The organism is Catellatospora methionotrophica, from assembly GCF_011297335.1.
Classification (GTDB): Bacteria; Actinomycetota; Actinomycetes; order Mycobacteriales; family Micromonosporaceae; genus Catellatospora; species Catellatospora methionotrophica.
This window is the reverse complement of sequence record NZ_JAAOTJ010000005.1, coordinates 285,068-342,738: the sequence shown is the minus strand read 5'-3', so window position 1 is coordinate 342,738 and position 57,671 is coordinate 285,068. Positions and strand designations below refer to the sequence as shown.

At 71.9% G+C, this 57,671-nt stretch carries 48 protein-coding genes and 1 pseudogene (2 of these 49 running past the window's edge); 19 read left to right on the top strand and 30 right to left on the bottom strand.

Annotated features, from left to right (window positions below; genetic code table 11):
• On the top strand, positions 1 to 695 hold the 3' portion of the coding sequence (locus HAV40_RS16035) for a zinc-dependent metalloprotease (protein WP_203671526.1). It extends 595 nt beyond the left edge of the window; 695 of the gene's 1,290 nt are visible here — the last part of the coding sequence; its start codon lies beyond the left edge, outside the window; its stop codon occupies positions 693 to 695.
• Between the two features lie 161 nt (positions 696 to 856).
• Here the strand turns inward: HAV40_RS16035 and HAV40_RS16030 are convergent, their stop codons facing one another.
• On the bottom strand, positions 857 to 1,384 hold the full coding sequence (locus HAV40_RS16030) for a M48 metallopeptidase family protein (RefSeq protein WP_166381886.1): 528 nt from the start codon (positions 1,382 to 1,384) through the stop codon (positions 857 to 859).
• Between the two features lie 362 nt (positions 1,385 to 1,746).
• Between HAV40_RS16030 and HAV40_RS16025 the strand changes: the two genes are divergently transcribed.
• The 3 genes from HAV40_RS16025 (at position 1,747) to HAV40_RS16015 (ending at position 4,482) form a co-directional block, all read left to right on the top strand.
• Complete coding sequence (locus HAV40_RS16025) at positions 1,747 to 1,902, top strand: DUF5679 domain-containing protein (RefSeq protein WP_166381884.1); 156 nt, start codon at positions 1,747 to 1,749, stop codon at positions 1,900 to 1,902.
• A gap of 174 nt (positions 1,903 to 2,076) precedes the next feature.
• Positions 2,077 to 3,081, top strand: coding sequence for a hypothetical protein (locus HAV40_RS16020; RefSeq protein ID WP_166381882.1), 1,005 nt, complete (start codon positions 2,077 to 2,079; stop codon positions 3,079 to 3,081).
• A gap of 66 nt (positions 3,082 to 3,147) precedes the next feature.
• Positions 3,148 to 4,482, top strand: coding sequence for an ABC1 kinase family protein (locus HAV40_RS16015; protein WP_166381880.1), 1,335 nt, complete (start codon positions 3,148 to 3,150; stop codon positions 4,480 to 4,482).
• Positions 4,483 to 4,764: 282 nt separating this feature from the next.
• Here HAV40_RS16015 and HAV40_RS16010 read toward each other — a convergent pair whose 3' ends face one another.
• The 3 genes from HAV40_RS16010 to HAV40_RS16000 form a co-directional block, all read right to left on the bottom strand.
• Positions 4,765 to 5,124, bottom strand: a complete 360-nt coding sequence (locus tag HAV40_RS16010) for a WhiB family transcriptional regulator (protein ID WP_120318150.1) — start codon at positions 5,122 to 5,124, stop codon at positions 4,765 to 4,767.
• Positions 5,125 to 5,245: 121 nt separating this feature from the next.
• Positions 5,246 to 5,590 carry a hypothetical protein gene (locus HAV40_RS16005; RefSeq protein WP_166381878.1) on the bottom strand — a complete coding sequence of 115 codons (345 nt, stop codon included), beginning with the start codon at positions 5,588 to 5,590 and terminating at the stop codon, positions 5,246 to 5,248.
• A 128-nt stretch (positions 5,591 to 5,718) separates the two neighbouring features.
• Positions 5,719 to 7,896: an ATP-dependent DNA helicase UvrD2 gene (locus tag HAV40_RS16000; RefSeq protein WP_166381876.1), complete on the bottom strand. Its 2,178-nt coding sequence runs from the start codon at positions 7,894 to 7,896 to the stop codon at positions 5,719 to 5,721.
• A gap of 83 nt (positions 7,897 to 7,979) precedes the next feature.
• On the opposite strand from HAV40_RS16000, the gene HAV40_RS15995 reads away from it, so the two are divergent.
• Entirely contained in the window at positions 7,980 to 8,240 is a 261-nt protein-coding gene (locus tag HAV40_RS15995; protein WP_166381874.1) for a mycoredoxin, read from the top strand.
• A gap of 98 nt (positions 8,241 to 8,338) precedes the next feature.
• On the opposite strand, the gene HAV40_RS15990 is transcribed toward HAV40_RS15995, so the two are convergent.
• Both HAV40_RS15990 and HAV40_RS15985 read right to left on the bottom strand, forming a co-directional pair.
• On the bottom strand, positions 8,339 to 8,587 hold the full coding sequence (locus HAV40_RS15990) for a hypothetical protein (RefSeq protein WP_166381872.1): 249 nt from the start codon (positions 8,585 to 8,587) through the stop codon (positions 8,339 to 8,341).
• A 178-nt stretch (positions 8,588 to 8,765) separates the two neighbouring features.
• Positions 8,766 to 9,701 (bottom strand): helix-turn-helix domain-containing protein, encoded by a 936-nt coding sequence (locus HAV40_RS15985; RefSeq protein WP_166381870.1) that lies wholly within the window; start codon positions 9,699 to 9,701, stop codon positions 8,766 to 8,768.
• Between the two features lie 192 nt (positions 9,702 to 9,893).
• On the opposite strand from HAV40_RS15985, the gene HAV40_RS15980 reads away from it, so the two are divergent.
• Both HAV40_RS15980 and HAV40_RS15975 read left to right on the top strand, forming a co-directional pair.
• Positions 9,894 to 10,496, top strand: a complete 603-nt coding sequence (locus tag HAV40_RS15980; RefSeq protein ID WP_166381868.1) for a helix-turn-helix domain-containing protein — start codon at positions 9,894 to 9,896, stop codon at positions 10,494 to 10,496.
• 2 nt (positions 10,497 to 10,498) lie between these two features.
• Complete coding sequence (locus HAV40_RS15975; RefSeq protein ID WP_166381866.1) at positions 10,499 to 11,755, top strand: MFS transporter; 1,257 nt, start codon at positions 10,499 to 10,501, stop codon at positions 11,753 to 11,755.
• Here HAV40_RS15975 and nudC read toward each other — a convergent pair.
• The 10 genes from nudC to HAV40_RS15925 all read right to left on the bottom strand — a co-directional run bounded on the left by nudC (position 11,678) and on the right by HAV40_RS15925 (position 29,218).
• Positions 11,678 to 12,580: an NAD(+) diphosphatase gene (nudC, locus tag HAV40_RS15970; RefSeq protein ID WP_166381864.1), complete on the bottom strand. Its 903-nt coding sequence runs from the start codon at positions 12,578 to 12,580 to the stop codon at positions 11,678 to 11,680. The two genes, HAV40_RS15975 and nudC, sit on opposite strands and share 78 nt — an antisense overlap.
• Entirely contained in the window at positions 12,577 to 13,929 is a 1,353-nt protein-coding gene (locus HAV40_RS15965; protein ID WP_166381862.1) for a M16 family metallopeptidase, read from the bottom strand. The genes nudC and HAV40_RS15965 overlap by 4 nt, the downstream gene beginning before the upstream one ends.
• Positions 13,926 to 15,221, bottom strand: a complete 1,296-nt coding sequence (locus HAV40_RS15960) for a M16 family metallopeptidase (RefSeq protein ID WP_409364983.1) — start codon at positions 15,219 to 15,221, stop codon at positions 13,926 to 13,928. Before HAV40_RS15960 ends, HAV40_RS15965 begins: the two co-directional genes overlap by 4 nt.
• A 64-nt stretch (positions 15,222 to 15,285) precedes the next feature.
• Positions 15,286 to 16,680: an FAD/NAD(P)-binding protein gene (locus HAV40_RS15955; protein WP_166381858.1), complete on the bottom strand. Its 1,395-nt coding sequence runs from the start codon at positions 16,678 to 16,680 to the stop codon at positions 15,286 to 15,288.
• Positions 16,681 to 16,899: 219 nt separating this feature from the next.
• Positions 16,900 to 18,147 carry a S8 family serine peptidase gene (locus HAV40_RS15950; RefSeq protein ID WP_166381856.1) on the bottom strand — a complete coding sequence of 416 codons (1,248 nt, stop codon included), beginning with the start codon at positions 18,145 to 18,147 and terminating at the stop codon, positions 16,900 to 16,902.
• 11 nt (positions 18,148 to 18,158) lie between these two features.
• Positions 18,159 to 18,311 (bottom strand): hypothetical protein, encoded by a 153-nt coding sequence (locus HAV40_RS15945; protein WP_239086497.1) that lies wholly within the window; start codon positions 18,309 to 18,311, stop codon positions 18,159 to 18,161.
• Positions 18,312 to 18,431: 120 nt separating this feature from the next.
• Positions 18,432 to 21,716, bottom strand: a complete 3,285-nt coding sequence (locus tag HAV40_RS15940; RefSeq protein WP_166381852.1) for an ATP-dependent helicase — start codon at positions 21,714 to 21,716, stop codon at positions 18,432 to 18,434.
• A gap of 70 nt (positions 21,717 to 21,786) precedes the next feature.
• Complete coding sequence (locus HAV40_RS15935; RefSeq protein WP_166382042.1) at positions 21,787 to 25,011, bottom strand: ATP-dependent helicase; 3,225 nt, start codon at positions 25,009 to 25,011, stop codon at positions 21,787 to 21,789.
• 221 nt (positions 25,012 to 25,232) lie between these two features.
• Positions 25,233 to 26,873 carry a PKD domain-containing protein gene (locus tag HAV40_RS15930; RefSeq protein WP_166381850.1) on the bottom strand — a complete coding sequence of 547 codons (1,641 nt, stop codon included), beginning with the start codon at positions 26,871 to 26,873 and terminating at the stop codon, positions 25,233 to 25,235.
• Between the two features lie 344 nt (positions 26,874 to 27,217).
• Complete coding sequence (locus HAV40_RS15925) at positions 27,218 to 29,218, bottom strand: glycosyl hydrolase family 28-related protein (protein ID WP_203671544.1); 2,001 nt, start codon at positions 29,216 to 29,218, stop codon at positions 27,218 to 27,220.
• Between the two features lie 501 nt (positions 29,219 to 29,719).
• Here HAV40_RS15925 and HAV40_RS15920 point away from each other — a divergent pair.
• Entirely contained in the window at positions 29,720 to 31,084 is a 1,365-nt protein-coding gene (locus tag HAV40_RS15920) for a DUF4407 domain-containing protein (RefSeq protein ID WP_166381846.1), read from the top strand.
• A 165-nt stretch (positions 31,085 to 31,249) separates the two neighbouring features.
• Here HAV40_RS15920 and HAV40_RS15915 read toward each other — a convergent pair whose 3' ends face one another.
• Positions 31,250 to 32,038 carry an LOG family protein gene (locus tag HAV40_RS15915; RefSeq protein WP_166381844.1) on the bottom strand — a complete coding sequence of 263 codons (789 nt, stop codon included), beginning with the start codon at positions 32,036 to 32,038 and terminating at the stop codon, positions 31,250 to 31,252.
• A gap of 161 nt (positions 32,039 to 32,199) precedes the next feature.
• Here HAV40_RS15915 and HAV40_RS15910 point away from each other — a divergent pair, with 161 nt between their 5' ends.
• Entirely contained in the window at positions 32,200 to 32,337 is a 138-nt protein-coding gene (locus tag HAV40_RS15910; RefSeq protein WP_166381842.1) for a hypothetical protein, read from the top strand.
• Positions 32,338 to 32,430: 93 nt separating this feature from the next.
• On the opposite strand, the gene dapE is transcribed toward HAV40_RS15910, so the two are convergent.
• On the bottom strand, positions 32,431 to 33,498 hold the full coding sequence (gene dapE / locus HAV40_RS15905) for a succinyl-diaminopimelate desuccinylase (protein ID WP_166381840.1): 1,068 nt from the start codon (positions 33,496 to 33,498) through the stop codon (positions 32,431 to 32,433).
• An 18-nt stretch (positions 33,499 to 33,516) separates the two neighbouring features.
• Here dapE and HAV40_RS15900 point away from each other — a divergent pair, with 18 nt between their 5' ends.
• Genes HAV40_RS15900 through HAV40_RS15885 form a run of 4 tightly spaced genes read left to right on the top strand, consistent with a single transcriptional unit; the run spans position 33,517 to position 38,305 of the window.
• Positions 33,517 to 34,455, top strand: coding sequence for a DapH/DapD/GlmU-related protein (locus HAV40_RS15900; RefSeq protein ID WP_166381838.1), 939 nt, complete (start codon positions 33,517 to 33,519; stop codon positions 34,453 to 34,455).
• A gap of 27 nt (positions 34,456 to 34,482) precedes the next feature.
• Positions 34,483 to 35,412 carry a hypothetical protein gene (locus HAV40_RS15895; protein WP_166381836.1) on the top strand — a complete coding sequence of 310 codons (930 nt, stop codon included), beginning with the start codon at positions 34,483 to 34,485 and terminating at the stop codon, positions 35,410 to 35,412.
• The gene (locus tag HAV40_RS15890; RefSeq protein WP_166381834.1) at positions 35,409 to 37,022 is read left to right on the top strand and encodes a hypothetical protein; all 1,614 of its coding nucleotides are present in this window, start codon (positions 35,409 to 35,411) and stop codon (positions 37,020 to 37,022) included. Before HAV40_RS15895 ends, HAV40_RS15890 begins: the two co-directional genes overlap by 4 nt.
• On the top strand, positions 37,019 to 38,305 hold the full coding sequence (locus tag HAV40_RS15885) for an AAA family ATPase (protein WP_239086517.1): 1,287 nt from the start codon (positions 37,019 to 37,021) through the stop codon (positions 38,303 to 38,305). The genes HAV40_RS15890 and HAV40_RS15885 overlap by 4 nt, the downstream gene beginning before the upstream one ends.
• A 15-nt stretch (positions 38,306 to 38,320) precedes the next feature.
• Here HAV40_RS15885 and dapC read toward each other — a convergent pair whose 3' ends face one another.
• Positions 38,321 to 39,388, bottom strand: a complete 1,068-nt coding sequence (gene dapC, locus HAV40_RS15880) for a succinyldiaminopimelate transaminase (protein WP_239086551.1) — start codon at positions 39,386 to 39,388, stop codon at positions 38,321 to 38,323.
• A 32-nt stretch (positions 39,389 to 39,420) separates the two neighbouring features.
• Positions 39,421 to 39,747: a ferredoxin gene (gene fdxA / locus HAV40_RS15875; protein ID WP_166381832.1), complete on the bottom strand. Its 327-nt coding sequence runs from the start codon at positions 39,745 to 39,747 to the stop codon at positions 39,421 to 39,423.
• 106 nt (positions 39,748 to 39,853) lie between these two features.
• On the opposite strand from fdxA, the gene HAV40_RS15870 reads away from it, so the two are divergent.
• On the top strand, positions 39,854 to 40,804 hold the full coding sequence (locus HAV40_RS15870) for a GNAT family N-acetyltransferase (RefSeq protein WP_166381830.1): 951 nt from the start codon (positions 39,854 to 39,856) through the stop codon (positions 40,802 to 40,804).
• A gap of 112 nt (positions 40,805 to 40,916) precedes the next feature.
• On the opposite strand, the gene HAV40_RS15865 is transcribed toward HAV40_RS15870, so the two are convergent.
• Positions 40,917 to 41,366 carry a hypothetical protein gene (locus HAV40_RS15865; protein ID WP_166381828.1) on the bottom strand — a complete coding sequence of 150 codons (450 nt, stop codon included), beginning with the start codon at positions 41,364 to 41,366 and terminating at the stop codon, positions 40,917 to 40,919.
• Between the two features lie 10 nt (positions 41,367 to 41,376).
• The gene (locus HAV40_RS15860) at positions 41,377 to 43,089 is read right to left on the bottom strand and encodes a VanW family protein (RefSeq protein WP_239086521.1); all 1,713 of its coding nucleotides are present in this window, start codon (positions 43,087 to 43,089) and stop codon (positions 41,377 to 41,379) included.
• Between the two features lie 91 nt (positions 43,090 to 43,180).
• On the opposite strand from HAV40_RS15860, the gene HAV40_RS15855 reads away from it, so the two are divergent.
• Positions 43,181 to 44,590 carry a DUF2254 domain-containing protein gene (locus HAV40_RS15855; RefSeq protein WP_166381826.1) on the top strand — a complete coding sequence of 470 codons (1,410 nt, stop codon included), beginning with the start codon at positions 43,181 to 43,183 and terminating at the stop codon, positions 44,588 to 44,590.
• 161 nt (positions 44,591 to 44,751) lie between these two features.
• Positions 44,752 to 45,027, top strand: a complete 276-nt coding sequence (locus tag HAV40_RS38000) for a hypothetical protein (RefSeq protein ID WP_203671547.1) — start codon at positions 44,752 to 44,754, stop codon at positions 45,025 to 45,027.
• Between the two features lie 338 nt (positions 45,028 to 45,365).
• Here HAV40_RS38000 and HAV40_RS39215 read toward each other — a convergent pair.
• Positions 45,366 to 46,184 (bottom strand): annotated as a pseudogene (locus HAV40_RS39215) (DUF6923 family protein); the annotation flags it as partial.
• A 56-nt stretch (positions 46,185 to 46,240) separates the two neighbouring features.
• On the opposite strand from HAV40_RS39215, the gene HAV40_RS15845 reads away from it, so the two are divergent.
• Positions 46,241 to 46,996 carry a bestrophin-like domain gene (locus tag HAV40_RS15845; RefSeq protein WP_166381824.1) on the top strand — a complete coding sequence of 252 codons (756 nt, stop codon included), beginning with the start codon at positions 46,241 to 46,243 and terminating at the stop codon, positions 46,994 to 46,996.
• A 4-nt stretch (positions 46,997 to 47,000) separates the two neighbouring features.
• Here the strand turns inward: HAV40_RS15845 and HAV40_RS15840 are convergent, their stop codons facing one another.
• Positions 47,001 to 47,414: a hypothetical protein gene (locus HAV40_RS15840; RefSeq protein WP_166381822.1), complete on the bottom strand. Its 414-nt coding sequence runs from the start codon at positions 47,412 to 47,414 to the stop codon at positions 47,001 to 47,003.
• On the bottom strand, positions 47,411 to 48,289 hold the full coding sequence (gene mshB, locus HAV40_RS15835) for an N-acetyl-1-D-myo-inositol-2-amino-2-deoxy-alpha-D-glucopyranoside deacetylase (protein WP_166381820.1): 879 nt from the start codon (positions 48,287 to 48,289) through the stop codon (positions 47,411 to 47,413). Before mshB ends, HAV40_RS15840 begins: the two co-directional genes overlap by 4 nt.
• A 200-nt stretch (positions 48,290 to 48,489) precedes the next feature.
• On the opposite strand from mshB, the gene HAV40_RS15830 reads away from it, so the two are divergent.
• Positions 48,490 to 50,073 carry a S9 family peptidase gene (locus HAV40_RS15830; RefSeq protein ID WP_239086523.1) on the top strand — a complete coding sequence of 528 codons (1,584 nt, stop codon included), beginning with the start codon at positions 48,490 to 48,492 and terminating at the stop codon, positions 50,071 to 50,073.
• Between the two features lie 267 nt (positions 50,074 to 50,340).
• On the opposite strand, the gene HAV40_RS15825 is transcribed toward HAV40_RS15830, so the two are convergent.
• From HAV40_RS15825 to HAV40_RS15805, 5 genes are all read right to left on the bottom strand, one after another.
• Positions 50,341 to 52,071, bottom strand: coding sequence for an ABC transporter substrate-binding protein (locus HAV40_RS15825; protein WP_166381816.1), 1,731 nt, complete (start codon positions 52,069 to 52,071; stop codon positions 50,341 to 50,343).
• Positions 52,072 to 52,166: 95 nt separating this feature from the next.
• Positions 52,167 to 53,153: an ABC transporter permease gene (locus HAV40_RS15820; RefSeq protein ID WP_166381813.1), complete on the bottom strand. Its 987-nt coding sequence runs from the start codon at positions 53,151 to 53,153 to the stop codon at positions 52,167 to 52,169.
• Positions 53,154 to 53,163: 10 nt separating this feature from the next.
• The gene (locus HAV40_RS15815) at positions 53,164 to 54,165 is read right to left on the bottom strand and encodes an ABC transporter permease (RefSeq protein ID WP_166381811.1); all 1,002 of its coding nucleotides are present in this window, start codon (positions 54,163 to 54,165) and stop codon (positions 53,164 to 53,166) included.
• Positions 54,162 to 55,175, bottom strand: a complete 1,014-nt coding sequence (locus HAV40_RS15810) for an ABC transporter ATP-binding protein (RefSeq protein ID WP_203671548.1) — start codon at positions 55,173 to 55,175, stop codon at positions 54,162 to 54,164. The genes HAV40_RS15815 and HAV40_RS15810 overlap by 4 nt, the downstream gene beginning before the upstream one ends.
• Complete coding sequence (locus HAV40_RS15805) at positions 55,172 to 56,221, bottom strand: ABC transporter ATP-binding protein (protein ID WP_166381809.1); 1,050 nt, start codon at positions 56,219 to 56,221, stop codon at positions 55,172 to 55,174. Before HAV40_RS15805 ends, HAV40_RS15810 begins: the two co-directional genes overlap by 4 nt.
• Positions 56,222 to 56,461: 240 nt before the next feature.
• Here HAV40_RS15805 and HAV40_RS15800 point away from each other — a divergent pair, with 240 nt between their 5' ends.
• Positions 56,462 to 57,671 carry the 5' portion of a TldD/PmbA family protein gene (locus tag HAV40_RS15800; protein WP_166381807.1) on the top strand. Its footprint extends 227 nt past the window's final position, so the window shows 1,210 of its 1,437 coding nt (coding positions 1-1,210); the start codon lies at positions 56,462 to 56,464; its stop codon lies off the right edge, out of view.

Here is a 57,671-nt window from a genome sequence, read left to right as displayed (position 1 = left end):
AGGGCCTCGAACTCGACTCCGGTGAGCTGCGCCTGTTCGTGGCCCTGCGCGAGGCCGCCCACCAGCGGCTGTTCGGCCACGTGCCGTGGCTGCGCGGGCACGTGCTCAGCGCGGTCGAGGCATACGCCAACGGCATCCGGGTGGACCGCGAGGCCATCGAGGAGGCGCTCGGCCGGGTCAACCCCGCCGACCCCGAGTCCATGGCCGAACTGCAGCTCGAAGGCATCTTCACGCCCGACGACAGCCCGCAGCAGCAGGCCGCCCTGCGCCGCCTGGAGACCGTGCTCGCCCTGGTCGAAGGCTGGGTCACGCACGTGGTCGAGCAGGCCGCGGGCAACCGGCTGCCCAACGTCGTACGCCTCTCCGAGACGTTCCGCCGCCGCCGCGCGGCCGGGGGTCCCGCCGAGCAGACGTTCGCCGCGCTCGTCGGCCTGGAACTGCGCCCCCGCCGCCTGCGCGAGGCAGCGGCCCTGTGGGCGGCACTGACCGAGCACCGCGGCGTGTCCGGCCGCGACGCCCTGTGGGACCACCCCGACCTGCTGCCCGACGACGAGGACTTCGCCGACCCGGCCGCCTACGCGGCCGCCGCCGACACCACGGTCCTCGACCTCAGCGGCCTCGACGACCTCCCCAGCCACGACCCGACCCCGCCCAAACCCGACGGCGAGGCCGACCCCGACCCGCAGCAGGACTGACCCAGGCCGCGCCGACGCCGCACGACCCGCGCCTCACCCTCCGACTCCTTCCATAGACGCTGGCCTATTACATCGAATTTGATCTACAAATTCTCGATGTGATAGGCCAGCGTCTATTAAAAGCGCGGAGCGGAGCGGGGCTGGACGCGGCCGGCGGCGGGTTATTCGGCGCGGGCGTGTTCGGCGGCGGCGATGCCCTCAAGGTAGCCGCGGGCGCGTTCGGTGCGGGGGTAGCGGCCGACCAGGGCCCAGAAGCGGGCGTTGTGGCTGGGCACGATCAGGTGGACCAGTTCGTGGAGCAGCACGTAGTCGCTGACCCAGGACGGCATGTCGCGTACCCGCTCGGACAGCCGGATGGTGCGGTCGGCGGGGGTGCAGGAGCCCCAGCGGCCGTTCTGGTTGCCGACCCAGCGCACCGTGGCGGGTATCGCGACCGCGCCGAACTCGGGCAGGTAGCGGCAGGCGAGCTGGCGGGCGCGGGTTTCGAGGTCGGCGTCGCTGCGCTGGCTGCGCTGATCGCGGGCGGCGAGCCGGGCGAGCATCTTGCTGACCCATTCGCTCTCCTCGGCCCGGGAGAACTGGCTGGGGATGAGCACCACGACCCGCTCCCCCTCGCGGTAGGCGGACACCGTCCGCCGCCGGCGCTCACTGCGCCGGACCTCTACCACGGGTTTGCGTGCGGCGGCCATTAGCGACCGGCGCAGACCAGGGGGCACCCGGGGGTAACCAGGGGGTCGTTACTCACGGGATGGACGCTAGCGGCCGGGTGCCAGGGGGGCGCAAGAGTCAATCTTGTGATCATCGCCAGATTTGCCGGGATAAGTGGTCTTCGCCAAGAAAATTCTTCTGACCGTGACCCGCACCACGCATTCGCATAAGGGACATTGCTCAATGCGCAGGCGACTTTACGAAAATGCCTCATTTTCTACAAGCGTGATGACTACGGCGTGTCCCGCGTAACCTGACTACTCAGATCGATTCGGACAGGCAGACTTCGACCGTCACAGCGCAAGCCGCCGGGACGAGTCACCGTGGATCATGAGGAGGAACCGTGGCCGAAGAGAAGTACAACGGCTACTGCGTGAAGTGCAAGGAAAAGCGCGATTTCACCGGCAAGGTGGAAATTTCCAAGACTGGCATGCGGATGGCAAAGGGGCCCTGCCCCGTCTGCGGTACGACCGTTAACCGCATTCTCGGCAAGGCCTGAGGAACAACGCGAGACAGGAGCCCGCAGACACTGCGGGCTCCTGTCGCTTTCCCGACAATCTTCCCCAAGATCTGTGGATAACCCAGGTCAGGACTGTGGAAAACCTCTTGATCACGGGGGACGGGCTGTGGATAACCGCAGCCGGGCCCTCTCGGCGCTGACAGCCTGACCGCTGTGAGCCGCTCCCCGATGTCCCGCCCGGCCCTGCTGCCGGGCCTGCGCCCGATGTGGCGCGACCGCCACACCGTCCAGCTCGGCACCGACCCCGAACACGCGGTCGTGCTGGAGCTGTCCCACCGGTCCGCGGCCCGGCTGCTCGAACTGCTCGACGGCTCGCGCACCGAGCGGGTGCTGCTGACCGAGATGGCCCGGCTCGGCATGCCCGCCGAGGACGTACGCGAGGTGCTCACCGCGCTGGCCGAGCGCGGATTGGTGCTGCCCGCCCACACGCTGATGCCCGCGGCACTGCCCGCCGAGCACCGTGCCCGGCTCGCCGACGAGGCCGCGGCGCTCGCCCTGCGCCGCGAGAGCCCCGGCAGCCCGGCCAGGGTGCTCCAGCGGCGGGGGCAGGCCCGAGTGATCGTCGCGGGATCGGGCGCCACCTCCCGTCTGATCGCCACTGCCCTGCTCGACGCGGGGGTAGGCAAGGTCGGCACGGTCACCGCGCCCGGCGCGGCGGCCGTCCTGCAGGGCCCGTCCAGCACGGAAGCGGCGGGGGACGGCACACGCGGCAGCCGACCCCACGCGGCCACCCTGCGGGCCACTGACGCCACGTTCCGGGTGCAGGTGGGGTATGCGGTGTCCACCCGCGGAACCCGGCGCAGGGTGCCCCACCTGGCGCTGACCGTACGCGACGGGGTCGCCGTGGTCGGGCCGCTGGTGCCGGTGACCGGCGGGCCCTGCCTGCACTGCCTCGATCTGCACCGCACCGACCGGGATCCGTCCTGGCCCCGGCTGGTGGCCCAGCTCGCCCAGGCCCCGCCCGGCGGCGACCCGTGCTCCGCGGCGACCCGGCTCACCGCCGCCGGTTTCGCGGCCGCCGAGGTGCTGGCCTACCTCGACGGGGCTGAGCCGACCACGATCGGCACGACGGTGGAGATCGACGGTGTGCTGCCCTGGCGACGGCGCACCTGGTCACCCCACCCGTCCTGCGACTGCGCCCGGCGGCGGCGCGGCTGACGATCTCCACAGGGTCTTCACCTGCCGGAACGGGCCGAAATCCGCGCGGTCGGCAACAATGGCACGGTGACCGACATCCCGCGCCGCGCCGTCTCCCGCACCGCCAAGCTGGCATCGCTCCCCCTGGGCTTCGCCGGGCGGACCGTGCTCGGGTTCGGCAAGCGGGTCACCGGTATGGCCACCGACGTGATCTCCGCCGAGATCCAGGAGCGTACGGCCGAGCAGCTGTTCAGCGTGCTGGGTCAGCTCAAGGGCGGCGCGATGAAGCTCGGGCAGGCGCTGAGCGTGTTCGAGGCGGCGCTGCCCGACGCGCTGGCTGAGCCCTACCGGGAGGCCCTGACCAAGCTCCAGGAGGCGGCTCCGCCGCTGCCCGCGGCCACCGTGCACAAGGTGCTGGCCGAGCAGCTGGGCAGCGACTGGCGGACGCTGTTCCGCGAGTTCGACGACGTTCCCGCCGCCGCGGCCAGCATCGGACAGGTGCACAAGGCCGTGTGGAAGGTGCCGCGCAAGCGCACGGGCGTCCCGGTCGCCGTGAAGATCCAGTACCCGGGTGCTGGCGACGCGCTGATCGCCGACCTGACCCAGCTGTCCCGCCTGGCCGGGCTGTTCAAGGTGATCCAGCCGGGGCTGGACGTGAAGCCGCTGGTCACCGAGCTGCGCGCGCGGGTCGTCGAGGAGCTGGACTACGAACTGGAGGCGGCCAGCCAGCGGGCGTTCGCGGCGGCGTACGCGGGCGACGAGGAGATCCTGGTGCCGCAGGTGCTGGCTGCCGCGCCACGGGTGCTGGTCACCGAGTGGGTGGAGGGCACCCCGCTCTCGAAGATCATCGGAAGTGGCACGGTGGCGCAGCGCGACCGCGCCGGGGCGCTCATGGCCACGCTGCACTTCTCGGCCCCCGAGCGGGCGGGGCTGCTGCACGCCGACCCGCATCCGGGCAACTACCGGCTGCTGCCCGACGACCGGCTGGCCGTCATCGACTTCGGCGCGGTCGCGCGCCTGCCCCAGGGCCTGCCTGAGCCGGTCGGCCGGATCACCCGGCTGGCCCTGGCCGGGCGGGCCGACGAGGTGCTCAAGGGCCTGCAGGGCGAGGGTTTCGTACGCCCCAACGCCGACATCGACGCGCAGGCCGTGCTCGACTACGTGCGGCCGATGCTGGAGCCGCTGGCCGTCGACGAGTTCCGGTTCACCCGGGCCTGGCTGCGTGAGGAGGCGGCCCGGCTGGCCAGCCCGCGCAGTCCGGCGTACACCCTGGGTCGGCAGTTGAACCTGCCGCCGTCCTACCTGATGATCCACCGGGTGACGCTGGGCTCCATCGGGGTGCTGTGCCAGCTCGAGGCCAAGGCGCACTACCGCGCGATCCTGGAGCGCTGGCTGCCCGGCTTCGCGGATCCGACAGACTGACCTGCAGAAACACGGATGCCCGCCGGTAGAACCGGCGGGCATCCGTATTGATTCACTTATCGCTGCGACAGCTCACGTGCGTGCCGACGCGCGGCGACCATGATCTGACGGGCGGAACGGGAAGCCTCAGAGGGGATGTTCTGAGGCTCAAGCATTCGAGCCCGGCTCATAGCTTCATGGATCATATAGATGTCACTGATGGCGTTTCTCATTGCTTCTCTCCGATGCTGTCGTAGTGACTTAGCCGGCAGGCGGCTGGATTGGGTGATGCGGAGTTGCTGCTCAGGCAGCGAGCCGGACCGACTCGCGAGCGGTGACCGCGGCGACACGCGCCTCGGTCTCGGCCACCAGGGCCGCCTCACGAGCGAGGTCGTCCTTGCGGGGCCGGCCACGCGGACGCTTGCGCGCCACGACCGCACCACGCTCGAAGATCTCGCCGCCCCAGACGCCCCAGGGCTCCTCGCGCTCCAGTGCCCCGGAGAGGCACTCGACCTTGAGCGGGCACTCGCCGCACAGCGACTTGGCCAGCTCAAGCTCCGCGGGAGCGTCCGAGAACCACAGGTCCGGGTCGAACTTCCGGCAGGGCAGCTCCGCACCCAGCTCGACACTGAAGTCGAGGACTGGGGCCAACGCCAGACTCATCTTCCGGTCACCTTCCTTTCATCTCGATCTCGTGGATCGCTTTCCATGGGGGTGGAAATAACTAAGGCCGCGGATCCCGGTGTACGGGTTCCGCGGCCTCGAGGTGAGCCGATGGTCTGGTTTAGACCTTTGGTTTACCTCGAGGTGGGAGCCCGCTGAATCCATCGAGCTTCATGCCCGAGGACTCCTGGTTCCGGTAGGCCAGGGTGGTGCTGTTCTTCGGCTCGGTGGCTCCGATGGGGGCCACCTTGATCGGGTTCGGGTTCCAGCTCGGCTGACGCAGGACCGGCAGCCCGGCCACCGGCAGACCGGTGACGGTCGGCTGACCCAGTGCGCCCGCTGCGCCACGCGTGGCGTGGCAGACGGGTGCCAATTGCAGGGCAGTCGGCGACACGGTGACTGACTGAACGCGGGCAGCGGCGAGCGCCGGCACGACAGCGTTCGGGGTGATGAACGTGATCTCCATGGGACTCGCCTCCTTTACTTGCCCTCGTCGGTGCAGAACGTGAATCACCAGCCAGGAGCAGCACTGATGTGCGCTCTTGGAGGTGTGACCGAAGGTTATGCCTCCCGGGCGGGAGCGCGCAAACGGTTTTACGGCTCTGTTGCCAAATCTTTTTGAAGATCTTCTGAAGTCGGTTGTTCAGGCAGCAAATCCGCCACCGACGCGCCCTTCAACAGGGCGAGAACTGCCTCGCCATACAGCTCCAGCTTGCGCGGGCCGATGCCGGCGATCTCCACGAGTCCGGCCCTGTCAGATGGCTGACGCTCGGCGAGCGCGGTCAGCGTCGCGTCGGTGAAGACGACGTACGCCGGGATCCTCGCCGCCGCGGCGACCCGGGCCCGCCAGTCGCCGAGCCGCTCGAACAGCTCCTCGTCCAGCGAGGACGGGCAGCCCGCGCACCGGCCGAGTTTGCGTTCCGGCCCGGCGAGCAGCGTCGCCCCGCACACCCGGCAGCTCACGATCACGGTCTTGCGCGGCGCCCGCGGGGCACCCGGCCCCGGTCGTTCGGCCCGGGGAGCGGCGGCCTGACCACCGAAGGGCGCCAGTCCGGGAACCCCCTGCAGGAACCGGCACGGCCGCCGGGCCCGGCCACCGTGCGAGCGCGCCTCGCCGTAGCTGAGCCACAGCATCCGCCGGGCCCGGGTGATACCGACGTACAGCAGCCGCCGCTCCTCCTCCAGCGCCTCGGCGCTGCGGGCGTACGCGGTGGGCATGGTGCCCTCGGCGAGCCCGACCAGGAACACCGCGTCCCACTCCAGGCCCTTGGCCGAATGCAGGCTGGCCAGGGTCACCCCGGCCACGGTCGGCGCGTGCTGGGCGTGGGCCCGCCGTCCCAGTTCGGCGGTGAACCCGGCGAGCCCTTCCTCGGCGCCGGGTTCGGGGCGGAACTCGGCGGCCAGGCGTACCAGCGCGGCCAGGGCCTCCCAGCGCTCCCGCGCGGCACCGCCCGACGGCGGCCGCTCGGGCTGCCAGCCCAGTCCGACCAGCACCGCGCTGACCGTGGCGACGAGATCGTCGCCGCCGTCGGCCCGCGACGCCGAGCGCAGCGACACCATCGCCTGGCGGATCTCGGCCCGCTCGAAGAAGCGCTCCCCGCCGCGCAGCACGTACGGCACCCCGGCGTCGGCCAGGGCCTCCTCGTACGTCTCGGACTGGGCGTTGGCGCGGAACAGCACCGCGATCTCCGAGGCCGGGGTGCCCGCGGCGATCAGGTCGGCGCACCGCCGGGCCACCCCGACCGCCTCGTTGTGCTCGTCGGCGAAGACCCGCGCGTCGGGCTCCGGGCCGGCCGGGCGCTGCCCGACCAGGTCCAGCCGCAGCCGGGCCTCGCTGCCCTTGGCCTGCCGGATGACCGCGTTGGCCAGGCCGACCACCTGCGGGGTGGAGCGGTAGTCGCGGACCAGCCGGACCACGGTCGCGTTGCGGTGCGTACGCGCGAAGTCGACCAGGTACGACGAGGTCGCGCCGGTGAACGAGTAGATCGTCTGCGCCGCGTCGCCGACCACGGTCAGGTCCTTGCGGCCGCCCAGCCAGGCTTCCAGCAGCCGCTGCTGGAGCGGGTTCACGTCCTGGTACTCGTCGACGACGAAGTGCCGGTATTGCGCGCGGATCTGCTCGGCGACGTCGGCGTGCTCCTCGATCCCCCAGCACATCGCGCGCAGCAGATCCTCGAAGTCGATCACGCCCTGCTGCCGCTTGACCTGCTCGTACGCCGTGTAGACGGCGGCGACCTGGGCCGCGTCCAGCGGGGTCTCCCGCCCGGCCTTGGCCGCCGCGACGACGTACTCGCCGGGCTCGACCAGCGACGACTTGGACCACTCGATCTCGGCGGCGAGGTCACGCGCGCCGGTGCGGTCGGCCCGCACCCCGGCCCGTGCCGAGGCGAGCACGATCAGCCGCGCCTTGCTCTCGACGAGTTCGGGCATCTCCCGCCCGCGCAGCAGCCGGGGCGCGAAGAAGCGCAGCTGGCGCAGGGCGGCGGCGTGGAACGTACGGGCCTGCACCCCGTGCGCGTCGAGCCCGGCCAGCCGTTCACGCAGCTGGGCCGCGGCCCGCGCGGTGAACGTGACGGCGAGCACATGCTTGGCCTGGACCTGCCCGGTGACCACACGGTGCGCGATCCGGTGGGTGATCGCGCGGGTCTTGCCGGTGCCCGCCCCGGCCAGGATGCACACCGGCCCCGGCGGCGCGGTGACCGCCGCCGCCTGCTCCTCGTCCAGTCCGGCGACTACCTTTCGGGCCGTGTCGGGGGCAGCGTCTCGGGTCACAACAGGGAATCATCCCAGGTGTCGTTGATGTTGCCACCGTTAGAGTCCCCCGGAGCCCCCGCTCCCCCGACCCGAGGATCCCCATGCTGACCATGTACTCGACCACGTGGTGTGGTTACTGCCACCGGCTGCGCAGCCAGCTCGACCGTGAGGGCATCGCCTACACGGTGATCGACATCGAGCAGGACCCGAACGCGGCGGACTTCGTGATGGGCGTGAACGGCGGCAACCAGACCGTCCCCACGCTGCGCTTCGCCGACAACAGCGCTCTCACCAACCCCAGCATCGTCCAGGTCAAGGCCCACCTCGCCGCGCTCGCCGCAACCGCCGCCGACCCGGCCTGAGACTCCTCCGCACTTCCAAGATCGCCGTTTCGGGTCAGAACCTCGGGTCTAACCAAAGGTTCTGACCCGAAACGGCGATCTTCGCGTTTCAGGGACGGTCAGCTCGGCCAGCGGGGGGCGTCGAGGCGGACCACTTTGACGCGCTGGCGGCCGGAGCGGACGGCGCCGACCGAGGCCAGGGCGCGGGCGAGCTGGAGCGCGGCGTCGAGGCTGTCCGCCTCCGCCACCTGGCGGCGCTGCTCAGGGCTGGCGGTCTCGTCGCGCAACGGCTCCTCGTCATGGAAAGACGCGTGCACGTCCTCGGGCGCGAAAGGTCGTACCTCGGTGCGAACGATCAGGTACCGCATGCGCTGCTCCGTCACTGCCTGCCGGGCGGAGGTCGACTGTGGAGTCCATGGGTGGAAGTTCCACATTCGGCTGATGCCATGCTTGTGCATTTCCCCAGCTGGAATCAAGCAAGACGCGACGATCGGCGGGCAGCACCGCCCGAACGGGTGACGGAGCGTAGTTTTCTTCCGGGGGAGATCAGCTGATCCGGGCGGTTATCCACGCTCGCGACCGCGCCGGGTCCAGTGCCGCCTCGCCGAGCCACCCGAAGACGCATGCGTATCGCTCGACGCTGTTGCGGTCGGTGAGCACCAGCTCACGGGCGAGCGTTTCGACGGCCACCGTCTCCGGGTCGCCAGGGTCGGGAAAGTGATAGATGGAAAATCCCGTATGCGGTATGAAGTGATGCCCGACCGTCGCCGCGCGCAGCAGTACTCTGATCGTCACGTTCGGTAGCTGAGTGAGCGCCGCGAGATGCGCGAGCTGCCCGTCACGCACGTCGTCCGGCGCGCCCCGGCCCAGCAGCGCCTGTTCGTCGAGGATCGCCTCGTAGCGGGGCGGATCCGGGATCCGGGTCAGGATCGTCTGGCGAGCCAGCCGCGCCGCCACCTCGGTGTCCGGCTCCTGCGGCGCGGGCAGTTCGGTGACCGGCCCCGCCGCCGGGCTCGGCCGCGGGGCGGGCACCCCCGCCGACGGCGTCGCCGCCTTGGACAGTGGGCGGGAGGACAGGATGCGGGCCCGCGCGTACTCCGGCGTCTGCAGCAGGCCGGGGACCATCGCCAGGCCGTACTCCCTGATGCGGGCGCTGCCCGCCTCCAGTTCGGCGTAACCGCGCTGCCGCTGGGTCATCACCGGATAGGCGCGCAGCCAGCCCCGCGTGTTGCCGGCGTCGCGCGCGATCGCGACCAGCTGATCGCGGTCCCGGCCGCGCACCCGGTAGAGGTCGAGCAGGTCCAGCACGTCGGCGAGGTCCGGGCGGCTGCGCCCGTTCTCCAATCGCGACAGCTTCGACTTGGCCGCCCAGCCCACCTGGTCGACGACCTGCTCACCGGTGAGACCGGCGGTCTCCCGCAGGCGGCGCAGCTCCACGCCGAGGCGCTGGCGGCGGACGATCGGGCTGGATCCTCGCGGCAAGGGGACCTCCGTCGGTGACCAGCCCCCAGGCTAAGCCGCGCCACCTCTCCCGCCCCGGCACCGACACGCCTTTCACTCTCCCGATCACCGTCGCAGCGCCGGGATGCCACCGAGAGCGGACGGCCGGTGCAGACGCCGCCCTCTTCACTACACCGGTTGACAAAAGAACTCTTTTGAAAGCATCCTTTTCATGTGACTGACAGGCTACCCATGCGGGACATCACCGATCCGCGGATGCTGCGGGCGATGGCCCACCCGGTGCGGCTACGGCTGATCAACGAGCTCGGGCTGCACGGACCGGCGACCGCCACGCAGCTGGCCGACCGGATCGGGGAGTCGGCGGCGAACTGCTCGTGGCACCTGCGGCAGCTCGCGAAGTTCGGGTTCATCGAGGAGGCCGAGGGCGGAGTGGGGCGCAACCGGCCCTGGCGCTGGGTGCCGATGGGCAACCGGTGGGGCGGGGCGGACGAGCCGCCGGAGCTGATGCAGGCGGGCAGCGAGCTGAACGCGACGCTGCTCGCCCAGGAGCTGGCCGCGCGCAACCGCTGGGACGAGCAGCGGCAGACCGACGACACCACCTGGCGGCACGCCGCCTTCAGCGTCCAGAACGTCAACTGGCTCACCGCCGACGAGCTCAAGGCGCTGGAGGACGAGCTGGTGGCGGTGCTGACCCGGCACAACGGGCGCATCACCGATCCGGCCAGTCGGCCAGCGGGCTCCCGCCCGGTCCGCATGGTCGGCTGGGCCCACCCCGAGCCCGAACCCACCCCCCGCCCACCATCCCCGGAGGCCTGACCATGCGTGCCGTGCTGCGCCGACCCGACTTCCGCCTGCTGTTCGCGGGCCTGTTCTTCAGCATGACCGCCGAGTCGATGCTCGTGCTGGCGCTGGCCATCTGGGCCAAGGACCTCACCGGCTCCGACGGCATGGCGGGCACCGCGATCCTGTGCGTGGTCCTGCCCGTGGTGTTCGCGCCGCTGTTCGGCGTCGTGGTGGACCGGTTCCGCCGCCGCCCGTTCCTGATCGCTTCGCTGGTCGGCTCGGCGGTCATGCTGACGCCGCTGCTGGCCGTGGACGGCCGCGAGGACCTGTGGATCATCTTCGCCGTCGCGATCTGTTACGGCGTCTCCTACATCCTGGTCAGCGCCTCGCTGAACGGCCTGATCAAGGAGGTCATCCCGGCGGACCTGCTGGCTGAGGCCAACGGCGCGCTGCAGACGGTGCGCCAGGGACTGCGCCTGGTGGGGCCGCTGCTGGGGGCCGCGCTCTACGCCGCCACGAAGGGCTGGGGCCTGGCCGCGCTCGGCATGGCGGGCTTCCTCATCGCGGCCCTGGTCATCACCGTGCTGCGGGTGCCCGAGGAGAAGCCCGAGCGCACCGAGCAGCGCTGGCTGACCGAGGTCGGCGCGGGCGTACGCCACCTGTGGGCCAGCGTGCCGCTGCGCCGCGCCCTGATCGGCAACGTGATCTCGATCCTCGTCTTCGGGTTCAGCGAGACCGTCTTCTTCGCCTTCGTCGACCAGGGCCTGCACCGGCCACCGGCGTTCATCGGCGTGCTGATCAGCGTCCAGGGCGTCGGCGGGCTGCTCGGCGGGCTTACGTCGGCCTGGCTGATCCGCCGGGTCGGCGAGCTGTCCGCCAACGCCATCGGCATCGCGCTGTTCCTGCCACTGCTGCTCACCAGCCTGACCCCGAACCTGGGGCTGGCCTTCGCCACCTGCCTGATCTCCGGATTCGGCCTGCCCTACCTGCTCGTCGGCCTGATGACGCTGATGCAGCGCACCACCCCCGCGGCCCTGATGGGCCGGGTGTCGGCGGCGATGGACGCGCTGATCAGCGCACCGCAGACGCTCGCGATCGGATTCGGCGCGGTGCTCGTCGAGCTGGTCGACTTCCGGCTGCTGCTGGTCGGCATGAGCGCGGTGATGGCCGTGTCGGCGCTGTACCTGTGGGTCGCGCGCGGGCTGACTCCGCCGTCAGCCCGCCCGCAGCCAGGTCAGGACGAGCTGGTGGGCGATGGAGGACCGGTTCGGGAGCGTGAAGGAGTCGTCTGACCCGTCCAACACCCGGGCGACCTGCTCACGCGTGAACCACTGCGCGTCGAGCAGCTCGTCCGGGTCGGTGCGCAGCGGGTCCGCGGCCGGGTCGGCGACCGCGATGAAACCCAGCATCAGCGAGCGGGGGTACGGGAACGCCTGGCTGCCGTGGTAGCGGATGTCGGAGACCCGGACACCGGCCTCCTCGTACACCTCGCGGGCGACGGCGTCCTCGGCGGTCTCCCCCGCCTCGACGAACCCGGCCAGCACCGAGTAGCGGCGCTTGGCGGCACCGGCCCAGACCACGTTCGCGCCGAGCAGGATGCGGCCCTGGGGACCGGCGACCCCGTCGTGCACCGCCATGATCACAGCCGGGTCGGTACGCGGGAAGTGCTGCTCCCCGTCGGCGTCCCGGCGCACCCAGCCGCCCTGCTCGACCGTGGTCGGCTTGCCGCTGCGCGGGGCGTAGAGGTGATCGCGGTGCCAGCGGACCAGTGCCAGCGCCTGGGTCAGCAGCGACGTCTCGCGCGGCGGCAGGTCCGCACCGACCTCCCACAGGTGCTTCGGCTCCGCGCCGGGCACCTCGGGCAGCTCGCGGTTCACCGCGAAGTACGCCGTGCCGCCCGCGTCGACGCCGAGGAACAGCGGCTCACCGGTCGGACCGGCCGCGCCGACCTCATCCGAGCCGAACAGCACCAGCCGCTCGTCACGGATCAGGGCGCGGCCGTCGTCGCCGACCACGACCACCCGGCCACGGGACCACGCGTCGGCCAGCCACTGCGGGTCGGCGCGCCGGAACGCGGCCCGGTCGAGATCCGACCGGGCCGCAGGCGTTTCACTCATACGGACTGCTCGCTCGCCTTCACCGGCTCCGGCTTCGACGCGACCGTCACCGGCACGATCGCCGAGACGGCGGCCTGGATCTTCTCGGCGTCGCCGAGGATCACCGGGGCCGCCACGGCGGGCGCGAGGTACGTCGCCGCGACGCGGTGCACGTCTTCCAGCGTCGCCGCGGCCAGCCGGGCCGAGTGCTCGGCCAGGAAGCCCAGGCGCAGCCCGAACCCGGCGTACGTGCTGGCCAGCCCGGCCAGGCCGGACTGCGTGGACATGCCCAGCTGCAGCGTGCCCAGCGCGTACTGGCGGGCCTGCTCCAGCTCGTCCTCGCGGACCGGCAGCGCCGCGATGCGGCCCAGCTCGTACAGGGTCTCGACCAGCGCGGGGGCGGTCACCTCGGTGGCCACCTCGGCGGAGACGGTCAGCGTGGAACCGGCCACCGAGTGCTCGATCACCGAGTGCGGGCCGTACGTGTAGCCCTTGTCCTCGCGGATGTTCTCCACCCAGCGGGAGGAGAAGTAACCGCCGAAGATCATGTTCGCGAGCTGGAGCGCGGCGTGGTCGGGGTGGGTCCGGCCCACCGCGGGCAGCGCGAAGCGCAGCGACGACTGCACCGCGCCCGGCCGGTCCACCAGCAGCAACGGCCCTGGCACCAGCAGCGGGATGGGCGGCAGGTCGGCGCTCTCACCGCTACCGTTCCAGCCGCCGAGGCGCTTGGCCGCGGTCTGCACCGCCTGCTCGGGGTCCAGGTCACCGACGATGACCAGGGTCGCCCCGGCCGGGTGCAGCCGGCGGGCGTGCAGCGCGCGCAGCGCCTGCGGGGTGACCGCGCGCACCTCCTCCACCGACGGCGTCTGCACGGCGTACGGGTGACCCGGGTAGATGCGCTTGAGCAGCGCGACGCGGGCCAGGTGCGCGGGCTGGCTCTGGGCGACCTGGATCCGGTCCGCCAGCCGCTCGGACTCCGTGGTCACCTCACCCTCGGGGTAGACGGCGTCGTCCAGCACCTCGGCCAGCAGCTCCAGCAGCCGGTCCAGCCCCGAGACCAGCGAGTTGCCGCTGATCTGCAGGCGGTCCGGGTCGATGCCCGCGCCCAGCCCGCCGCCGACGGTCTGCAGCTCGGCGGCGATCTGCACGGTGCTGCGCTTGCTCGTGCCCGAGAACAGGGTCTGCGCCAGCACCGCCGCCTCGGCCAGCGCGGCCTTGGCGAACGGGACGCGCAGCCGCACCTCGGCCAGCGGCACGCTGGGCCGCCGGATGGCCAGCACCGTCAGCCCGTTGGGCAGCGTCTGCTCGACCTCGGTCGGCAGGCTCAGCGGCCGGTTCTCATCCAGCTCAGGAAGGGAAATGGTGGTCACTGGTTGCCTCCGGGCACGACCTCGATGGACGCTCGGCGGTTCGGGCGCAGGGTGGCCGCGGCGGCGCGGACCTGCTCCTCGGTGACCTCCGCGATCTGGTGCGGCAGGTCGTTGAGCAGCCCCGGGTTGCCCCGCTGCAGCTCCAGCACGGCCATGCGCAGCGCGCGGCCGAGCACCGCGTCGGTCTCGCGCAGCAGGTGCGTGGCCATCCGGGCCTGGGTGCGGGCCAGCTCGCCCGCGGTCAGCCCGTCGGTGGCCAGCCGGTCCAGCTCCTCGTCGATGGTGACCAGCACCTTCTCGACACTGCCGCCGGGCGGCAGGTGCGACTGCAGCAGCAGCGCCGTGGGGTCGCGCACCTCGAACGGCTCCCCCATGAAGCCCAGGTAGCCGCCGACGCTGGTGACGGTGCGGTCCTTCAGCACCAGTCGCTCGACCAGCCGCGACGCGTCGCCGTCGGTCAGCACCTCGGCCAGCACCACGTACGGCAGGTACCCGGCGAAGTCGGTGATCGGGTCCGGGACCCGCCACGCCGAGGCGACGGCGGGCAGCGGGGCGAGCTTGTCCACGTACGACTCGCGGCGCTCGGCGGTCAGGTCCGGCTCGGTGAAGTCGGGGCGCGCCGGGGCCGGGCGGGCCGGGACGTCGCTGAAGTGCCGCTCGATCAGCATCCGGGCGTGCGCGGAGTCGAAGTCGCCGGACACGGCGAGCGTGGCGTTGCCGCAGGCGTAGTACTTGTCGAAGAACTCGGCCGCGTCGGGGACGGTGGCCGCCTCCAGGTCGCTGAACGAGCCGTAGCCGTCGTGCGCGTTGGGGAACGTGTCGAACATGACCGGCGGGAGCTTGAGCCACGGGAAGCCGCCGTACGGGCGGTTCAGCACGTTGACCCGGATCTCCTCCTTGACCACGTCGATCTGGTTCTTGAGGTTCTCCTCGGTCAGCCGGGGCCCGCGCATGCGGTCGGCCTCCAGGAAGAGCATGCGCTCCAGCGCGTTGCTCGGCACCGTCTCGAAGTAGTCGGTGTAGTCCAGGTGGGTGGAGCCGTTGAAGGTGCCGCCCGCCCCCTGCACGTGCCGGAAGTGGGCCAGCTTCTCCAGGTTGGCCGAGCCCTGGAACATCAGGTGTTCGAAGAGGTGGGCGAAGCCGGTCCGGCCCTCGGGCTCGGACCGGATCCCCACGTCGTAGACGACCGCGACACCGATCACCGGTGCGCTGCGGTCCGGGCTGAGCACGACGCGCAAACCGTTGGGGAGCGTGAACCGCTCGACCTCGTACGCCGTGCGCGGGATCTGGATGCTGGTCTCGGTGGACACAGAGCCGACCCTAGCAAGCTGGCGGATAAGGCGTCCGCACCCGCGCCTATGAATCCACGCACTCGGCGACGGCGGCGCGATCACGGCCGGGGTCGCCCAGCGCGATGGACAGCGCCCGCGCCTGAGCCCTGATCTCGGGCGCGGCCGTGGTCTCCCAGAGCACGCCACGCCGGATCGGGCCGAGCGTCCACAGCGCCGGGTGCGCCGAGCCGTCGCGGCGCAGCAGCGCGCCGTGCGGGTCGGTGTCCAGCCCCAGCCGGTACGGCCCCGGCCGGGCCATGCCCTCCGCGACGAGCGCCCGGACCAGCGGGTCGGACTCGACGATGCGGCCCGGCCCGGTGCAGTTGACCACGGCGGCGAACACCGGCGCGGTGATCGCACCGCCGTGCCGCTCGCGCAGTACGACGCGTACGCCCTGGTCGGTGGCCTCGATGCCGCACAGCTCGGCGGCGTGCAGCCGCAGCGCGCCGCTGTCGCGCAGCGCGGTCATGCCGTCCGCGACGGCGGGCGCCATGCGGTGCCGGTGCACCTCCCAGTGGCGCGCCAGGTGCCGCAGGAAGCGGTGCTGACCGGGCTCGGGCAGGCTCTGCCACAGCGTGTCCCAGTGCGGCCGCAGGGCGTCGAACACCGCCCGCCAGTCCCCGGTCTCGGCGGCCAGCCGTCGCAGGGTGCGCAGCACGCGCGCCGCCGACCCGGCGGCCAGCAGCTCCGGCAGGGCCGCGATCGTCGCCTCGGCGGCGGCCGCCGGCGGCACCGTGCCGGGGCGGCGGTGCGCCTGTGGCAGCAGGCCGTGGCGGGACACCGCGATCAGGTCGCGCCGACCGGCGCTGGACAGGGTCAGTGCCACGTCGACGGCGGTCAGACCGGTGCCGATCAGCAGGACGGGCCCCTCGGGCAGCGCGTCGAGCGCGCCGGGGCGCCACGGGTCGGCGACGTACGCCCCCGAGCGGGCCGCGGCGGCGTCGAGCCGGGCCGGGGTGGCCGGCGCGGGGTGGCCCAGGGCGAGCACCACCCGGTCGGCCGGGATCACCACGTCGTCGGTGAGCAGCACGGTCAGCGGTCCGCCGGAGCCGGACGGCTCGAAGATGCGGGCGACCCGGCCGCGCTGCACGGTGAGCCGCCCCTGGGCGGTCTCGTCGGCCGTACGCAGCAGCTCGGTCAGGTAGTCGCCGTACCAGCTGCGGGGTATGAAGTCGGTGGGTGCGGTGGCCGGGTCGCGCAGGCGGCACCAGCGCAGGAAGTCGTCGGGCCGGTCGGGGTCGGCGCTCATCGCGGCGGCGGGCGCGTTCAGCAGGTGCCACGGGGCGGCGGTGCTGTAGGCCAGCCCGCGGCCGGGGCGTGCGCCGGGGTCGACCAGCACCACGTGCCAGCCGGTCCGCAGCAGTTCACGGGTGGCGAGCACGCCACTGCAGCCGCCGCCGACCACCACCGCGATGCCCATGGCCGTACCTCCTCCGTGTCGCTGATCAAGTTAGGCGTCCCCCGCCCGGTGGACGCGGGGAGGCCAGCCGAAAGCCCATATAACCTACCGGCACGATAGGAGATACAGCCTACACAAGCCAGCGGCATCCGGCCGCCGCCCACGGGCCGCCGGAAGGTGGCAATGATCTGTTAATCCGCTCCGGGACGACGCCGCCCCGGTCCCGCCACGTGGGCAGCCTCAGGCCGCCTGCTCCCGCCGGGTGCGGGCGGAGCGCAGCGACCACACCGTGAGCGCGCCCAGGAACAGCAGCAGCGGCAGCGCGACCAGCCAGCGCCGCCAGTCACGGCTGTCGGCCAGCGCGACCGGCAGCGCGGAGGCGCTCGGCGACGGGGCCGCGCTCGGCGGCACCGGGCTCGGCGACACGCTCGGCGCGGCCTCCTGCGGCAGGTTCGCGGCCAGCGCGGCCTTCAGATTCAGCATGCCCGCGCCGAAGCGGCTGTCCGCGCCCGGCGCACCCGCGTCGGTGGCGGTCGAGCGCAGCCGCTGCAGCACCTGCGCGGCCGTGGCCTTGGGATACGCCGACCACACCACCGCCGCCGCACCGGCCAGCACGGCCGCGGCGCTGGAGCCGCCGTCGATCCGATAACCGCCGCCGAGCCCGGTCGTGATCAGGTCGACGCCGGGCACGGCGACACCGGTGGTACGGCCGCTCAGCGGCGCGACCGGCACCTGGCCCGACCGGTCCGCCGGGATCGCGTTGAGCACTCCGGGATACGACGCCGGCCAGGGCGTGAACGGGCGGCCCGCCCGGTCCGCGTCGGCGGCGACGATCAGCACGCCGCGTGCCACGGCCGCCTCGACCGAGGCCTGGAGCTTGCTGCTCGGCACGACGCCCCGGCCGACGCAGATGACCTTGGCGCCGCCGAACACGGCCCGGTCGATCGCCGCGGCCAGCGCGTCCGGATCACCGGTCGCACTCGGCGCGGGCGCGAACGCCACCGGCAGGATCTGCGCGCCGGGAGCCACCCCGAGCACTCCGGCCGTACGCGGATCAGCAGGGGCGGTGGGACTCGCGCTCGGCGCGGGCCAGCCGGCCGACACCGACGGCGACGGCCGCACCGCGCCTGCGGGCGTACCCGGAACATGCCCGTGACCTGCGATGAGTCCGGCCATACCGGTGCCGCGACCGTCCACATCGCTGTTGGAGGCGGTGTCCGGCCCGCCGAGCACCTGCCCGGACAGGTCCGGGTGGCTGCGGTCCACACCCGAGTCGAGCACCGCGACGAGCACACCGGAGCCGGTCGCGCGCTGGTGCACGGCGGCCAGGTCGAGGCCCGTGACCTGCCATTGCATGCCGCGCACCACGTCCGGCTCGGCCGCGGCCGCGGGTGCGCCCAGCAGCAGCACGGCAACCGAGACAGCAGCCGTGACCAGGGACTTCGGACCAGACATCGCGCGCACTCCGGCGGGTATCGAGGTGTTCACAACAATCATCGTCAACCGGCCATGGGCGGGGCCGGCGGATGTACCTCCACGACGATACCGGCCTGTGCCGCATGCCAGGGCGCGAGCACCACGGCACTGGCGACCCCGACACCGAGCAGCGCAACGAGCATCACCAGGAGCAGTTCCCGGACTGATGACTCCACGGCGCGCCTCCCCGGGGATGCGTGTGTCCGCACACACAATGCCTGCTACGTGCGACATCACGCAGTCGGTTTCCGGACTGGTCTGCACGGCGGTTCGGTTGGTGAGCCGCTATTAACGGACTAGTCGGCGTCCTGTGCGGGCAGCGAAGTCAGCATCGCCGTCAGCCCGGCCTCGTCGAGCAGGTCCGCGGGACGCACGGTGAGATTGTCGCGTACGTAGTGGAACGCGGCGCTGACCTTCGCCACCGGCACCCCCGCCAATGCGGCCCAGGCCAGGCGATATGCCGCCAGTTGCACCGCGGCGGCGGCCGCCGTCGCGCCGGTCGGCACCCGGCCGGTCTTCCAGTCCACGACCTCGTAACCGCCCGCGTCGTCGCGGAACACCGCATCCATCCGTCCACGCACGACGGTCCCGGCCAGCTCCACCACGAACGGCGTCTCCACCTCGACCGGCACCCGGTCGGCCCAGACACTGGCCTCGAACCGTTCCTTCAGCTCGCCCAGCGCCTCGTCGGGCGCGGCGTCGGAGTCGGCCGCACCGGGCAGGTCGTCCAGGTCGAGCAGCTGGTCCGCGCCGTAGCGCTGCTCCAGCCAGTGGTGGAAGGCGGTGCCACGGCGGGCGTACGGGTCCGGGGCGGCGGGCAGCGGCCTGCGCAGCCGCCGGGCCAGCGCCGCCGGGTCCTTGCGCAGCGCCACCAGCTGCGACACCGACAGGTGCGCGGGCAGCAGCACCTCGGCCCGGTTCGCCCGGCGGGCCTGCTCGTCGCGCTCGATCAGCAGCAGGTCGGCCTCCTGCCGCCAGCGCCGGGTCACCTCGTCGTGCTCGGCCGTCGCGACGTCCGGCGCGTCGAGCATGGCCCGGACCAGGCCGGCCGCCGCCTCGACGGTGGGCCGCCGCGCGCCCAGCGGGTCGCTGGGCCAGGTCGTCAGGACCTCGCCGCTGGTCGGGTTGACCGCGTCGGGTTCGGGCTCGGGCAGCCACACGTCGACGTGCCCCTCGCCGGACCGGCACACCTCGACGATCTCCGCCAGCAGCGTCGACGGACCGCGCGGCTTGCGCACCTTGTCGCCCCACCAGTAACCGGAGGCGAACAGCCAGGTGCGCGGGCGGGTGACCGCCACGTACGCCAGGCGGCGCTCCTCGCGGGCGTCGTGCTCCTTCCACTGCTGCTCGAAGTCGGCGACGGCGCGGCCCAGCTCCTTCTGGTCGGCGGCGTTCTTCACGGCGAGCGTGGGCAGGCCGTCGCGGTCGCCGCGCAGCGGGAACGGCAGCACGCCCAGGCCCTTGAGGAAGTGGTCGGTGCCCTTGCTGGGACCCGGCCAGACGTCCTTGGTCAGCCCCGCCACCGCCACGACGTCCCACTCCAGGCCCTTGGCCGCGTGCGCGGTGAGGATCTGCACCGCGCCCTCGGCCACGTCGATCTCACCCGGGCTGAGCCCGCGCTCCTCGTCCTCGGCCGCCGACAGGTACGACAGGAACGCGCCCAGCGGCGCGCCGTCGGTCTCCACCGCGAACCGCGCCGCGACCTCGCCGAGCGTGTCCAGGTGCGCGCGGGCCAGCCCCGCGTCCCCGGCCCGCACCGCGACCTCCACGTCCAGGCCGGCGGTTCGCTCGATGTCCGCGATCAGGTCACTGACCGGCTGGTCCAGGCGACCGCGCAACCCCGCCAATTCCTTCGCGTACGCCGACAGCCGCGTATACGCCGCGGGCGAGTACTGATCCGGGTCGCCGAGGTCTTCCAGCGCCTCGGCCAGCGCCGCGTCGTCGAGCCGGTCCGTGACGATCTCGGCGTCGTCGCCCGCCGGGCGGCGCTCGTGCGCCAGCGACCGCGACCGCCGGTGCAGCGCCACCAGGTCACGGGGCCCGATCCGCCAGCGCGCGCCGGTCAGCAGCCGCAGCAGGCTCGCCCCGTCCATCGGGTCGTTGAGCACCCGCAGCGTGCACACCACGTCGCGCACCTCGGGCGTGTCCAGCAGCCCGCCCAGGCCCACCACCTCGACCGGCAGCCCCCGGGCCCGCAGCGCCGCCTCGATCGGCGCGATCTGCGAGCGCACCCGCACCAGCACCGCCGAGGTGGGCCGCCGCTCGACGGGGATGTGCGCCGGGTTCTGGTCGTCGGCCGTGCCCGCCTCGCTGCGCCACGCGGTGACCACCTGGTCGGCGATCCACTCCGCCTCGTCCAGGTACGACTCCAGCAGCGCGCACTGCACGATGCCCGGCTCGGCGCTGCCGGAGGTCAGCGAGACCACCCGCGCGCCCCGGTCGCGCAGCGGCGCGGAGATCGCGTTGGCCACCGACAGGATCTCCGACCGGTTGCGGAAACTACGCCCGAGCTGCGCCTGCGCGGCGGGCTCGCCGTCGCGGTCCGGGAACTCGGCCGGGAACCGGTCCAGGGTGCCCGCGCTCGCGCCGCGCCAGCCGTAGATGGACTGGCACGGGTCGCCGACCGCGGTCACCGGATGCCCCTGCCCCGACACACCGCCCTCGACCACCGCCACGTCCCCGGCGAACAGCGCCCGCAGCAGCGTCACCTGGGCGTGGCTGGTGTCCTGGTACTCGTCGAGCAGCACCACCCGGAACCGCTCGCGCTCGGCCGCGCCGACCTCGGGGTGGTCGCGGGCCACCCGCGCCGCCCGCGACATCTGGTCGCCGAAGTCCATCGCCTCCAGCACCTGCTTGCGCTCGGCATACCGGCGCACCAGCGGCAGCAGCTGCAGCCGGGCGCGCTGGCGGGCCAGCAGGTCGCGCACGTCGGCCATCACCTTGCCCGGCTTCGCGTCGACACTGGCGTGGAAGCGGCCCGTCCAGGTGGCCAGGCTGTCCGGGGTGACCAGGTGCTCGGCCAGCTCACCGGCCAGCGCCAGCACCGCCGACACGACCGTGCTCGGCGCGGCCTCCACCGCCGACATGTCCCCGGTGTATGCCCGCACCACCTCGTCGGCCAGCTGCCAGCAGGACGCCTCGGTGAGCAGCCGCGTGCTCGGCTCGTACCCGGCGCGCAGGCCGTGCTCGGTGACGATGCGCGCCGCGAACGAGTGGTACGTCGCGATCGTCGGCTCGCCGTCCAGGCCCTCGGTGAACCGGTTGCCGACATGGCGGCGCAACTGGCCCAGCCGCACCCGCACCCGGTGCGCCAGCTCCCCCGCGGCCTTACGCGTGAACGTCAGGCCGAGCACGTGCTCCGGGCGTACGTGCTGGTTGGCAACCAGCCACAGCACCCGCGCCGCCATGGTCTCCGTCTTGCCCGAGCCCGCGCCCGCGACGACCAGCAGCGGCGCGACCGGGGCGCTGATCACCGCGGCCTGCTCGGCGGTCGGCGGCTTGAGCCCCAGCTGCGCCGCCAGCTCCTCCGGCGTCCACCGCGGCCCCTCCTCGACAACCGCCCGGCTGATCAACTCGCTCACGCTCGCACCTCGCTACGCTCGGCACTCCCGTGAGCGGCCACCGTGCCCATGGTTCGCTCGTCACGCTCGCTCACGGCTCGACCACCTGACGGCCCTTGCCGGAGACAGGACAGCTGCTCTTGACCGGGCAGACCCGGCACTTGTCGTTGATCTTCGCGACGAAGGTGGAAGCGGCCATGGTCGCCGCGGTGCGGTGCACCATCGCGTGCGCCCACTGCGGGTCGGCGTTCTCCCCGATCGCCTCCTGCACCTGCTCCTTGGCGTCGCGGTGGGTGGTGCCGAGCTGCACCAGCGCCGCCCCGCCCGACTCGTCCCCCTCGGGGAAGGCCCCCGCCTCGACCGCCACCTGGTATGCCCCCAGCTGCGGATGCTCCGGCAGCTCCTCGCGGGTGGCGGTGGTGGTCTTGCCGGTCTTCAGGTCGATGACCACGAGCCTGCCCTGGTCGTCGACCTCCAGCCGGTCCACCCGGCCGACCAGGTCGATCGGCGGCTCGGCGTCCAGCCGCACGGTGAACTCGCGCTCGATCGCGACCAGCCGCCGCGGGTTCTCGGCCAGCCAGCGGGTCAGCTTGGCCAGCATCTCCGCCGACCGGTCCCGCTCCCGCCCGGCCAGCCAGGACGCGGCCAGCTCGATCGCGTCGAACCGCGCCGCGACGTACTCCACCAGCACCGCCGGGTCGCTCATCGCCTCGTCGGCCAGCATCGCCGCAGCGTGCACCAGGTTGCCCACGCCCTGCGCGGCCGTCGAGGCGGCCGCGCCGCCGTGCCGTTCCAGCAGCCAGCGCAGCCCGCAGCGTAGCGCGCTCTCCATGGTGGACGGGGTCACCCGCACCGGCTCGTCCGCACCCTGCAGCGGGCCGTCGTCGGACAGCTCGGGCAGCCCCCACCAGCTGTCCGGGTGCGCGCCGGGCACCCCGGCGGCGGCCAGCCGGGCCAGCTCGCGGGCAGCCGCGTGCCGCCGGACCGGGTCAGGCCCGGTGACCGCCGACCGCAGCTCGGCGACCAGCGCCGACAGCGTCAGCGCGCGCGGCGGCCGGGCCAGCTCCAGGTTCTCGACCTCGTCCTCGTCCACCTTCACCGGCGGGGCCAGCTCGAACAGGAAGCGGCTGGGCCGGTCCTCACCGTCCGCGCCGCCCACCGCGCCGGAGTCGACGGCGGTCACCACCAGCCGCCGCCGGGCGCGGGTCGCCGCCACGTAGAACAGCCGCCGCTCCTCGGTCAGCAGGGCGGCGGTCTGCGCGACCCGCTGCGCCTTCTCACCCGGCTGGGCGCGCTGCGCCACCTCGTCCACCAGCTGCTCCGAGCCGAGCAGGCTGCCGCGCAGGCGCAGGTCGGGCCATACGCCCTCCTGGACCCCGGCCACCACCACGACGTCCCACTCCAGGCCCTTGGCCGCGTGCGCGGTGAGCAGCCGCACCGCCTCGCCCCGGTCGCCGCTGGCGGCCAGCGAGTCGGCGGGCAGCTGCTGGTCGGCGACGTGTTCGAGGAACGTGTCGATGCGCGCACCCGGCAGCCGGTCGGTGAACCGTGCCGCCGCGTCGAACAGCACCATGATCGCGTCGAGGTCCCGGTCCGCGGTCTCCGCGCGGCGCTGCTGGTCCAGGCCCATCGCCGGGGCGGTGGCGACCTTGGCCCAGCGCTCAGCCAGGCCGCTGGCACGCCACACGGACCACAACACCTCCTCGGCGGTCGCCCGTGGGCGTCCGGCGGTCTCCCGCGCGGTGGCCAGCAGCATCGCGATCCGGGTCGCGGGCGTGGCCCAGCGCCGGTCCAGCGCGGCCAGCTCGGCCGGGTCGCGCAGCGCCTCCACCAGCAGCTCACCCGAGCCACGGGTGTCACCCCCGGCGATCGCGAGCGCCCGCAGGCCCTGCCGCAGCCGTCGCTCGGCCATCGGGTCGGCCCCGCCCAGCGGCGAGTGCAGCAGCGCGACCGCCGCCTCCTCGGTCAGCAGCTCCGGCTTCAGGGCGCAGCGCAGCAGCGTGAGCAGCGGCTTCACAGCCGGCTGCTGGTGCAGCGGCAGGTCCTCGGCCAGCACCTTGGTCGGCACGCCCGCCTGCCGCAGCGCCCGCTCGTACGCGGGCAGCTGCGCGTTCGTCGACCGCATGATCACCGCCATGCGCGAGAAGGGCACCCCGTCCACCAGGTGCGCCCGCCGCATCCGGTGCGCCACGAAAGCGGCCTCACTCACCCGGCTCCGCAGCGCCACCACCTCGACACCGACGTCCGGATCGTCCTGCGGTTCGGCGGCAGTCGATCCCACCTGTTCCTGGCGGGGAGCGGGCACCAGGGGCAGGTGGCCGGGCAGGCGGCGGGCGATGCGGGCAGTCGCGGCGCGTACGGCGGGGGCGGCCCGGTGCGTGGTGGCCAGGATCACCTGGGCCGTGCCCGGGAACAGCTCGCCGAAGGTGCGCGCGATCTGCGGGTCGGCGCCACGGAAGGCGTAGGTGGAGGAGTCGGGGTCGGCGAACGCCGTCAGCGGCAGCCCCGTCGCGATCAGTTGCAGCAGCTCCACCTGCGCCGGGTCGGTGTCGGCGAGCTCGTCGACGTACACGGCGGACAGGCGGGAGCGCTCGGCGGCCAGCAGTTCGGGGTCGCGGCGCAGCATCGCGGTGGCGGCGCGGACCAGCTCGGCGTGGTCGTAACCGGCCGAGCCACGGGTGGAGGCGTCGCGCAGGGCCATGGTCTGCTCGTACTCGTGCAGGAAGCGGGCGGCGGCCTGCCAGTCGTCGCGCCGCTGCCAGAGCGGGTCGGCCGGGCCGATCCCCCGCTCGGCGGCCCGCAGCAGCAGGTCACGTAGCTGCTCGGCGAACGCGCGGGTGCCCAGCGCGGGCAGCAGCCGATCCGGCCAGCCCGTGTCCTCGCCGGGCAGCAGCTCGCGGATGACGAGGTCCTGCTCCGGGCCGGAGAGCAGGCGCGGGGACGGCTCACCCTGCAGCGCCGCCGAACGGCGCAGCAGCCCGAAGGCGTACGCCGGAAAGGTCCTGACCAGCGGTTCGTGCCCGACTCCGCGGGCGATGCGGGCCTCGATGCGCCGCCGCAGCGACTGCGATCCCCGGCGGCCGAACGTCAGCACCAGGATGCGCTGCGGGTCGACGCCGTCCGCGACCCGCCGCGCGACCGCCTCGACCAGCGTCGTCGTCTTTCCCGTGCCCGGCCCGCCGCGCACCAGCAGCGGCCCCGACTCGTGGGCGATCACCTGTTGCTGCGCGAGATCGGCACGCAGCGGCAGCCGGTCCGGGCCACTGCCCCGGACCAGCCGCCAGTCCCGCTGAACGCCGCTGCTCACGCCGAACATTCCAGCACGCGCGGGCGACACCGGCGCAGCGGACCGTCCTGCGGTTTCCGGGAAACCACACGAATCCGTCACGTCTTACCAGCTGTTTCGGGCAGGGCGCGGGAATCCGCCCCCGCTTACCTGCACATTCCCCCAAACAGCAGCGAGCGGGCCGCCTGCGAGACCGGCCGAGCCGGTCACCCCGCGTGGGTGACCGGCTCGGCCGTCTTGTGACGCGGTGCTCAGGCGGGCTGCAGGATCAGCGTCCACGTGGTGGTCGTGGTGCTGGCCGCGGCGCCGGTGGCGGTCAGGCCGCCGTAGGAGCCGCTCGGCAGCGACGCGCCGGTGTCGGCGAGCAGCCCGGTGACCCGGCCGCCGCCCGTCTGCGACGCGTTGCTGCGCACCTCCACGCCGGCCGGGGCCGACAGCGAGGTCGACGCGGCGTCGCCGTGCGCCCAGTACGACACGCCCCAGCTCTGCGCGGCCGTGACGGTCGCGAAGGGCGTGACGCGGGCCGCCGAGCTGGTCGTCTCGGTGGCGTTGGCGAAGACGACGGGCGCGGACGTGTCGACGCCGCGGTAGGCGGCGAGCACGAAGTTGCCCTTCGACTGCTGGCCCAGCGTCACCTGCACGGAGCTGCCCGCCATACCGGCGGTGGCGGTCTTGCGCCACACCGTGGTCGTCGCGTATCCGCCGTCGAGCCGGTCGAGCTGGGTCCACCCGCCGCCGGACGGCGTGCCGGTGGTGCCGTGCGTGTTCTGGCTCAGGAACAGCAGCAGCTGGTCGCCCGCCTGCACGCCCGACGGCACGGTGACCGTGTGGTTGAGCGCGTTGACGTTGGACGTGGCCTGCCCGACGAACGAGATCAGCTCCGCGACGGGCGCGACGGTGACCTGCTGGGTGTCCGTGTCGGTGCTGCCCGAGTCGTCGGTGACGGTCAGCGTGACGTTGTAGGTGCCCGCTGCCGCGTACGTGTGCGACGCCGTCCCCACGCTGTCGGTGTCGGCGGAGGTGCCGTCACCGAAGTTCCAGGCGTAGTTCTGGACCGCGCCGCCGGTGTCGGAGGAGCCCGTGCCGTCGAAGGAGCAGACCAGTCCCGTACAGGACGGGTCGAGGTCGGCCGTGGGCGGGGTGTTGCCGCCGCCCGAGCCCTTCAGGATCTTGATGTAGTCGATGTCACCGATGAAGTAGTCACAGGTGATCTCGGTGCCGTCGCACGTGCCCTTGCCGCCGATCGACAGCTGCCAGGTGTTGGCGATGTTGCCGGTCGTGCCGTTGGCGCGGCTGGTGCGCACCCCGTCGACGTACATCTCGACGAAGGCGGAGGTGCGGTTGCAGGTGACGGTGTGCCACTGCCCGTCGGAGATCGACTCGGTGGCGTAGCCGGTCCGCGAGGCGCCGTTGCCGCCCCGGAACAGGCAGCGCGGGATGCCGCCCGGCGCTTCGAACTTCCAGTAGCCGCCGGCCGTGGCGCCCTGGCCCTTCTGCATGATGTTGCCGAAGGAGTAGGTGCTGCGGTAGCGGATGGTGAGCGAGAAGTCGCCGGAGTCGGGGTTCAGGTCGCTGTGCGCCGGAACCCGGTTGATGTGACCCGGCTTGTAGGCCATCTCGCCCGGCAGCACCACCGGGAAGCGGTGACCGGTCGCACCGGCGTACACGACGCCCGTGGTCAGGTCCGACCCGATGGTGCCGTTGCGGCCGTTGCCGCTGCTGTCGATGAGCGTGGTCGCGCCGTTCGGCTCGTCCATGCTCCAGAAGGCGACCGTGTTGGTGGCGACGGCGTGCGCCGGAGCAGCGCCCACCGCGACACCGGCGGCCACCAGTGCGGTGGCCACGCCCAGTCTGCCGACCGAGCGGAGCACCCGCGACTTGCTGATCTGCATAGGATGATCCCCCTCATCGTGGCCGGGTTACACCCTCGCACGCAGGCAGGGAACCGCTCCATAACCCAATGAGCCGAGAAGCGGGGTCATCCGGCCGCACAGGGGTCCGGTCGGTATGGCGCGACCTCACTGAACGCACGACCTATGTCGGACACCCGACGGTCCCCGGACGGGCGTCACCCGGCCGCCGCGATACGGCGTACAAGCAGCCCCGGGGCGGGACCTGAGCCGGTCTCGGCTCGGGTCCCGCCCCGGGGCGGGTACCGGATTTCCGGTCGGGCGCCCGGTGTCTGTGCACTCGAACGCCCGCCCGTGTTTCATCCGGTCTGGTTACAGCGGCGTCGTCACCAGGCCGACGGCGCCGGGGGCACGACGACCGGCGGGCGGTCGTCGCAGGTGATGGTGTTCGGCAGCTCCCAGGAGGCCATCCAGGGGCCGGTGGTGCCGCCGCCGTCGTTGCCGCCCAGGTCGGTCACCACGAACTCGGAACCGGCCGGGGTGAAGTGGAACGAACCGCAGTTGTTGATGCCGACCGCGCCGACGTTGCGGGCGTCGACGTTCTCGAACGACGCGCCGCCCTCGACCCGGCCGCTGAGCACCGAGGTGCCGGTGCCGTCGATCCGCAGGTCCTTGAACTTGACGCCGCGGATCTGGACCAGGTCCTTCACGCCCCACTCGCTGACCATCATGATCGCGTTGTAGGTGCTGTCGAGGTAGTGGTCCCCGGTCACCTGGATGTCCGCGTCGATGGTCTTGTCGAGCGCGTAGATCCAGATCGCGCCGAGACCGATGTTCCAGTTCAGCTCGTACGTGCCGGCCCGGACCACGGTGTTGTTCGTGAACTTCAGGTACCCGTCGAACGCGGTCGCGCCGAAGCGGGAACCGGCGTGCAGGCCGGAGCCCTCCCGGATCGGGTCGGCGACCAGGTTGTTCGACACCGTGTTGTTCGTGCCGCCGTAGATCGCGATGCCGTTGGCCAGCGACGGGGTCTGCACGGTGTTGTGGTCGTAGACGTTGTTCGCGTCGGCGACCCCGTCGGACCACATGGCCAGGCCGTCGTCACCGGTGTTGCGGATGAAGTTGTTCGACACCAGCGAGTTGGTGACGCCCTTGCGGAAGTTCAGCGCGTCGGCCATCTGGTCCACGATGATGTTGTTCGTGACCTTGATGTTGTCCATCGGGCCGTCGAACCACATGCCCACCTTGGTGTGGCGGATGTACAGGCCGTCGATCGTCGAGTCGCTCATCGCGCCGCCGATGCCGTTGACCTGGTCGGTGTCGATGCGCTCGCTGACGTCACCCTGGATGGTGAAGCCGGACAGGTGCACGTCGCTGCTGCCGCCGTCCTCGGCGTACCTGCCGTAGAAGCCGACGCCGGTGTGCACCGAGCCGTCCTCGGCCGGCTCGCTGAGCGCGACCTCGCTGCCCTTGATGACCGTGTACCAGTTGCCCGCGCCCTCGATCGTCACATCGTCGACGATGATGTGCCGGTTGACCTGGTAGACGCCCGGCGGGACGTACACCTTGAGGTGCCACTTCTTCGCGAACGCGATGGCCCGGTCGAACGCGTCGGCCGACTCGCGGCGGCCCGTCGGGTCCGCGCCGAACGCCAGCACGTTGGACGCGACCAGGCGCACGTGCGGCTTGCCGACCAGCTCGGAGTCGAGCAGGTCGATGACGGTCCAGGCGGCGTTGCTGCCCGCCGGGACGGTCAGCCGGACCTTGTCGCCCGCCTTGTACGTCTTGCCGAGCAGCAGGCGCTGCTCGTCGTAGAAGTGCATCGGGCGGAACGGCGTGGCGATGACCGGCTTCGGGTCGGTGAAGGCCGGCACGCAGGCGCACTCGGTGATCCACCAGTCCTCGTGCAGCAGGCCCGCGGTGGGGTCGTTGCTGAACGGGTACTGGTTGTACAGCCAGGAGAACTCGGAGGTCAGGGTCATGACCTGCTTGTTCTTGCCGTTGACGGTGACGTTCAGCGGGGCGGTGATGCCCCCGCCGTTCGGCGCGTCCGGGATGCTGTAGCGAACGGTGATCGCGTTCGCCGCGGCCGGGAGCGTGAACTCCACGTACTGGCCGCCGGTCAGCTTGACGGCCTTGCGGCCGGACGCCTCGGCGGGCAGGGAGTAGGCCGTGCGGTCCGGGCCGATGAGGGTGCCGTTGGTGGCCGCGTTCTCGGCTTCCTGCTCTAGGAAGTTGACGCTGGCGCCACGGCCCGCGACGAGCGCGGGGTCGAGCGCGGCGCGCGTCACCACGGGCGCGGCGCTGGTGGTGCTGGCTTGTGCCGTGCCGGCGCTGCCGACGAGGCTGAGACCGACGGCCGCGACGGTGGCCGAGGCGACCGCCATCGGGGCCCACCGCCGGGGCCGGCGGGTGCTCGCCGCAGCTCCTGTGATGCTCCGTGACATCGAAGACTCGTTTCTGGAGGGAACGGAGGAACGATGGAACGCCTGAGACGCTCGAGGCGGAGCGGACGCCAGGAGGTGTAGGTGACTTTAGATTCCCTGTGTCGGCTACCACAAGGTTCTGCGTAATCTTTTCGTAACGCTGGCACGGCAAATACAAGTAGCCATTAGGTTGTTGCGCGCCCAGCGCAATTCCTTGCGAAGGTCCGCGTCGATCCGCGACGCGCGACGGCGCACTTAGGGGCGGACCCCGGCAACCACCGGACAGACACAGGCGTGTGTTGACAGGAAGATGGACCGCAACCAATCGACAGGGAGCTAGGCGTGTACCCCTCGGAACCACCAGCCCAGCCGGAAGCCGATCCATCAGGCCGCCACGCCCGTCCCTCCGATCCGGACGACACCGTGCCGGTGCGCCGAACACCCGAACCCACCGCGGGACCCATGCACGACACGCTGTCACACGAGGCGCCCGCGGCTGAGGAACCGCCTGCCGGAACGCAGCCGACCGAGGTGCGGCCGACCGTCGAGGCGCAGCCCCCGGCAGAGTCCACCGAACCCGCACCGCGGCGGCGGCGGGTGCCGAAGCCGCAGATCGGGCGGCGGCTGCGGGTCCTGGCCGGGGTCGACGAGCGGCTGCTGGACCGGGTGCCGCAGGAGCGCGCCTGGTACACCTCGCTCGGCGGGGTGGTGCTGGGCACCGCGACGATCGCGGCCATCTCCATGTACTTCGCGATCACCCAGGCGATGGGCGCGTCGAGCTGGCTGGCCGTCTTCCCGGTGCTGGTCTGGTTCCTCTTCATCCTGAACGTGGACCGCTGGCTGGTCTCCAGCCGCCTGGGCGAGGGCTGGTTCCGCCGGGTGCCGGTGCTGGCGATGCGCGTGCTCATGGCGTTCTTCTTCGGCGTCATCATCGCCGAGCCGCTGGTGCTGCGCATCTTCGAGACCGCAGTCATCCAGCACGTCGCCGACCAGCGCACCGAGGCACTGGCCCAACTCGCCGGACGGCTCAAGGTGTGCAACCCGGTGCCCGGCTCGCAGGAGCCCGCCGCGCCCGCCGACTGCAAGGCCGTCGACACCTTCAACTTCGACCAGTCCCCCATCGCCACCCAGCGCGAGCTGACCGCGCGCCGCACCGACGCCGCCGAGCTGCAGAAGATCGTCGACGCGGACACGGGCCAGCTGCGCGGCATCAACGAGCTGGCCCGGCGCGAGTGCGTCGGCGACTCCGGGGCCGGTCTGACCGGGCAGCGCGGCGAAGGCCCGAACTGCCGCCGCCTGCGCACCGAGGCCGACGCGTTCAAACGCACCCGACAGCTCGACGCCAACAGCGCGAAACTGGTCAACCTGCGTACGCAGATCTCGGAACTCGAGTCGGCGTCACGCGCCTCGCACGCGAAGTTCGAGGCCGAACGGGAGACGAAGATCCAGGCACGGGTCGCCGAGGAGCGCAGCCACCAGGGCAACATCGGCCTGCTGGAGCGCCTCGGGGCACTGCACGACCTGGCCGACTCCAGCGGGGTGCTGGCCGTGGGCATCTGGGCCGTACGCATCTTCTTCATCCTGGTCGACTGCATGCCGATCCTGGTGAAGTTCGTCGGCGGCTCCACGACGTACGACAAGCTGGTCAGCGCCCAGCTCGCGGTCGCCGAGCGCGACCTCAACCACGACATCGAGTCCGAGTACGCCGAGCGCGAAGCCGTCCTCCGCAAACGCCGCGCTGAGATCGACCTCGAAATCCTGGAACACAAGGCCGAACTCAACAACCGCCTGCACCGCGCCGCCGACCGCCTCAGCGAACGCGTCTGACCCCCGCGCTGGCGAGCGTCGGGTTCCGGTGATGATCGCCGTTTCAGGTCAGAAGGTGCGGTTGGACCGCAGATTTCGGCCTGAAACGGCGATCATCACCGAGGCGTCGCGGGCAGCGCGGCGTCGGCCGGAGCGGCGTCGGCTTGGCGGCGTCGGCGGGGCGGTTCAGTCGGCGATGCCGCCGGAGGAGCGGACGGCCTGCTGCTCGGCGGCGAGGGTCTTGTCAGCGTGCGCGATGTGCTCGACCGCCTCGTCGACGTCGTCGGTGCAGATGATGAGGTCCAGGTCCGCCGCACTGATCTTGCCGTCGGTCAGCATGGTCTCGCGCATCCAGGCCAGCAGGCCGCTCCAGTAGGCCGTGCCCATCATCACCACCGGGAACCGGGTGACCTTCTCCGTCTGCACCAGGGTGAGCGCCTCGAACAGCTCGTCCATGGTGCCCATGCCGCCGGGCAGCACCACGAAGGCCTGGGCGTACTTCACGAACATGGTCTTGCGGACGAAGAAGTAGCGGAAGTCGATGCCGATGTCGACCCACTCGTTCATACCCTGCTCGAACGGCAGCTCGATGCCCAGGCCGACAGACAGCCCGCCCGCCTCGGTGCACCCGCGGTTGGCCGCCTCCATCACCCCCGGCCCACCACCGGTGATCACGGCGTATCCGGCCCGCGCCAGCGCCGCACCCAGCCGCTGCGCCAGCTCGCACTCGGGCGAGTCCGGGGCGCTGCGAGCGGAGCCGAACACACTCACCGCAGGGGGAAGCTCACTGAGCGTGTCGAAGCCCTCGACGAACTCACTCAGGATGCGCAGGGTCCGCCAGGAGTCGCGGACCTTCCAATCCGGACGCCCCGCCGAGTCGAGCAGGGCCTGGTCTGCGGTGCCCGCGGAAACCGAGTCGCGGCGCAGGGTCACCGGGCCCCGGTGCCGTTCGGGTCGACTGTTGCTTTGCGTCATGGCATCACCGTAGTCCGGCCAGATCGTTTACGTGACGACGCGGCCCGCCGATCCGCAGCAAATTCCCAGCGGATTCCGCAACTTTTCGCCATGCTGAGGCGTCAAGGTTGTCATACCGCAACGATTGAATAAGGCCGACGACGAGGGAGGCGATGAATGTGATGAGCCGTAGTGAGGTGCTCCGCCAGCGGCAGGCGATGCGCCAGCGCATCCGCGCCACCGTGCACGCCCGCCGCATCGCCATGGTGGTCGACGCCAAGGAGTTCGAGCCCGTCGAGGAGCCCGCGGCGGCTCGCTGAGCCATGCGCAGCCCGCTCCGCGGCCTTGGTCGGACGTCCTTTCTGCGCTTCGCTCCGGATGTACACCGAGCGGCCGCTGCGACGGGCTCCTGGCTAGGCCAGCCAGCGGCGCAGTAGGTCCGCTCCGGCTTCGATCTTGTCGAGTTCCACGTGCTCGTCGCGTTTGTGCGCCAGGTTCGGATCGCCCGGCCCGAAGTTGAGCGCCGGAATGCCCAGCTCCGCGAAGCGCGCCACGTCCGTCCAGCCCAGCTTCGCGGCGGGCGTCGCCCCGGTCAGGGCCAGGAACTCCGCCGCGGGCGGCGCGGACAGGCCCGGCAGCGCGCCGGGAGCGGCGTCCGTGATCTCGATCTCGTATCCGCCGAACACCTCGCGCAGGTGCGCCGCCGCCTGCTCCACCGAGCGGTCCGGGGCGAACCGGAAGTTCACCTCGACCTCGCAGGCGTCGGGGATCACGTTGCCGGCCACGCCGCCGTGCACGGCCACCGCGTTCAGGCCCTCCCGATACCGGCAGCCGTCGATCTCGACCTCGCGCGCCCGGTAGTCCGACAGCCGCCGCAGGACCTCACCGGCCTTGTGGATGGCGTTGTCGCCGAGCCACGACCGGGCCGCGTGCGCGCGTACGCCGCTGGTGCGGATCCGCGCCCGCATGGTGCCCTGGCAGCCCGCCTCGACGATGCCGTACGTCGGCTCCAGCAGCACCGCGAAGTCGGCCTCCAGCAGCTCCGGCCGCTGGTCACCGATGATCTTCAAGCCGTTCCGGGCGGCCTCGATCTCCTCGCACTCGTAGAAGAAGTACGTGACGTCGTAGCGGGGAGCCGGGCAGGTCGCCGCCAGGTGCAGGGCGATGGCGGTGCCGCTCTTCATGTCGGAGGTGCCGCAACCCCACATGATCTTGTCGTCCACGGTGGACGGGAAGTTGTCCGCCAGCGGCACCGTGTCCAGGTGTCCGGCCAGGACGACGCGCTGGTCACGGCCCAGTTCGGTACGCGCGATCACGTTGTTGCCGAGCCGTTCCACCCGCAGGTGGGCGCAGCCTTCCAGGGCCTGCTGCACCGCGTCGGCGATCTCCTTCTCGTTGCCGGAGACGGACTCGATGTCGACCAGGGCACGGGTCGACGCGATGGGATCGGCGAGCACCTGCGGCGTCAGCGGGTTCGGCATACCGGTAGCGTAGACACCGTGAGCAGCACACGTTCCGACCGGCCCGCCTGGGGCTTCGGTCTCGCCACCGTCAGCGGCGACCAGACCCTCGAAGTGTGGTTCCCCGCCGGCCAGCTCGGCCTCGACATCTGCGGCGTATCCGCGCTCGACCTCAAGGGCGCCGAGCCCGCCCTGCCCGGCCTGCGCACCGAGCGGGTGCACGTGGTCATCCCGACGCTGGCAGCGCCGCCACGCGACACCGCCGACGCTTACCTGCGCCTGCACCTGCTGTCGAACCGCCTCGTCCAGCCGCACGAGGCCAACCTCGACGGCATCTTCGGGCTGCTGCCGAACAACGCCTGGACCTCGGCCGGGGTGTGCCCGCCGGACCGCGTCGACGAGCTGCGCCTGATCGAGCGCGCCGCAGGCCGCCACCTGGCCGTGTACGGCGTCGACAAGTTCCCCCGGATGACCGACTACGTCGTGCCGGCGGGCGTGCGCATCGCCGACGCCGACCGGGTGCGCCTCGGCGCCCACCTGGCCTCGGGCACCACGGTCATGCAGAAGGGCTTCGTCAACTTCAACGCGGGCACGCTGGGCACCTCCATGGTCGAGGGCAGCATCTCCGCGGGCGTCGTGGTGGGCGAGGGCTCCGACATCGGCGCGGGCGCGTCCATCATGGGCACCCTGTCCGGCGGCGGCAAGGAGACCATCAGCGTCGGGCAGCGCAGCCTCGTCGGCGCGAACGCGGGCATCGGCATCTCGCTCGGCGACGACTGCGTGGTCGAAGCCGGGTGCTACGTCACCGCGGGCACGAAGGTCACCCTGGTCGCCACCGGTGAGGTCGTCAAGGCCGCGACCCTGTCCGGGGCGTCCAACGTGCTGTTCCTGCGCAACTCGGTGACCGGTGCCGTCGAGGCCCGGCCGCGTACCGGCACCGGCATCGTGCTCAACGCGGCGCTGCACGCCAACGACTGATCTGACCCCCACGCTGGGAGAACCTCCTTGGATCCGCGACGGATAGCCGGGCTGCTCGACGCGCCCGGCTGCCGTCGGCGGCAGGCCCTGGACGCCGCGCAGGTCGACCTCGGGCTGCTGGCCGAGGCGATCGGCTCGCCGCCCGGCGGGCAGAGCCCGTACGCCCGGGAGCGCGACGGCACGTTCACTCACCTGGCCACGGCCCGGCTGCCCGAACTGGTCGGCACACACCTCGGCATCGAGGCCACCGAGGCTGTCGAGACGGCGGAACTGCCGGTCGGCGCGGGCCTGTGGGTCTGGCGCGGGCCGCGGCTGCGCCTGGGCGGCCTGCCCGTCACCCCCGAACGCGTCGTGCTGGCCGGTGACGACACATCGCTGTACCCGGTCGAGATCAGGTCGTACGCCTGCCTGGACGGCCACGCCGACCCGGCCAAGGTCGCCGGGACCGCCCGCGAGCTGGCCGTCGTGGTGGCCGCGCTGCGGCAGGCCGCACCCGTGCCGGAGCGGATCAGCAGCCGCTGCCTGCTGGTGCTGCCGCGCAACTTCGGCCTGGCCCCGGTCGGCACCCTGCTCGACGTCGCGCCCCAGGTGCGGCGGCTGGCCTGGTCGCTTGACCGGCTCGACGCCGGTGGCCTGCCCGCCCGGCTGCGCACCCCGCTGGCCGGGGAAGCGCTGGTCACGGCCCTGACCGAGGTCGACGCGCGGTTCGGCGACGGCTGCCCGAGCTGTCCGATGTACACCCACTGCCGGGTCGAGGCCGAGCGCACCGGCACGGTCGCCCGCGCGGGCGGCGCGGCGGCGAACCTGTGCGGCCCCGTCGGGATCGCCGCGCACGCCCTCGCGCTGGCCCACGGCGAGCGTGCCCCGTCCGGGGAGGCCGAGCAGGCCATCGCGGACGAGCTGGCCCGCGCGGCGGCGGCGTACGGCTGGGCGGTCGGCGGAGGGAGCACCGCATGAGCCTCGACGTCTACCAGCGACTGCTGGCGCTGTCGCAGGCCCGCGCGGTGCCCGCCGCCTCGCGCGCGCACCGGCACCTGTCCCCCCGGCCCTGGCTGCTGGCCGGATACCACCTGGCCGGTGAACCGTCCGCCCCGGTCGCGATCCGCTACGGCTCGTTCCGCGACTCCCCCAAGCTGCTGACCGTCGCCGAACCGCGCGACCGGGCGCAGCGTTTCGCCGCGCTCGGCGGGCTCGCCCGCGACCTGGCCACCTACCTGAGCCGCTACACCGTCACCGAACCCGTCGTCCGGGCCACCGGCAGCGGCCGTGAGCTGGACGTGGACCTGTGCTGTGTGGACGCCCCGCAGCTGATCGTGCCCAACGAGGCGACCGCGCACTGGGTCGGCCTGCTCGGGCAGTACCTGCGCTCCCTCGACGACCCGGTGCTGGCCGCCGCCGGGGCGCACCTGGGCTGGATCGCCTCCCGCCGCAACCTGCCCGGCTCCAGCGTGCTGCTGACCGCGACCGACCTGCTCACCGCGCACTGGCGCACCGGCCAGCTGCCCACCGAGGACGGCCACTTGGGCCGCCTGCTGGCCTGGATCGAACCGCCCGCCGGGACCGACGCCTGGCAGGCCGCCCGCGACGCCGAGGCGATGCCCCCCGCCGGGCCCGCCAGCGACCCGGCCTGGGACGCCGTCGTGCTGCGGCCCGCCCTGGAACGGGCCAAGGAGCAGGGCGACGTGCGGCGGCTCAAGCTGGCCGCCGCCGAGGTGCTGGCCGGGCCCTGGCGCGACACCTGGGCGGCGATCGACCTGGTGCGGATGCTGCCGCCGGGCGAGCACGTCGCCAAACGGTGGGAGTCGGACCGCTGGTCGTGGACCCGGCACCGGGAACGGGTGCTGGCGGGCACGGTGTCGTTCAGCGCGCGGCTGTCCGACGTGCCCGCGTACCGCTTCCTGCACGAGCTGGAGACCCGCACGGCCGCCCTGGAACGGCAGATGGCGCTGGACGATCCGCTGGTCATGGCGCGTTACCTGGCCACCGGCGAGGCCGTCGCCGGGGTCGTCATCAAGCGCGACCCCGAGCACACGGTGGTCAACGCCGGTGGCCGGTCGGTGCTGCGCCCCCTGCTGTGGGTGCGCACCTCGGCCGCGTTCGACCGGCCCGCGGGCACCGACCTGTGGTGGGGCAAGGTCGGCATGGTCGTCCGCGCGGCCACCGACGACACCGTCGAGCTGATGGTGACCAGCGGTGCGGTGACCCGGCCCAAGCTAGGCCTGCTGCCCGACACCGACACCGAGGTGGTGCTCGCCCCGTTCGGGCCGCTGCAGTACTTCCCCGACAACCTGCCCGACGAGCTGCCCTGGCCGACCCGCTCGTCGCGCCCGAAGCCCGCCCCCGAACCCGAACTCGACGACGACCTGGACACCGACGTGGTCCTGGGCACCACGGCCACCACCGCCGCGACCACCGCACCGCCACCGGCGGACGGGGCGGCCGGGCGCGTCCCGGAACCCCGCGCCGTCCCCGACAGCACCGTCACCCCGGCCAGCCCGGCCGCGTCAGGCAGCACGACCGCGCCGAGCGGCGCGGTACCGTCGGGCGATTCGCGAGGTGGCTGGTGACCAGCGCCGGAGCGCGGCACGAGGCCGCGATCGAAGAGGTCTGGAATCGGGTACGCGGCACCGACCGCGCCGTCGTCGTCGACTCCCCGCCCGGCGCGGGCAAGTCGACACTGGTCCGCGAACTCGCGAAACGGCTGGTCGCCGTCGGCGAGCACGTGCCGATCGTGGTGCAGACCAACGACCAGGCCGACGACCTCGTGATCGCGCTCGCCGGAGCCGGGCTGTCCACCGGCCGCCTGCACGGCCAGGAGTGGACGCCGCCGGCCGGCTGGCCCCGGCAGAAGGTGCGCACCGGCACCAAGCTCGGCGAGCTGGGCGGCTGCGACGTCATCGTCGGCACCGCCGCGAAATGGGCGTACGTCAAGGCCGACGAGCGCACCTGGCCGCTCGGCGTCATCGACGAGGCGTACCAGATGTCGGCGGCGGCACTGGTGCGCGTCGGGCACCTGTTCGACCGGCTGCTGCTGGTCGGCGACCCGGGGCAGCTCGCCCCGTTCACGGTCGCCGACGAGCACTCGGTGCGCTCGCTGGCCACCTGGCCGCTGGACACCGCGGCGGGCACGCTGCTGCGCAACCACCCGGACACGCCCGTCATCCCGCTGCCGGTGAGCTGGCGGCTGGCCCCGCACACCGCACCGGTCATCTCCGACGCGTTCTACACCCGCGCGTTCACCGCCGGAGCCGCGCCGAGCGACCGGCGGCTCGAACTGGCCAGCCTCGCCCACCCCGCGCTGGCGCACGCCGCCGAGCACGGCTGGGCGCTGCTGGAACTGCCCGCCGCGCACGTGCCGCGCACCGACCCGGCGCTGGTCGCGACCATCGCCGACCTGGCCCACCAGCTCGTCACGGCCGACGTGTCCACGGTGGACCCGTCGGGGCCGCGCCCGCTGAGCCGGGCCGACGTCGCCGTGGGCGTGGTGCACCGGGACCAGAAGGCGCACGTGGAAGCCGCGTTGCAGCGCCGGGGCGTCACCGGGGTCACCGTCGACACGGCCAACCGGCTGCAGGGACGGCAGTACGAGGTGGTGCTGGCCTGGCATCCGCTCAGCGGGCGGCGCGACGCCAGCGCGTTCCACCTGGAGGCGGGACGGCTGTGCGTGCTCGCCTCACGGCACCGGCAGGCGTGCGTGGTCATCAGCCGGGCGGGGGTCGACGAGCAGCTGCACGCGTACCCCGCCGCGGAGCCGGTCTGGCTCGGCACGGACCCGCCGCAGGTCGACGGCTGGGAGGCCAACCGGGCCTTCCTGGAACGCCTGGCCCCGCACCGCATCCCGGCCCGCTGACGGGGCGGCGACCGGTCAGGCGAGCCGGGCGACGGCCGCGCGGACGCGTTCGTCGGTGGCGGTGAGCGCCACGCGGACGTGCTTCGCGCCGCCGGGTCCGTAGATCGCTCCCGGCGCGACCAGCACGCCCAGCTCGGCCAGCGCGTCCACGGTCGCCCAGCAGTCCTCGCCGCGGGTCGCCCACAGGTAGAGCCCGGCCTCGGAGTGCCCGATGGTGAACCCCGCGCCCAGCAACGCCCCCCGCAGCAGTTCGCGGCGGGCGGCGTAGCGGGCCCGCTGCTCGTCCACGTGGGTCTCGTCGGCCAGGGCGGCGATCATCGCGGCCTGCACCGGCGCGGGCATGATCATGCCCGCGTGCTTGCGTACCGCCAGCAGCTCGCCGACCAGCTCCGGGTCACCGGCGACGAAGCCGGCCCGGTAACCGGCCAGGTTGGACCGCTTGGACAGCGAGTGGACCGCCAGCACCCCGGTGTAGTCGCCGTCGCACAGCGACAGCACCGACACGGGCGTCGCGGTCCACGGCAGGGTCAGGTAGCACTCGTCGCTGACCAGCACGGCGCCGGTCTCGCGGGCGTACGCGAGCCAGCCGCGCAGCTCGGCCTCGGACGCGACCCGGCCGTGCGGGTTGCCGGGCGAGTTGATCCAGATCAGGGCGGGGCGCTCCCCCGCGACAGGGGCGTCGGCCCGCAGCACGCGCGCACCGGCCAGCCGCACGCCGACCTCGTACGTCGGGTAGCAGACCTCGGGGATGACGACGGTGTCGCCCGCGCCGACACCGAGCAGGGTGGGCAGCCAGGCCACCAGCTCCTTGGAGCCGATCGTCGGCAGCACGCCGAAACCGGGCGCGGCCCCGCAGGACCGGGCCGTCCAGGCGGTGATCTCCTGTCGGAGGTCGGCGGTGCCCGCCGTCAGCGGGTAGCCGGGGGCGTCGGACGCCTCGGCCAGCGCCTTGCGGACGACCGCGGGGACCGGGTCGACCGGGGTGCCGATGGACAGGTCCACGATGCCGTCAGGGTGCGCTGCGGCACGGCGCTTCGACGGCTCCAGCAGATCCCAGGGGAAGTCGGGCAGGCCGGCGGAGATCCTCCGCCGGCCTGCACCGGAAACCGGCGTGCTCAGTGGTCGCCTTCCTTGGCGGGCTGAGCCGCGACGAACGCGGCGTCCGCGCTGATCTTTCCGATCTTCGAGGCGCCACCGGGAGAGCCGAGCTCGTTGAAGAACTCGTAGTTCGCGGTGGTGTAGTCGCGCCACTGCTCTGGCACGTCGTCCTCGTAGAAGATCGCCTCCACCGGGCAGACCGGCTCACACGCACCACAGTCGACGCACTCGTCCGGGTGGATGTAGAGCATGCGGTTGCCCTCGTAGATGCAGTCGACAGGGCACTCCTCGATGCAGGCCTTGTCGAGCACATCGACGCACGGCTCGGCGATGATGTAGGTCACGGGTCGTCCCTCCACGCACTCTCATACGGAACATGACAGTGCACGTTCCGCCGCTCCACGCGGCCAAGTCAAAGCCTAGTATCCGGGTGAGGGAGGTAGGTAGTCAGTGTTGGCTAAGAGTGATCTCGGGTCCCGCGTAGTGGTACGCAGATACGCCGGAATCGTGGGTGATCGCCCTCAGTTCACCGATGTCCTGGGCGATCTCACCGCGTTCGGGGACGCGTCCCTCACCGTCGCGACGTCCCACGGATTGGTCGTCGTGCCGCTGGCCGAGGTGCACCGGGCCAAGGTCGTGCCCGCGCGGCGCGGTCCGACCGCGCGGGAGATCGCGGCCCTGGAGCTGGCCGCCGCCGAGGCGTGGCCGCCGCCGGTCGTCGAGGAACTGGGCGCGTGGCGGCTGCGAGCCGCCGGTGGCTACACCGGCCGGGCCAACTCCGCGCTGCCCGTCGGCGACCCCGGCCTGCCGCTGCCGGCAGCGCTGGACGCGGTCGTCGCCTTCTACCGCCGACAGGGCCTTCCGCCGCAGGTCGACGTGCCGCTGCCGCTGGCCGCGAGCGTCGAGCGCGAGCTGATCAAGGCGGGCTGGCACGCCGAGTGCACGTCCGATGTCCAGGTGTGCGCGCTCGGCGAGCTGATCGCGGCGACGCCGGACGGGGAGGCGTTCGAGCTCAGCCCGGCCATGTCGCCCGGCTTCCTGGCGATGGTGGCCGACGACCGGGGACCGCTGCCCGAGGCGGCGCTGCACGTGCTGACGGCGGTGCCGGACCTGGTCTTCGCTCACCGGTACGACGAGAGCGGGGCGCTGCTGGCGCGGGCCCGGGGCACCGTCACCGGCGGCGGCCGCTGGCTGGGCGTCTTCGGCGTGGAGACGGCTCCCGCCGCCCGGCGCCGCGGCCTGGCCGGGGAGGCGATGGGCGTGCTGGCCCGCTGGGCCGTCCAGCGCGGCGCGACCGACGCGTTCCTCCAGGTCGAGTCGCACAATGCGGCAGCCCTGGCCATGTACGCCAAGCTCGGCTTCACCCGCCACCACCGCTACACCCGCTACCAGCTCCGCTGACGCTCTCGCGGGGCGGTCCCGGCACTCGGCAGCGCGGCTCACCGCCGGTTCAGGCACGAGGAAGGGCACCTTCCACCACGCATGGGCGTTGGGAAGGTGCCCTTCCTTCGGGTTAGACGCGGCGGGGGTGGGACTTGGTGCGCTCGGCGAAGAGCTTGAGCTGCTTGGCGCGGTAGTCGGCCGCGAACGCGATCAGGCCGACCATGCCCAGGCCGACGCCGACGGCGAAGATCGCGCCGTAGACCCAGACCTGCTGGAAGAACGCGCCCGCGCCGTTCACGAACGGGCTCTCCCCGGCCAGGAACGGGCCGACGAGGATGCTCAGCAGGCAACCCACGACGGCCGCGGCGGCCAGGTCGGCGACCACCCGCGACCAGGGGCGTACGCGCCCCCAGTACAGCGCCATCGCGAAGAACACGAGCCCGATCGCACCGAGTGCGACGAATCCCGCCGTGGCTTCCGTGTCCGGATCGTCAATGCCCTTGGCCACCCACCGGGCGACCACATTGATTACGAACAGCACGCCGGCGATCACGCCTACCGGCAGCCACCGCTCCTTCATCGAAGCCTCCTCAGGGCTTGGCAGTCAACGGCGGCTTCTTCGCCTCGCACACGAACTGTGGCTCAGCGTTATACCGCCAGGTGAACTTCTCCCGCTTGATCTCTCTACCGTCCTTGCGGAAGATACGCCAGGCGTCCTGAGTGAAACCTTGACTACCCTCAGTAGCGATGCAGGTCGGGCCGTCCTCGAGGGAAATCTTCTCCGGTTGCGTGATGTCGCGCTTGGGGTCGTACTGGGTGGTGACGCTGTCGTAGACCTTGGTCGACCACATGCTGACCGTCACCGAGCTGTCGGTGTGCGAGGTGTCGATGAGCACGCCGTACGGGGTGGTGTTGGTGAACCTGAGGTCCAGCGTGGGGTACATGATGGTCGACTCGATGACGGCCGGGTACCGGGTGAAGTAGTACGAGTGCGGCTTGTGCTCGACGTCCTTCATGCCCGCGTAGTACGAGGCGTTGAAGATGGTCGTGGTGAACTGCGACGCGCCGCCGCCGACGCCCGGGACCAGCTTGCCGTCCATGATCACGGGCGCGTCGAAGTAGCCCTCGGCGTAGCCGCGCGGACCGGTGTGCCCGTTGAGCGAGAAGGTCTCCCCCGGCCGCACGATCGCACCGTCGACCTCCTTCGCGATCTGCACGATGTTCTTGCTGCGCGGGTTGCTCAGGCCGCCGGTGAAGTACGTCGTGAAGCTGGAGACCTGCTCCTTGATACCCAGCTCGGCGAGGTCGCCGGTGGTCGTCGCGGGCTTGACGTCGGTGATCCCGGCGGCGACGGTGCGGTCACTGCCGCGCTGGAGCACCGGCATCAGGTCGGCGGCGAGCTTGGCGGTGTCCACCAGCGAACCGCCGCTGGCGGCCACGACCTGCGGGACACCGCCGGAGCCGTCGATGGTGGCGTTCTTTGGCTGCACCTCGACCTTGGTGAGGTCCTTGCCCAGGGCCTTGCGCAGCTTCTTCTCGTCGACCCGGCTGGACAGCTCGCCCTTGGCGTCCGAGCTGATCACCAGGCTCGCCGCGATGGCCTTCGGGGACACGGTCACCGAGCCCTTGGGCGTGGTGACGGTCACCGGCGCGGAGACCGCCGGGGTGGCCACCTCGGCGACCATCCGGTCGACGTCGGCCTTCGAGCTGACCGGATTCTTCTCGCCGAGCTTCACCTCGACCTCGGGCCGGCGCAGCCAGCCGTCGCGCACCGCGTCGGCCGCCTGCGCCGGGTCGAGCCCGCGACCGGCCTTCGGGTACACCGGCTTGGGCGTCGTCCCGTCGAAGGTTACGGCAGGCAGCGTCATCGCCGCGCCGGACTGCTTCGCGGCGGGGGCCAGGGCGCTCGCCAGGCGCGCCTCGTCCACGGTGACCACGGGCGGGACCTCGTCGCCGCCGAAGAGCGAGGCGAACGGGTTGTGGCCACGGGACACGGCCGCCGCGACGGTGGCGTCCACGTCGACCGCCAGGCCGACGTCCTGCGGCTGCACGGTGGCGGTCTTGTCCCCGATGCGTACGGTCAGCGGCGCGGCCAGCTGGTCGCCCCGGCCCGCCAGTCCGGTGCGCAGGGCGTCGGCGGCCTGCTCGGTGGTGCCGTCGATGGCGATGCCGAGCACCTTCGCGCCGCGGGGCACATCCGCGCTGAATGCGTGACCGGCGAAGGCCCCGGACACGGTGAGCACGAGCACGGAGGCAAGACCCGCGATCAGCCAGCGTCGGTGGGGTACGGGGGCGACGGACAAGACGGCACCTCATCATCATTGGTGGGAGACGTTGATCGGCAAGGTTAGCGCGTTATATGAAAGTCACCCACATACGAGAAAATGGTGGCTAATGGAGGGCTTTGTCCGAGATGGGGACAGTGGGACGGCGGCCCACTACGAACACGAGGTCGCCCCGCACGTACGCCGCCTGCGCTCCCGGGCGCTGAGCGACCGCCTGGCGGAGAGCCTGCTGTTCCTGCCGATCATGATGCTCGCGGTTGCCATGGTCCTGGCGATGGTGCTCGCGGAGATCGACGAGCGCTACATGGTCAACCCGAGCGAAGTGATCACTTTCACGCCGGACGTGGCGGTGACCCTGCTCGGCATCATCGCCGGTGCCATGATCACGACGGCCGGTGTGGTCTTCTCGCTGCTGGTGGTCTCGTTGCAGCTGGCCAGCGGCCAGTTCTCACCGCGCGTGCTGCGCGGCTTCTGGCGCGACAGGCACGGCCAGGTGCTCGTCGGCCTGCTGCTCAGCACATTCGCGTTCTGCGTGCTGGCGCTGGCGCGCATCGACACCGCCGCCGACCACGCGCCCCCGCTGACCGTGGGCGTCGCCCTGCTGCTCACCCTGCTCTCGGTCATCGCCATCGTCGTCTACCTGGACCGGATCAGCCGCAACCAGTACGTCGGCCGGATCGTGCAGCGGGTCGCCCGGGAGACCCAGAGCCTCATCGGCGAGCTGCCGTACGGGCCGCGCATCGGCGTCAAGGTCGGCGAGCCGGTCGACCCGCCCGACGTCGGCTCCCTCGGCCCGCCGCTCATCGTCACCGCCGTCACCGACGGCTGGGTGCAGCAGCTCAGCCGCCGCGCCATCGTCGCGGCCGTGCCTCCGGACACGGTGGTACGGCTGGAGACCCGCGTCGGGGCGTTCATCACCGCGGGCACGCCGCTGGTCACCATGTGGCCGCCGCCTGAGGACAAGGCCACCTCGGCCCGCCTGGTCGCCGAGGCGGTCATCATCGGCGTGGCCCGCACCATGCAGCAGGACATCGACTTCGGCCTGCGCCAGCTCACCGACGTGGGACTGCGGGCGCTGTCCGCCGCCGTCAACGACCCGACGACGGCCGTCGAGGTCATCCTGCGTATCGGCTCGGTCATGCGCCCGCTGCTGCTGGCCGAGTGCCCCACCCAGGCCATGCGCGACCGGGAGGGCCGCACCCTGCTGACCCCGTGTGATCTGGACCACACCGAATACGTCGCGCACGCCTTCAACCAGTTGCGGCACTACGCCGCGCCCCACCCGAGCGTGGTCATCCCGCTGCTGCGAACCATGGGCATGCTGCGCGACTGCTGCCTGTCCGGCTACCGCGGCGCGATGACACCCGACCGGGCGCGGACCATCGCCGCCCTGGACCACCAGATCGACCTGACCCTCCAGGGCGTACGCGCCACCGGCATGCTGCCCGCCGACCTGGCCATGGTGGAAGCGATAGGTGCGGCCTGCACCGCGCAGCCCACCCGCCACCCGAGCACCTGACCCCGCCCCGAGCCCCCCTCCCATGCCGCAACTCTTAAAGAGTCGCGGCGTCCGGAGGGCTCCGAGACGGCGACTCTTTAAGAGTTGCGCAGGTGGGGGCGGCGGGTCAGCGTCGGCGGCGGCGGGCCGCGAGCAGGAGGCGGGTGCCGGACAGCCCGAGGATGAAGATCACGACCGTGTTCCGGCCGGTCTCCACCGGGTCGCGGGTATGCCGTACCGGCTCCGGGTCGATCACTACCGGCCGCCGCGCCGGGCTCGGCGCTGGAGGCGGCGGCGGTTCCGGTGACGGACTCGGCTCCTCGGGCGGCTCCGGCGGCGCCAACGGCTCCGGCACCGGCACCACAGCGGGCGACGGCGATGGGCTCGGCGACGGCGAGACCGACGGCGACGGCATCGGGCTGGGACTGGGCGAAGGCGACGGCCGCGGCGACCCGTAGGGACTCCGCGACGGCGACGGCGACGGGCTTGGAGACGGCGATGGGCTCGGAGACGGACGCGGAGACGGAGACGGGCTCGGAGACGGACGCGGAGACGGAGACGGGCTCGGAGACGGACTCGGAGACGGAGACGGGCTCGGCGACGGACTCGGGCTTGGGGACGGCGACGGACTTGGGCTCGGCGATGGCGATGGGCTCGGGGACGGGCTAGGCGAAGGGCTGGGACTCGGGCTCGTAGACGGCGATGGGCTCGGGCTGGGCGAAGGGCTCGGGGACGGTGACGGGCTGGGGGACGGCGACGGGCTCGGGGCGGTGGGCAGCCAGGCCGCGTCGGTTTGGTACACCGGTTGCGTGGCGGCCAGCAGGGTGGCCTCGCCGGTGGACAGCGTGACGCGGTACTGCCGCAGGGGGCGGGCCATGCCGTTGCCGGCGACGTACAGCGAGTCGCCGATCAGCGCGGCTGAACCATAGGATCCACCGCGCCGCAGGTCACCGCTGAGTCCGCTCGCGCTGACCTGGCCGGTCACCGGGTCGACCGCGATCAGCCGCGGCGACGGCCAGGACGGATCGACGCCCAGCAGTGCCTGCCGGTACGGGTCGTAGTCCCAGTCCGCCACGGACATCGGCGCGGACAGTGCCACGTCGCGCGTGACCCGCCCGAAGGTCGCCGACCCGGCCCGCACATTGAGGCCGATGAGCCGTCCCCCGGCCGCCAGCAGAAGTTCCCCGTCGACGATCGCACCGGCGTTCGCGCTTTCCACGGGCACTGCGGGCGGGGTGCCGCGCACCGGCCCGTGGTCGGTGACCGTCCCATCCGGACGGATCGCCACGAGGTGCCCGCCGCCGCCCAGCGGCATCAGCCGGAACCGGGCGGCGATGCCGTAGAGCACTCGCTGCGCGGGGTCGTACCCGATCGCGTTGACGGTGTACTGCAGCCAGACCCGGCGGCGTATCGCGCCGGTGTCGGGATTCAGACTGACCAGCTCGGACGGTGCGTTGGGCACGGCGGAGCGCACCTGCAGCAGCTCACCGGGCGGCGCAGCCGCGTTTCCCAGCGCGGCGTCGGATGCGAGCAGCGCGATCCCCGATGGGAGGGCGACTGCCGTGGCCAGGAACAGCCCGACAGCGAGGGGTCGAAATCTGGACGTCGCACGCATAGCATCTTGTATAGCCCTAAACGCCCTGTTTGGGCTAATACTGTTTTGGAGGACTCATGCGGGCGTACGCGAGCGGTCTCCTGTGGTTTCTCGCCATCTGCAGCATCGCGGCCCTGGCCGTGGTGCTGATCCGCCGCTCCTGGCCGCCGGACCGCCGCCCCGACATCCACGACGTGCTCAGCGTGGTGTTCTCCATGACCGGCACGCTGTACGCCGTGGTCGCCGCGTTCGTCTTCATCGACGTGTGGCAGATCGGCAACGACGCCCGCGATGCGACGTACCGGGAGGCCCAGGCCGTGCAGTCGGTGGCCTGGGCAGCCGAGACGGGGCCGCCCGAGGTGCGGGCCGAGATCCAGGCGCTGTCACGCGCCTACCTGCGCGAGATCCTGGAGCAGGAGCTGCCCCGGATGCGGGCCGGGGAACCGGTCGGCGAGCAGGGCTGGACGGTGCTGAGCAACCTGCGCTCGGCGACGGCGCGGGTGCCGGTGCCGCCGGACAGCGAGTCGGCGGAGGCCACCGTGCACGCGGTGATGCAGGCCCGTGAGGACCGGCTCGCCCTGGCCGACAAGCGGATCGGCGACGTGACCTGGTTCGCGCTGCTGTTCGGCGCGTTGCTGGCGGGGATGCCGATCCTGTTCTTCCGCTTCGACAGCCTCGGCACGCAGCTCGCCATGACCACCGCCGTGGTCGGCATGATCACGCTGCTGCTGTTCACGATCCACCAGATCGAGCGGCCGTTCACCAGCACCGAGCGGGTGCCGTCGACGGCGTACCAGAACGTGGTCACGCGCCTGGACAGCCTCGGCGCGTGACCGGTCAGGGCTGGTGGGTGAGCTGCGGGGCGGCGGCGCGCGGCCGGGGCGCGGTGGTGCGCCGGCCCGCGCGGAAGGCCGCCGGGCCCACGAAGCCGATGCCGCCCGCGGCGAGCACCAGCAGGCCGAGCCAGGTCGAGGCGATCTGGTCGCCCTCCTGCGTGCCGCCCACCGCGAAGATCATGATGAGGAACCAGGGCACGGCGGGCAGCCACCAGCCCCAAGCCGCCCCGGTGGCGGTGCGGGCGAACCAGTCCAGGAACACCCCGACACCGAACGCGACCGGCACCAGCCACACCGCGGGCCACCCCCCGATGCGGTACGGGGTGTACACGGCCTCCAGTACCGCCGACGCCCCGCCGAGGAAGATCGCGAGCACCGCCCCCGCCCCGCGCAGGGCGAAGTCGAGCAGCCTCACCGCGCGGCGGGTGAGCCGTCGGGCAGGCCGCTGAACAGGTCGGTCTCCCACCCGTACGGGCCGTCGCCGCGACCGCGCACCCCGTGCGCCAGCGTGTAGTGCTCGACGCCCATGAACTCCTGGCCGAAGTTGCCGGCGATGGAGTAGAGCCAGGACGTCTCCGGGATCTGGGTGGCGTGCGCCTTGAGCGCTGCGACCTTGGCGTCGTGGTGGTCGGAGCCGTCGATGCAGGCCGCGACCTCCTCGTCCGGCGTGCCGAACGGGAAGTCGGCCACGTCGGTGACCGCCGCGAACGGGTTGTCCGTCGAGTCGGCCAGCGCCTCGACCCCGGCCTTGAGCACGCTGAGCGGCATCGCCGTCCAGTAGATCTTGGATGGGCCGAAGCCGCGCTCGGCGGCGATCTCCGAGGCGCGCATGGCGACGCGGTGCGCCTGGATGTGGTCGGGGTGGCCGTAGAAGCCGTTCGCGTCGTACGTGACGACGACCTGCGGCCGCACCTCGTCCATGATCTCGACCAGGTGCATCGACGCCTCTTCGAGGTCCGCGCCCCAGAAGGCGCGCGGGTGCTCGTTGGCGAGCGTGCCCATCATGCCGGAGTCGCGGTAGCGGCCCGCGCCGCCGAGCATCCGGGCGTCGATGGTGCCCAGCGCGGCCAGCGCGCTCCGCAGCTCCGTCAGCCGGTATCCGCCGAGCTGGTCAGCCTGTGCGGCCTCCAGCTGGGCGAGCTCGGGCACGTGGATCTCACCCTCCTCGCCCAGCGTGCACGTCACCAGGGTGACGTGTGCGCCCTGCGCAGCGTAGTGAGCCATGGTCGCGCCGGTGCCGATCGACTCGTCGTCGGGATGCGCGTGAACGAACAGGATGCTGCGAGCCACCCGGTCACTCTAGCCCGCATCAGGCAAACCGCCACGCGCCTGCCTCCTGCGTCGATAGCATCGCGGCCATGGAGGCGCAGCAGCCTGACGGTCCGGGGCCTGGCCACCGCATAGCCGTCAGTGCTGACGGCCTTCGGGTGGGCCACCTGCATGATCATGTGCTGGACGTGTGTGAACCGGCTTCGGGCCGGGTCCATACCGTGGCCGAGGCGGTGGACGACTTCGCCTTCGACCGCACCGGCACCGTAGTCGTCTGGACGTCGGGCGGTCGCCTGCATCGTCGCGACGCCGACGGAACGTCCGTGGTGTCCACACCGGGCCCGGTCGCCGCCGCGCGACCTGACCCGACCGGCCGCCGCATCGCCTACCTGCACGAGGGCACCCTGCGGGTGGCCGCCGGGACGTCCGACGAGCTGCTGGCAGGCGAGCCGGACGGGGTGCGCTGGGGCGAGGCCGATCCGCACGCCTGCTACTTCGAGCGGCGTACCGGCTGGTGGTGGGCTCCGGACGGGGAGAGCATCCTGGCCACCCGCCGCAGCGGCGAGCAGATCTCGCTGCACCTGCTGGACCTCGACGGCGGCTGGGTCGACGTGCACTGGGACCGCGAGATCTACCCGTACCTGGGCACGGTGCGCTGGTCCGACGGCGGCCCGCTGATCACGGCGCTGCGCCGCTCGCAGGGGCACGGCCTGGTGCTGGCGGTGGACCGGCGCACCGGGGAGACCCAGGTGCACGCCGAGCTGGCCGACCCGCGCTGGGTCAACCCGGTCGCGGGCACCCCGCGCCACCTCGCCGACGGCCGGGTGCTGGTCGGGGGTGAGATCTCCCACGACGGGTACGACGCGCGCTGCCTGTTCGCCGACGGCACCCTGCTCACCCCGCCGAACCTGTACGTCCGGCGCGTCGTCGGGCGGCTCGGCCCCGGCTCGGCCGGTGGCGAGCTGGGCGACCTGCTCATCGAGGCCAGCGAGGGCGAACCCGCCGAGCAGCACCTGTTCCGGGTCCGCAGCAGCACCAGCGGCGGCATGGTGGTGCACCGGCTGACCAGCGTGCCCGGCTGGCACAGTGCCGCCTGCGGCGGCGACACCGTGGTGACCGGCCTGCGCAGCCTCGATGACGAGGACGTGCAGCTGACCGTGTGGTTCGCGGGCAACCAGGTCGCCGAGCTGACCCCGCGCCGCCCCGTTCCCGCGACGACGATCCGCCCCGCGCTGGACCGGGTCACCGACCGGCGCCTGCCGACGGCCGTGCTCTACCCGCCCGGCCACGTCTTCGGCCGCCGCCTGCCCGTCCTGCTGTGCCTGCCGGACACCCCGACCCAGCAGCAGGTACGCAACGACCACCAGGCGTACGCCGCCGCGCGGCACTGGGCCGAGGCCGGGTTCGCCGTGGTGATGGTCGACGGCCGGGGCACCGTCGGGGTGTCGCCGAGCTTCGAGAAGGTGACCCACCGGCGGGTGGCCGACCTGGCCGTCGCCGACCACGCCGAGGCGTTGCGCATCATCGCCGACAAGCACTCCGACCTGGACCTGACCCGTGTCACCGCGTACGGCCGGGGCTTCGGCGGGTGGCTGGCCGCGCTGCTGGCGGCCCGGCGGCCGGACACGGTGCGGGCGGCGGTCGCCGTCGAGCCGTGGGACTGGGCGCTGCTGCCCGCCCCGCTGGCCGAGCGCTACCTGGGCCCACCGGAGCTGGACAGTGAGATCTACGCCCGCCACGCCCTGGACGACCTGCCGCCAACGGTGATCATCCAGGAGACCGAGCCGGTCGAGATCCGCTCCTGACCGCAGAACTCCGCCCACGCAGCCGGTTGCGTGGGCGGAGGGCATGGTGGCTGCGGCGCGGCCCCCGCTCCCACACCCTCCGAAAGCCAACCTTCGGCAGCCCTCGCCGCCTCCCCGGAAAGATCGCCGTTTTGGGTCGAAAGGTGAGGCCTAACCGCAGATCTCGACCCGAAACGGCGATCTTGGAACGGGGAGAACGGCGAGCAGGGGTGACAGGAAGGGGCGGCACCCCCGGTGAGGGTGCCGCCCCGGTGGAGCAGGTGCGGGTTACTGCTTGACGAAGGCGCGGGTGAAGGCGGGGTAGCCGAAGATGCTGTCGATGTAGACGCCACCGACCTTCGAACCCTGCATCACGAACATGACGTCGGCGTACAGCGGCACCGCCGGGGCCAGCTCCTTCATGATCCGCTCGTCCAGCTTGGCCCACTCGGGCGCCTGGGCGGCCGGGTCGAGGGCCAGTACGCGGTCGAACTCGGCGTTGATCGCGTCGTTGTTCACGAAGGACGTGTTGCTGTTGCCCTCGGCCTTGATGGTGCGGCCGTCGAACAGCACCGGCAGGAGCGCCGCGCCACTCGGCCAGTCCGCCGCCCAGGAGTCCAGGTACAGGTCCCAGGGGTTGTCCTTCTTCTTGGTCTCGTCCAGCTTGCTGTCCGCCGGGATGACCTTGATCGTGATCTTGAAGCCGGCCTTCTCCAGGTTGTTCTTCACCTGGGTGCCGAGCTCCTGCGCGCCCGAGTCGTCGCCGATGACCAGCACCAGCTCCGGGGTCTTGCCGGCCAGCGTGGACTTCGCCTTCTCGATGTCGGTCGGGTAGGCGTCGTACTTCTTGAAGCCGAGGGTCGACGGCGGCATCAGGGTGGTCAGTGCGGCCACCTTGAGGTCGCCACCGGCGGCCTTGACCATGCCGGGCCGGTCGATCGCGTAGTTGAGGGCCTGGCGGACCGACAGGTCCGGCACCCGCTGGGTGTTGATGGACAGCCGCCACGCGCTCGGGGTGGGCTCACGCAGGGTGCGGGCCATCAGACCGGCGTCACCGGCGACCTTGGCGACCAGCGAGGAGTCCACGCCGTTCCAGCCGAGGGTGGCCTGGTCCTCGGCGCCGTCGGCGATGAGCCGGTTGGTCTGCGCCTCGGCGTTCGGGCCGAACTTGTAGACGAACTTGTCCGGGTACGCGTTGCGCACCGGGTCGGTGTTGGCGTCCCAGTGCTCGTTGCGCTCGAACAGCATCTCCACGCCGACCGTGTTCTTGACCAGCTTGTACGGGCCGGACGAGAACGGCTTGTTGTCCAGCTCGACGCCGGTGTCCTTGGCCGGCGGCAGCGGCGCGGTGGCCGGCAGCGAGGCCGCGAACGGCAGGTCGCAGTGCGCCTTGGCGAACTCGAAGCGCAGCGTCTTGGCGTCCGGGGTGGTCAGGCCCGGGGGCAGCGAGGTCTTGTTGGCCTTGAAGTCCCACTTGGTGTCGAAGGCCGCGTCGTTGGCCAGCCACTCCTGGATGTAGGTCGGGCCGCCGGCCAGGTCGGGGTCGAACGAGCGGGCGATGCCGTACGCGACCTCCTTGGAGGTGATCGCGGAGCCGTCCTCGAACTTCACCCCGTCCTTGATCTTGAATTCCCAGACCTTGCAGTCCTTGTTGACGTTGACGCCCGGCGTCTCCGCGAGGTCGCCGACGAGGGTCACGTTGCCCTTGCCGTCGTCCTTCCAGGTGGTCAGGAAGCGGGCGTAGAGCGGGGCGGTGTTGAGGCCCACGAACGAGTAGACCCGCTGCGGGTCCATGTGCGAGATCTTCGTCTGGCGGATCACGGTGAACGTGCCGCCCTTGGCCGCGCCGTCGACCGGCTTGGCCGGACCCTTCGAGTCCGCGGGGTCGGTCGCGATCGCGCCGGACGACACCCGGTCGGTGTCGACGTCGCTGTCGGTGTTCTTGTTCTCGCTGCACGCGCCCAGGGCCACGGTCAGCGCGAGCACGCCTCCCGCTGCCAGTATCGCTCTGGATCTCATATTCACTCCCGTGCCGGTGGTGTGAAGGAAACTTACGAAATGTGTAGCAAGGATTGACGAATTTCGCCATACCTCTTCGTACGGCCGCCCCGGGCTCAGCCGAGGCGCACCCGTGGGTCGATGACCGCGTACAGCAGGTCGACCACGATGTTGGCGACGACGATGAAGACCGCCGAGACGAGCACGGTCGCCATGATCGTCGGAAGGTCGCCGAGGCGGACCGCCTCCACGGCGGTGCGGCCCAGGCCCTGGATGCCGAAGGTCGTCTCGGTGATCACGGTGCCGCCGAGCGCGCCGCCGATGTCCAGCCCGGCGATGGTCACGATCGGGGTAATCGCCGCGCGCAGCGCGTGCCGCCCGTACGCCCGCGATTTGGTCAGGCCCTTGGCCCGTGCGGTGCGCACGAAGTCCTCGGCCAGGGTCTCCAGCATCTGCGCCCGCGACAGCCGGGCGTAGACGGCGGAGAACAGGAAGGCCAGCGCCACCCAGGCCAGCACCAGCCCGCTCGCCCAGTCCAGCGGGTCGTCCCACAGGGAGGTGTAGTGCGGGACCGGCAGGATCTTCAGGGTGTACACGAAGATGATCATCAGCATGCCGCCGACGAAGTAGAGCTGCATGGACGCGCCGGTCAGCGAGAAGCCGATGGCCAGCCGGTCGAAGACCGTGCCGCGCCGCAGGGCCGAGATCATGCCCAGGCCGATACCCAGCCCCAGCCACAGCACGGCCGCCGGGATCACGATGCTCAGGGTCACCGGCAGCACCCGGGCGAAGATGTCGGAGACCTCTTCGCTGCTGGTGTACGAGTAGCCCAGGCACGGCGCGTCACAGAAGCCGCCCTGCGCGCTGCCCAGGTCCCGGCCCACGAAGATGCCCTTCATGTAACCGGTGTACTGGTCGATCAGCGGGTCCTTGAGGCCCAGCTCGACGCGCACCCGCTCCAGCCGCTCGGGGTTGCAGTTCTTCACGCACATGGTCGCCACCGCGTCGCGCGGCAGCATGAAGAACATGCCGAACGCGACCAGGCTCACGGCGAACATGGTCAGCGTGCCGAGCAGCAGGCGCTTGATCAGAAATCGCAGCATCTCGTGCCTCCTACCGGGACGACTTGGGGTCGAGTGCGTCGCGCAGGCCGTCGCCGAACAGGTTGAAGGCCAGCACCAGCAGGAAGATCGCCACACCAGGGAAGATGAGGTACGCCGGGTCGGTCTGCGCGTAGCTCAGGCTCTTGTTGATCATCACGCCGAAGTCCGGCGTCGGGTCGACCACGCCGATGCCCAGGAAGGACAGCGCCGCCTCACCGGTGATGTAGCCCGGCACCGCCAGCGAGAACGACACCAGGATCGGCGCCCACAGGTTCGGCAGCAGCTGCTTGAACAGGATGTGGAACAGCCCCGCGCCGCTGGCACGCGCCGCCTCGACGAACTCCCGCTCGCGCAGCGAGATCACCTGACCGCGTACCAGCCGGGCCGTGCCGGTCCAGCCGAACAGCGCGAACAGGAAGATCATGACGCCGATGCGGAACGGCACCGGGATCTCGTCGCGCGGCCCGTAGAAGCGCGCGGTCACCGTCGGCATGATCGCCAGCGCGAAGATGAGGAACGGCAGCGCCAGCGCGAAGTCGATGACCCAGCTGATCACCGCGTCGATCCAGCCGCCCAGGTAACCCGAGACGATGCCCAGCACGATGCCCATTGCCGTGGTCAGCAGCGCGGCCGAGGTCGCGATGAACAGCGAGGTCCGCAGGCCGTACACGAGCCGGATGAAGATGTCGCGGCCGAGCTGCGGCTCCAGGCCGAACCAGTGCTCGCCGGAGACGCCGCCGAAGTACCCCAGCGGCAGGCTGTTGTTGGCGATCTTGTCCTGGAACTGCTCGAACGGGCTGATTCCGTACAGCACCTCGACCAGCGGCGCGGCCAGGCCGAGCACGATGAAGAACAGCATGATCCAGGCGCTGACCATGGCGGTGCGGTTGGCCCGCAGCCGCGCCCAGGCCAGCTTGCCAGGCGAACGCCCCACCATGCCGGGCTGCGGCGCGGTCGGCACCGCGGTCGCGTCCACGCCCGCGGCGTCCGTCTCGATCTGCGACAGGCTCATGCCGTCACCTCGCTCACGTGCTCGGATACGACGCCCACCGGTTCAGGGAAGTGACACGCCACCTGCTGAGCACTGCCCTCCCGCGCGACCAGCGGGGGCTCCTCGCTCGCGCAGATGTCCTGGGCCTTCCAGCAGCGGGTGCGGAAGCGGCAGCCCGACGGCGGGTTCAGCGGGGTCGGCACGTCGCCGGTCAGCCGGATGCGCTGCCGCTTCTCACCGAACGCGGCCACGTCGGGCACGGCCGACAGCAGCGCCTTGGTGTACGGGTGGCGCGGCCGCTCGTAGATGTCGGCCCGGTCGCCGATCTCGACGACCTTGCCCAGGTACATCACGGCGACGCGGCGGCTGAAGTGGCGCACGATGGCCAGGTCGTGCGCGATGAACACGAAGGCCAGGTCCAGTTCCCGCTGCAGATCCCGGAGCAGGTTCACCACCTGCGCCTGGATCGACACGTCCAGGGCCGACACCGGCTCGTCCGCGACGATCAGCTTCGGGCGCAGCGCCAGCGCCCGCGCGATGCCGATGCGCTGGCGCTGGCCGCCGGAGAACTCGTGCGGGAAGCGGTTGTAGTGCTCGGGGTTGAGCCCGACCAGCTCCAGCAGCTCCTGCACGCGCGCCTTCACGCCGCCCGCCGGTTTGATGCCGTTGACCTCCAGCGGCATCGCCACGATCTTGCCGACGGTGTGCCGGGGGTTCAGCGAGGAGTACGGGTCCTGGAAGATGATCTGCAGGTCCTGCCGCAGCGGGCGCATCGCGCGGCGGCCCAGCGTGGTGATGTCGCGGCCCTGGAACTCGATGCTGCCCGCGGTCGGCTCCAGCAGGCGCACCAGCATCCGGCCGGTGGTCGTCTTGCCGCAGCCCGACTCCCCGACCAGGCCCAGCGTCTCGCCCGCGTGCACGTCGAAGTCGAGCCCGTCGACGGCACGCACCGCGGCCTTGGCCCCGGTCGCGCCCTGCCGTACGGCGAAGTGCTTGGTCAGCCCGCGCACCTTCAACAGCGCCTCGGTCACTGGGCCACCCCCACGTGCGCGATCTCGTCGGTATAGATGTCGACCCGCTGCTGCTCGGGCAGGTGGCAGGCGACCCGGTGGCCGTCGGCCTGCACCGTCAGCAACTGCGGGACCTGGCCCGCGCAGGGCTCGGGCTTCATCGCGTACGCACAGCGCGGATGGAACGCGCAGCCGGTGGGCACGTTGATGAGGCTCGGCGGGTTGCCCTTGATCGGCTTGAGGTCGACGTCGGGGTCCCCGTGCAGGCTCGGGATGCTGGCCAGCAGTCCCCACGTGTACGGGTGCTGCGGCCCGCGCATCACCTGCGCCACCGTGCCGTGCTCGACGGCCCGGCCGCCGTACATGACCAGCACCTCGTCGGCGACCTGGCTGACCACGCCCAGGTCATGGGTGATCAGGATGATCGCGCTGTGGAACTCGCGCTGCAGGTCGGCCAGCAGGTCGAGGATCTGCGCCTGCACGGTCACGTCCAGCGCGGTGGTCGGCTCGTCGGCGATGAGCAGCGCCGGGTCGTTCATCAGCGACATCGCGATCATCACGCGCTGGCGCATGCCGCCGGAGAACTCGTGCGGGTACTGCCCGAAGCGGCGGTCCGGCTGCGGGATGCCCACCCGGTCGAGCATGTCCAGCGCACGCTGCCTGGCCTGCGCCTTCGACGCGCCGGAGTGGTGCGTGCGGTACGCCTCCACGAGCTGCCTGCCGACGGTGTAGAACGGGTGCAGCGCCGACAGCGGGTCCTGGAAGATCATGGCGACGTCGCGCCCGCGCAGCTTGCGCATCTCCCCGTCGGACAGCCCGACCAGTTCCCGGCCGCCCAGCTTGATGCCGCCGGTGATGCGGGTACGGGCCGGATCGTGCAGGCCCATCACCGCTAGACTCGTCACGCTCTTGCCCGAGCCGGACTCGCCGACGATGCCGAGCGTTCGCCCTCTCTGGAGGCCGAAGCTCACCCCGTCCACCGCCCGGACCTCGCCGTCCGCGGTGTTGAAGCGCACCCGCAGGTCGTCGACCTGCAGATACGGGGGGCTTGCAGCATCGTGCGTCATTGCCGCTCCCGTCCCTGCCGATGAAGAAAACTTTCATGCTCGTCGGCCAAAAGGTAACGGACCCCGGCGTGTCGCGACCAGACGCGCTACGTAACAACTGGCTAACACCACCGGATTGATCGTGCGAATTGCCTGGCAAACGGGCGAAAGAGCGGTCATGATTCGCCCGATTGCCAGGCAAGTCAGACGATCACGGGGCGAGGGCACCGGACCGGTCATTCGCGGGCTAGGGTGGCGATCATGAGCTTTTTCGACGTCGCGGAGGCGGCGGTGGCGGCGGCGCTGGACGCGGGCGCGCGCTACGCGGACGCGCGGGTGATGCACAAGCGCTACGAGTCCATGGAGGCCCGCAACGGCGAGGTCGAGGACCTGAACTCCGACGAGTCCGCCGGCATCGGCGTACGCGCGCTCGTCGGCTCCAGCTGGGGCTTCTATGCCGTGCCCGACCTGTCCGACAGCGCGGCACGGCTGGCCGGAGCCCGTGCCACGGCCATCGCCAAGGCCAGCGCCCGCGTCGCGGGACCAGGCGTGGACCTGGTGCCGACCACGGCCGCGACCGCGACCTGGGCCAGCGAGTGCCGCATCGACCCGCTCGCGGTGCCGCTGTCCGACAAGGGCGATCTGCTCACCCACGCCACCAAGACGATGGTCGAGCACGGCGCGGACCAGGCCACCGGCGTGTACCAGATCTGGGACACCCGCAAGTGGTTCGTCTCCAGCGAGGGCCACCGCATCGACCAGCACGTACGCGAGTGCGGCGCGGGCATCCAGGCCATCGCGATCGGCGAGGGCGAGACCCAGGTCCGCTCCTATCCGGCGGCGCGCGGCCAGTACGGCACCCGCGGCTGGGAGCTGGTGCAGGGGCTGGACCTGCTCGCCCACGCGCCGCGCCTGGCCGAGGAGTCGCGCGAGCTGCTGACCGCGCCGCTGTGCCCGAGCGGCGAGACCGCCCTGATCCTCGGCGGCGAGCAGCTGTTCCTGCAGATCCACGAGTCCGTCGGGCACGCCATCGAGCTGGACCGGATCCTGGGCTGGGAGGCCGCCTTCGCGGGCACCTCCTGGCTGGACCTGTCGCAGCTGGGCTCGCTGCGCTACGGCTCGGAGCTGATGAACATCAGCATCGACCCGACCCTGCCCGGTGCGCTGGGCAGCTTCGGCTACGACGACGAGGGCACCCCGGCGGCCAAGCGCTACGCGGTCAAGGACGGGATCTGGGTCGGCGTGCTGGCCGGGCGGGACTCGGCGGCGCTGGCCGGACTCGACTACGGCGGCAGCGTGCGGGCCGACGGCTGGGCCAGGCTGCCCATGGTGCGGATGACCAACGTCGGCCTCGAACCCGGCCCGCACACCCTGGAGCAGATCATCGCCGAGACCTACGACGGCGTGTTCATGGAGAACAACCGGTCCTGGTCCATCGACGACAAGCGGCTCAACTTCCAGTTCGGCTGCG

What these genes read in the sequence shown, in the direction of transcription:
- HAV40_RS16030 (WP_166381886.1), bottom strand. Translation starts at nt 1,384, where the DNA reads ATGGCCGCCGCACGCAAACCCGTGGTAGAGGTCCGGCGCAGTGAGCGC.
- HAV40_RS16010 (WP_120318150.1), bottom strand. Translation starts at nt 5,124, where the DNA reads ATGAGTCTGGCGTTGGCCCCAGTCCTCGACTTCAGTGTCGAGCTGGGT.
- HAV40_RS16005 (WP_166381878.1), bottom strand. Translation starts at nt 5,590, where the DNA reads ATGGAGATCACGTTCATCACCCCGAACGCTGTCGTGCCGGCGCTCGCC.
- HAV40_RS15995 (WP_166381874.1), top strand. Translation starts at nt 7,980, where the DNA reads ATGCTGACCATGTACTCGACCACGTGGTGTGGTTACTGCCACCGGCTG.
- HAV40_RS15990 (WP_166381872.1), bottom strand. Translation starts at nt 8,587, where the DNA reads ATGCGGTACCTGATCGTTCGCACCGAGGTACGACCTTTCGCGCCCGAG.
- HAV40_RS15975 (WP_166381866.1), top strand. Translation starts at nt 10,499, where the DNA reads ATGCGTGCCGTGCTGCGCCGACCCGACTTCCGCCTGCTGTTCGCGGGC.
- nudC (WP_166381864.1), bottom strand. Translation starts at nt 12,580, where the DNA reads ATGAGTGAAACGCCTGCGGCCCGGTCGGATCTCGACCGGGCCGCGTTC.
- HAV40_RS15955 (WP_166381858.1), bottom strand. Translation starts at nt 16,680, where the DNA reads ATGGGCATCGCGGTGGTGGTCGGCGGCGGCTGCAGTGGCGTGCTCGCC.
- HAV40_RS15935 (WP_166382042.1), bottom strand. Translation starts at nt 25,011, where the DNA reads ATGTTCGGCGTGAGCAGCGGCGTTCAGCGGGACTGGCGGCTGGTCCGG.
- HAV40_RS15930 (WP_166381850.1), bottom strand. Translation starts at nt 26,873, where the DNA reads ATGCAGATCAGCAAGTCGCGGGTGCTCCGCTCGGTCGGCAGACTGGGC.
- HAV40_RS15925 (WP_203671544.1), bottom strand. Translation starts at nt 29,218, where the DNA reads ATGGCGGTCGCCTCGGCCACCGTCGCGGCCGTCGGTCTCAGCCTCGTC.
- HAV40_RS15920 (WP_166381846.1), top strand. Translation starts at nt 29,720, where the DNA reads ATGCACGACACGCTGTCACACGAGGCGCCCGCGGCTGAGGAACCGCCT.
- HAV40_RS15915 (WP_166381844.1), bottom strand. Translation starts at nt 32,038, where the DNA reads ATGACGCAAAGCAACAGTCGACCCGAACGGCACCGGGGCCCGGTGACC.
- HAV40_RS15910 (WP_166381842.1), top strand. Translation starts at nt 32,200, where the DNA reads ATGAGCCGTAGTGAGGTGCTCCGCCAGCGGCAGGCGATGCGCCAGCGC.
- dapE (WP_166381840.1), bottom strand. Translation starts at nt 33,498, where the DNA reads ATGCCGAACCCGCTGACGCCGCAGGTGCTCGCCGATCCCATCGCGTCG.
- HAV40_RS15890 (WP_166381834.1), top strand. Translation starts at nt 35,409, where the DNA reads ATGAGCCTCGACGTCTACCAGCGACTGCTGGCGCTGTCGCAGGCCCGC.
- HAV40_RS15865 (WP_166381828.1), bottom strand. Translation starts at nt 41,366, where the DNA reads ATGAAGGAGCGGTGGCTGCCGGTAGGCGTGATCGCCGGCGTGCTGTTC.
- HAV40_RS15855 (WP_166381826.1), top strand. Translation starts at nt 43,181, where the DNA reads ATGGAGGGCTTTGTCCGAGATGGGGACAGTGGGACGGCGGCCCACTAC.
- HAV40_RS38000 (WP_203671547.1), top strand. Translation starts at nt 44,752, where the DNA reads ATGAAGATCACGACCGTGTTCCGGCCGGTCTCCACCGGGTCGCGGGTA.
- HAV40_RS15845 (WP_166381824.1), top strand. Translation starts at nt 46,241, where the DNA reads ATGCGGGCGTACGCGAGCGGTCTCCTGTGGTTTCTCGCCATCTGCAGC.
- HAV40_RS15825 (WP_166381816.1), bottom strand. Translation starts at nt 52,071, where the DNA reads ATGAGATCCAGAGCGATACTGGCAGCGGGAGGCGTGCTCGCGCTGACC.
- HAV40_RS15820 (WP_166381813.1), bottom strand. Translation starts at nt 53,153, where the DNA reads ATGCTGCGATTTCTGATCAAGCGCCTGCTGCTCGGCACGCTGACCATG.
- HAV40_RS15815 (WP_166381811.1), bottom strand. Translation starts at nt 54,165, where the DNA reads ATGAGCCTGTCGCAGATCGAGACGGACGCCGCGGGCGTGGACGCGACC.
- HAV40_RS15805 (WP_166381809.1), bottom strand. Translation starts at nt 56,221, where the DNA reads ATGACGCACGATGCTGCAAGCCCCCCGTATCTGCAGGTCGACGACCTG.